The 57,231-nt window shown below is 71.2% G+C and carries 53 protein-coding genes and 2 tRNA genes (2 of these 55 cut by a window edge); 35 read left to right on the top strand and 20 right to left on the bottom strand.

Annotated features, from left to right (window positions below):
- Positions 1-1,100, bottom strand: the 5' portion of a protein-coding gene (locus ABLE53_RS03010) for an APC family permease (RefSeq protein ID WP_348857123.1). 574 nt of this gene lie to the left of the window's left edge; the window shows 1,100 of its 1,674 coding nt (coding positions 1-1,100); it begins with the start codon at positions 1,098-1,100; the stop codon falls past the left edge of the window.
- Between the two features lie 144 nt (positions 1,101-1,244).
- Here ABLE53_RS03010 and ABLE53_RS03005 point away from each other — a divergent pair, with 144 nt between their 5' ends.
- The 4 genes from ABLE53_RS03005 to ilvC all read left to right on the top strand — a co-directional run bounded on the left by ABLE53_RS03005 (position 1,245) and on the right by ilvC (position 5,586).
- A complete protein-coding gene (locus ABLE53_RS03005; protein ID WP_348857122.1) occupies positions 1,245-1,901 on the top strand; it encodes a 4a-hydroxytetrahydrobiopterin dehydratase in 657 nt (218 codons plus the stop codon).
- Between the two features lie 250 nt (positions 1,902-2,151).
- A complete protein-coding gene (locus tag ABLE53_RS03000; protein ID WP_425474833.1) occupies positions 2,152-3,912 on the top strand; it encodes an acetolactate synthase large subunit in 1,761 nt (586 codons plus the stop codon).
- A complete protein-coding gene (gene ilvN, locus ABLE53_RS02995; RefSeq protein ID WP_348857120.1) occupies positions 3,912-4,481 on the top strand; it encodes an acetolactate synthase small subunit in 570 nt (189 codons plus the stop codon). The genes ABLE53_RS03000 and ilvN overlap by 1 nt, the downstream gene beginning before the upstream one ends.
- Positions 4,482-4,554: 73 nt before the next feature.
- Positions 4,555-5,586: a ketol-acid reductoisomerase gene (gene ilvC / locus ABLE53_RS02990; protein ID WP_348857119.1), complete on the top strand. Its 1,032-nt coding sequence runs from the start codon at positions 4,555-4,557 to the stop codon at positions 5,584-5,586.
- A 130-nt stretch (positions 5,587-5,716) separates the two neighbouring features.
- Here the strand turns inward: ilvC and ABLE53_RS02985 are convergent, their stop codons facing one another.
- From ABLE53_RS02985 to ABLE53_RS02970, 4 genes are all read right to left on the bottom strand, one after another.
- Positions 5,717-6,106 carry a PPOX class F420-dependent oxidoreductase gene (locus ABLE53_RS02985; RefSeq protein WP_348857118.1) on the bottom strand — a complete coding sequence of 130 codons (390 nt, stop codon included), beginning with the start codon at positions 6,104-6,106 and terminating at the stop codon, positions 5,717-5,719.
- A 106-nt stretch (positions 6,107-6,212) separates the two neighbouring features.
- Positions 6,213-7,103: a glycine betaine ABC transporter substrate-binding protein gene (locus ABLE53_RS02980; protein ID WP_348857117.1), complete on the bottom strand. Its 891-nt coding sequence runs from the start codon at positions 7,101-7,103 to the stop codon at positions 6,213-6,215.
- Between the two features lie 82 nt (positions 7,104-7,185).
- On the bottom strand, positions 7,186-8,106 hold the full coding sequence (locus ABLE53_RS02975; protein ID WP_348857116.1) for an ABC transporter permease: 921 nt from the start codon (positions 8,104-8,106) through the stop codon (positions 7,186-7,188).
- A gap of 4 nt (positions 8,107-8,110) precedes the next feature.
- Complete coding sequence (locus tag ABLE53_RS02970; RefSeq protein WP_348857115.1) at positions 8,111-9,322, bottom strand: quaternary amine ABC transporter ATP-binding protein; 1,212 nt, start codon at positions 9,320-9,322, stop codon at positions 8,111-8,113.
- A gap of 204 nt (positions 9,323-9,526) precedes the next feature.
- Here ABLE53_RS02970 and ABLE53_RS02965 point away from each other — a divergent pair, with 204 nt between their 5' ends.
- From ABLE53_RS02965 to efeB, 4 genes are all read left to right on the top strand, one after another.
- Entirely contained in the window at positions 9,527-10,249 is a 723-nt protein-coding gene (locus ABLE53_RS02965; RefSeq protein WP_348857114.1) for a DsbA family oxidoreductase, read from the top strand.
- Between the two features lie 175 nt (positions 10,250-10,424).
- Positions 10,425-12,008, top strand: coding sequence for an iron uptake transporter permease EfeU (efeU, locus tag ABLE53_RS02960; protein ID WP_348857112.1), 1,584 nt, complete (start codon positions 10,425-10,427; stop codon positions 12,006-12,008).
- Complete coding sequence (efeO, locus tag ABLE53_RS02955) at positions 11,989-13,215, top strand: iron uptake system protein EfeO (protein ID WP_348857111.1); 1,227 nt, start codon at positions 11,989-11,991, stop codon at positions 13,213-13,215. The genes efeU and efeO overlap by 20 nt, the downstream gene beginning before the upstream one ends.
- Positions 13,215-14,507, top strand: a complete 1,293-nt coding sequence (efeB, locus tag ABLE53_RS02950) for an iron uptake transporter deferrochelatase/peroxidase subunit (RefSeq protein WP_348857110.1) — start codon at positions 13,215-13,217, stop codon at positions 14,505-14,507. Before efeO ends, efeB begins: the two co-directional genes overlap by 1 nt.
- Before the next feature lie 7 nt (positions 14,508-14,514).
- Here efeB and ABLE53_RS02945 read toward each other — a convergent pair whose 3' ends face one another.
- Positions 14,515-15,891, bottom strand: coding sequence for an MFS transporter (locus tag ABLE53_RS02945; RefSeq protein WP_348857109.1), 1,377 nt, complete (start codon positions 15,889-15,891; stop codon positions 14,515-14,517).
- Between the two features lie 125 nt (positions 15,892-16,016).
- A complete protein-coding gene (locus tag ABLE53_RS02940) occupies positions 16,017-16,586 on the bottom strand; it encodes an O-methyltransferase (RefSeq protein ID WP_348857108.1) in 570 nt (189 codons plus the stop codon).
- 270 nt (positions 16,587-16,856) lie between these two features.
- Between ABLE53_RS02940 and ABLE53_RS02935 the strand changes: the two genes are divergently transcribed.
- The 5 genes from ABLE53_RS02935 (at position 16,857) to cimA (ending at position 22,594) form a co-directional block, all read left to right on the top strand.
- Positions 16,857-16,982, top strand: a complete 126-nt coding sequence (locus ABLE53_RS02935) for a hypothetical protein (protein ID WP_348857107.1) — start codon at positions 16,857-16,859, stop codon at positions 16,980-16,982.
- A 10-nt stretch (positions 16,983-16,992) separates the two neighbouring features.
- The gene (locus tag ABLE53_RS02930) at positions 16,993-18,051 is read left to right on the top strand and encodes a 3-isopropylmalate dehydrogenase (protein WP_348857106.1); all 1,059 of its coding nucleotides are present in this window, start codon (positions 16,993-16,995) and stop codon (positions 18,049-18,051) included.
- A gap of 33 nt (positions 18,052-18,084) precedes the next feature.
- Entirely contained in the window at positions 18,085-19,164 is a 1,080-nt protein-coding gene (locus ABLE53_RS02925; protein ID WP_348857104.1) for a branched-chain amino acid aminotransferase, read from the top strand.
- A 66-nt stretch (positions 19,165-19,230) separates the two neighbouring features.
- Positions 19,231-20,781 (top strand): serine/threonine-protein kinase, encoded by a 1,551-nt coding sequence (locus ABLE53_RS02920; protein WP_348857102.1) that lies wholly within the window; start codon positions 19,231-19,233, stop codon positions 20,779-20,781.
- A gap of 208 nt (positions 20,782-20,989) precedes the next feature.
- On the top strand, positions 20,990-22,594 hold the full coding sequence (gene cimA / locus ABLE53_RS02915) for a citramalate synthase (protein WP_348857101.1): 1,605 nt from the start codon (positions 20,990-20,992) through the stop codon (positions 22,592-22,594).
- Between the two features lie 40 nt (positions 22,595-22,634).
- Here the strand turns inward: cimA and ABLE53_RS02910 are convergent, their stop codons facing one another.
- Complete coding sequence (locus tag ABLE53_RS02910) at positions 22,635-22,979, bottom strand: cupin domain-containing protein (protein WP_348857098.1); 345 nt, start codon at positions 22,977-22,979, stop codon at positions 22,635-22,637.
- A gap of 95 nt (positions 22,980-23,074) precedes the next feature.
- On the opposite strand from ABLE53_RS02910, the gene ABLE53_RS02905 reads away from it, so the two are divergent.
- The 3 genes from ABLE53_RS02905 to ABLE53_RS02895 are packed head-to-tail and all read left to right on the top strand — an operon-like array spanning position 23,075 to position 25,689.
- A complete protein-coding gene (locus ABLE53_RS02905) occupies positions 23,075-24,487 on the top strand; it encodes an amidase (RefSeq protein WP_348857097.1) in 1,413 nt (470 codons plus the stop codon).
- A 34-nt stretch (positions 24,488-24,521) separates the two neighbouring features.
- Complete coding sequence (locus ABLE53_RS02900; RefSeq protein WP_348857096.1) at positions 24,522-25,313, top strand: MerR family transcriptional regulator; 792 nt, start codon at positions 24,522-24,524, stop codon at positions 25,311-25,313.
- Entirely contained in the window at positions 25,306-25,689 is a 384-nt protein-coding gene (locus ABLE53_RS02895) for a VOC family protein (RefSeq protein WP_348857095.1), read from the top strand. The genes ABLE53_RS02900 and ABLE53_RS02895 overlap by 8 nt, the downstream gene beginning before the upstream one ends.
- 102 nt (positions 25,690-25,791) lie before the next feature.
- On the opposite strand, the gene ABLE53_RS02890 is transcribed toward ABLE53_RS02895, so the two are convergent.
- From ABLE53_RS02890 to ABLE53_RS02880, 3 genes are read right to left on the bottom strand one after another with little or no spacing between them, the layout of a single operon-like run.
- Complete coding sequence (locus tag ABLE53_RS02890; protein WP_348857094.1) at positions 25,792-26,400, bottom strand: CbiQ family ECF transporter T component; 609 nt, start codon at positions 26,398-26,400, stop codon at positions 25,792-25,794.
- Positions 26,397-27,104, bottom strand: coding sequence for an energy-coupling factor ABC transporter ATP-binding protein (locus ABLE53_RS02885; protein WP_348857092.1), 708 nt, complete (start codon positions 27,102-27,104; stop codon positions 26,397-26,399). The genes ABLE53_RS02890 and ABLE53_RS02885 overlap by 4 nt, the downstream gene beginning before the upstream one ends.
- Before the next feature lie 11 nt (positions 27,105-27,115).
- Positions 27,116-27,742, bottom strand: coding sequence for a biotin transporter BioY (locus ABLE53_RS02880; RefSeq protein ID WP_348857091.1), 627 nt, complete (start codon positions 27,740-27,742; stop codon positions 27,116-27,118).
- 109 nt (positions 27,743-27,851) lie between these two features.
- Here ABLE53_RS02880 and ABLE53_RS02875 point away from each other — a divergent pair, with 109 nt between their 5' ends.
- From ABLE53_RS02875 to ABLE53_RS02860, 4 genes are all read left to right on the top strand, one after another.
- On the top strand, positions 27,852-28,406 hold the full coding sequence (locus ABLE53_RS02875; protein WP_348857090.1) for a TetR/AcrR family transcriptional regulator C-terminal domain-containing protein: 555 nt from the start codon (positions 27,852-27,854) through the stop codon (positions 28,404-28,406).
- A 26-nt stretch (positions 28,407-28,432) separates the two neighbouring features.
- Positions 28,433-29,566, top strand: coding sequence for an epoxide hydrolase family protein (locus tag ABLE53_RS02870; RefSeq protein ID WP_348857089.1), 1,134 nt, complete (start codon positions 28,433-28,435; stop codon positions 29,564-29,566).
- A gap of 92 nt (positions 29,567-29,658) precedes the next feature.
- Entirely contained in the window at positions 29,659-30,159 is a 501-nt protein-coding gene (locus tag ABLE53_RS02865; RefSeq protein WP_348857088.1) for a GtrA family protein, read from the top strand.
- Entirely contained in the window at positions 30,152-30,883 is a 732-nt protein-coding gene (locus ABLE53_RS02860; RefSeq protein ID WP_348857087.1) for a class I SAM-dependent methyltransferase, read from the top strand. Before ABLE53_RS02865 ends, ABLE53_RS02860 begins: the two co-directional genes overlap by 8 nt.
- Here the strand turns inward: ABLE53_RS02860 and ABLE53_RS02855 are convergent.
- The 3 genes from ABLE53_RS02855 to ABLE53_RS02845 form a co-directional block, all read right to left on the bottom strand.
- On the bottom strand, positions 30,847-32,463 hold the full coding sequence (locus tag ABLE53_RS02855; RefSeq protein WP_348857084.1) for a glycosyltransferase family 2 protein: 1,617 nt from the start codon (positions 32,461-32,463) through the stop codon (positions 30,847-30,849). The genes ABLE53_RS02860 and ABLE53_RS02855 overlap by 37 nt on opposite strands.
- Positions 32,460-34,562, bottom strand: coding sequence for a DUF6077 domain-containing protein (locus tag ABLE53_RS02850; RefSeq protein WP_348857083.1), 2,103 nt, complete (start codon positions 34,560-34,562; stop codon positions 32,460-32,462). Before ABLE53_RS02850 ends, ABLE53_RS02855 begins: the two co-directional genes overlap by 4 nt.
- Positions 34,563-34,662: 100 nt before the next feature.
- Positions 34,663-34,929, bottom strand: coding sequence for a hypothetical protein (locus tag ABLE53_RS02845; protein WP_348857082.1), 267 nt, complete (start codon positions 34,927-34,929; stop codon positions 34,663-34,665).
- Between the two features lie 248 nt (positions 34,930-35,177).
- On the opposite strand from ABLE53_RS02845, the gene ABLE53_RS02840 reads away from it, so the two are divergent.
- The 14 genes from ABLE53_RS02840 to ABLE53_RS02775 all read left to right on the top strand — a co-directional run bounded on the left by ABLE53_RS02840 (position 35,178) and on the right by ABLE53_RS02775 (position 51,637).
- The gene (locus ABLE53_RS02840) at positions 35,178-35,408 is read left to right on the top strand and encodes a hypothetical protein (RefSeq protein WP_348857081.1); all 231 of its coding nucleotides are present in this window, start codon (positions 35,178-35,180) and stop codon (positions 35,406-35,408) included.
- Positions 35,409-35,577: 169 nt separating this feature from the next.
- Positions 35,578-36,408 (top strand): fumarylacetoacetate hydrolase family protein, encoded by an 831-nt coding sequence (locus ABLE53_RS02835; protein WP_348857079.1) that lies wholly within the window; start codon positions 35,578-35,580, stop codon positions 36,406-36,408.
- The gene (gene gltX / locus ABLE53_RS02830; protein WP_348857078.1) at positions 36,405-37,886 is read left to right on the top strand and encodes a glutamate--tRNA ligase; all 1,482 of its coding nucleotides are present in this window, start codon (positions 36,405-36,407) and stop codon (positions 37,884-37,886) included. Before ABLE53_RS02835 ends, gltX begins: the two co-directional genes overlap by 4 nt.
- Positions 37,886-38,854: a CPBP family intramembrane glutamic endopeptidase gene (locus ABLE53_RS02825; protein WP_348857077.1), complete on the top strand. Its 969-nt coding sequence runs from the start codon at positions 37,886-37,888 to the stop codon at positions 38,852-38,854. The genes gltX and ABLE53_RS02825 overlap by 1 nt, the downstream gene beginning before the upstream one ends.
- 64 nt (positions 38,855-38,918) lie before the next feature.
- A tRNA-Gln gene (locus tag ABLE53_RS02820) sits at positions 38,919-38,990 on the top strand.
- 101 nt (positions 38,991-39,091) lie between these two features.
- A tRNA-Glu gene (locus tag ABLE53_RS02815) sits at positions 39,092-39,167 on the top strand.
- 236 nt (positions 39,168-39,403) lie between these two features.
- Positions 39,404-39,898, top strand: a complete 495-nt coding sequence (locus ABLE53_RS02810; protein ID WP_348857076.1) for a hypothetical protein — start codon at positions 39,404-39,406, stop codon at positions 39,896-39,898.
- A gap of 209 nt (positions 39,899-40,107) precedes the next feature.
- Complete coding sequence (locus ABLE53_RS02805; protein WP_348857075.1) at positions 40,108-41,373, top strand: ROK family transcriptional regulator; 1,266 nt, start codon at positions 40,108-40,110, stop codon at positions 41,371-41,373.
- Between the two features lie 2 nt (positions 41,374-41,375).
- Positions 41,376-42,368 carry a hypothetical protein gene (locus ABLE53_RS02800; RefSeq protein WP_348857074.1) on the top strand — a complete coding sequence of 331 codons (993 nt, stop codon included), beginning with the start codon at positions 41,376-41,378 and terminating at the stop codon, positions 42,366-42,368.
- Positions 42,369-42,399: 31 nt separating this feature from the next.
- Positions 42,400-43,269 (top strand): ABC transporter permease, encoded by an 870-nt coding sequence (locus tag ABLE53_RS02795; protein WP_348857072.1) that lies wholly within the window; start codon positions 42,400-42,402, stop codon positions 43,267-43,269.
- Between the two features lies 1 nt (position 43,270).
- Positions 43,271-44,068, top strand: coding sequence for an ABC transporter ATP-binding protein (locus ABLE53_RS02790; RefSeq protein ID WP_348857071.1), 798 nt, complete (start codon positions 43,271-43,273; stop codon positions 44,066-44,068).
- Between the two features lie 56 nt (positions 44,069-44,124).
- Positions 44,125-45,186: an aliphatic sulfonate ABC transporter substrate-binding protein gene (locus ABLE53_RS02785; protein ID WP_348857070.1), complete on the top strand. Its 1,062-nt coding sequence runs from the start codon at positions 44,125-44,127 to the stop codon at positions 45,184-45,186.
- A 5-nt stretch (positions 45,187-45,191) separates the two neighbouring features.
- The gene (locus ABLE53_RS02780; RefSeq protein ID WP_348857759.1) at positions 45,192-47,981 is read left to right on the top strand and encodes an NEW3 domain-containing protein; all 2,790 of its coding nucleotides are present in this window, start codon (positions 45,192-45,194) and stop codon (positions 47,979-47,981) included.
- Positions 47,978-51,637, top strand: coding sequence for a TIM-barrel domain-containing protein (locus ABLE53_RS02775; protein WP_348857069.1), 3,660 nt, complete (start codon positions 47,978-47,980; stop codon positions 51,635-51,637). Before ABLE53_RS02780 ends, ABLE53_RS02775 begins: the two co-directional genes overlap by 4 nt.
- A 22-nt stretch (positions 51,638-51,659) precedes the next feature.
- On the opposite strand, the gene ABLE53_RS02770 is transcribed toward ABLE53_RS02775, so the two are convergent.
- The 3 genes from ABLE53_RS02770 to ABLE53_RS02760 all read right to left on the bottom strand — a co-directional run bounded on the left by ABLE53_RS02770 (position 51,660) and on the right by ABLE53_RS02760 (position 53,544).
- The gene (locus ABLE53_RS02770; protein ID WP_348857068.1) at positions 51,660-52,418 is read right to left on the bottom strand and encodes an OBAP family protein; all 759 of its coding nucleotides are present in this window, start codon (positions 52,416-52,418) and stop codon (positions 51,660-51,662) included.
- A gap of 276 nt (positions 52,419-52,694) precedes the next feature.
- Positions 52,695-53,288 (bottom strand): GNAT family N-acetyltransferase, encoded by a 594-nt coding sequence (locus ABLE53_RS02765; protein WP_348857067.1) that lies wholly within the window; start codon positions 53,286-53,288, stop codon positions 52,695-52,697.
- Between the two features lie 31 nt (positions 53,289-53,319).
- Positions 53,320-53,544: a hypothetical protein gene (locus tag ABLE53_RS02760; RefSeq protein ID WP_348857066.1), complete on the bottom strand. Its 225-nt coding sequence runs from the start codon at positions 53,542-53,544 to the stop codon at positions 53,320-53,322.
- Between the two features lie 140 nt (positions 53,545-53,684).
- Here ABLE53_RS02760 and ABLE53_RS02755 point away from each other — a divergent pair, with 140 nt between their 5' ends.
- On the top strand, positions 53,685-54,326 hold the full coding sequence (locus ABLE53_RS02755) for a class I SAM-dependent methyltransferase (protein ID WP_348857064.1): 642 nt from the start codon (positions 53,685-53,687) through the stop codon (positions 54,324-54,326).
- Positions 54,327-54,580: 254 nt separating this feature from the next.
- Here ABLE53_RS02755 and eda read toward each other — a convergent pair whose 3' ends face one another.
- The 3 genes from eda to ABLE53_RS02740 form a co-directional block, all read right to left on the bottom strand.
- Entirely contained in the window at positions 54,581-55,216 is a 636-nt protein-coding gene (gene eda, locus ABLE53_RS02750; protein WP_348857062.1) for a bifunctional 4-hydroxy-2-oxoglutarate aldolase/2-dehydro-3-deoxy-phosphogluconate aldolase, read from the bottom strand.
- A 191-nt stretch (positions 55,217-55,407) separates the two neighbouring features.
- Entirely contained in the window at positions 55,408-57,162 is a 1,755-nt protein-coding gene (locus tag ABLE53_RS02745; RefSeq protein WP_348857061.1) for an alpha/beta hydrolase fold domain-containing protein, read from the bottom strand.
- Between the two features lie 38 nt (positions 57,163-57,200).
- Positions 57,201-57,231 carry the final stretch of an acetoacetate decarboxylase family protein gene (locus ABLE53_RS02740; protein ID WP_348857060.1) on the bottom strand. Its footprint extends 857 nt past the window's final position, so the window shows 31 of its 888 coding nt (coding positions 858-888); its start codon lies off the right edge, out of view — the gene reads right to left on this strand; it ends in the stop codon at positions 57,201-57,203.

Below are 57,231 nucleotides of genomic sequence, written 5' to 3'. Positions count from 1 at the left end.
ACGACGAGGCTGACCCACGGCGCGCCGCTCAGCGTCGTCCTCGTGAGGGCGCGCGGGGCGTTGCCGTTGCGGCCCATGGCGTACGACATCCGCGCCGTGGTCGTCGTGTAGATGAGGCCGGTGTCGCCGGGGGAGATGATCGCGTCGATGTAGAGCAGCACGGCCAGCCAGCCGAGGCCGATGGCGCTCGCGACCGAGGCCAGCGGCCCGGCGGAGTTCGTGAGCACGTTGCCGACGTTGTCCCAGCCGTTCTGGGCGAGCTTGCCCGGGTCGAGGGCCACCAGGAAGGCGATCTGCAGGCCGACGTACAGGATGCCCGTCACGAGGATCGAGCCGAGGACGGCCATCGGGATGTCCCGCTTGGGCTTGGCGCCCTCACCGGCGAGCTCGATGGCCTGCCGGAAGCCGAGGAAGGAGAACACGATCCCCGAGGTGGCGACGGCGCTGAAGACGCCCTGGGCGCCGTGGGTGAAGAAGCCCTCGCTGTGGAGGTTGCTGCCGTGGAAGGAGGTGAACAGGAACGCCAGGATGACCAGGACGATCATCACCAGCTTCCACGACACCAGCACGTTGTTGATCCGGGCGAACCACGAGATGCCGATGTAGTTGATGACGACGAAGACCGCCATCAGCACGATCGCGACGACGAAGCCGAGCGGGGTCAGCGTGTGCACCGTGCCGCCCTTGTGGGCCTCGGTGAAGTCGGCGTACCGCGTGGCGTACTGCAGCGCCCCCTCGACCTCGATCGGCGCGGTGGTCGACGCGGCCACCCAGGTGGACCAGCCGGCCGTGTAGCTCGCGAACGAGCCGAAGGCGAGGTGCGGGAACCTCACCACGCCGCCCGCGATCGGGAACATGGACCCCAGCTCCGCGAAGACGAGGCCGATGAACGAGACCATCACGCCGCCGACGATCCAGGACAGGATCGCCGACGGGCCGGTCGTGGCCGCGGCGTTGAGGGCCCCGAAGAGCCATCCGGAGCCGATGATCGAGCCGACGCTCGCGAAGAGCAGGCCGACGATGCCGAGATTTCGCTTGAGCTCGGTGTTCGAGGGCGACGAGCCTTCCGCCGCCGGGGTCGATAAAGGTGATGTGGACATGTAACCTCCGAGTCGGATGGTCAACGACCATACGGGAGCCTATGTTTCGGGCGTGCTTCACGCGCTGGCCCGAGCCCAACGGATCATTCACCGATTCCCTCGCTGACCTGCATGGATGCGCGGCGGCCGGGTTACGGTGACGGCATGGCCATCACCGACGAGGACAAGCAGGTCCTCGACCCGCCCTCGATCGCCGCCGAGCTGCTGACCGACTGGCGGCTCCTGGCGGGCCGGCTGTGCGCGAGGTTCGCGACCGGCTCCTTCGCCGCCGGCCTGACGATGGTCAACCAGGTCGCGGAGGAGGCCGAGAAGGCCAACCATCATCCGGATCTCGACCTGCGCTACCCGCACGTCGACGTCACACTGGTCAGCCACGACGTCGGTGGCATCACCCAGCGCGACATCCGGCTCGCGCGGGTGATCAGCGAGATCGCCGACCGGCTCGGCGCGACGCCGCAGCCCGGGTCGCTCCAGATCGTCTCGATCGCGCTCGACACGCCGGACCCCGACGCGATCAGCCCGTTCTGGCAGGCGGTGCTCGGGACGTCGCCGGACCCGTCGTACGACGCGTTCCTCGCCGACACCGACCAGGCGCCCGGGCTGTACCTGCAGCAGACCGACGACCCGCACGGCTTCCACGTCGACATCGACGTCCCCGACGACGTCGCCGAGCAGCGGATCCGCAAGGCGCTCGACAACGGCGGCACGGTCGTCAACGACGGCTTCGCGCCCGCGTGGACAACGCTGGCCGACGCCGACGGCAACCGGGTCGACTTCTCCACCTGGCTGGGGAGGCAGTAGCCGCCGGGATGTCCGGGAAGTGGGACCGCGGTCCCACATGCTGGGACGCGTGTCACACTCGGGTGACACGAAACGATCGCCGCGGTTACGGTGTGCGCATGCTGCACCAGATTCTCGTACTTACCGGGCGCGTCGCCTGAGCCCCAGCCAGCCGACGCGTCTCCCTCCGCTGCCTTCGGGCCGGAGGGTTTTTTGTTGGGATCACACATGCAGCAGTCACCCGGACGACACGAGTAGGAAACGCAGAGACATGAGCGAGCAGGGCGCGTCGGTCACCGGCGCACAGAGCCTGATCAAGTCGCTGGAAGCAGCGGGCGCCGACCACATCTTCGGCATCCCGGGCGGGGCCATCCTCCCGGCGTACGACCCGCTCATGGACTCGAAGATCCGCCACGTCCTCGTACGCCACGAGCAGGGCGCCGGCCACGCCGCCGAGGGGTACGCCGCGGCGACCGGCCGGGTCGGGGTGTGCATGGCCACCTCCGGGCCGGGGGCGACCAACCTGGTCACCCCGATCGCCGACGCCCACATGGACTCGGTGCCGCTGGTCGCGATCACCGGCCAGGTGGGGGAGACCCTGATCGGCACGGACGCCTTCCAGGAGGCCGACATCCGCGGCATCACGATGCCGATCACGAAGCACAACTTCCTGGTCACCGATGCCGCCGAGATCCCGCGCCGGGTGGCGGAGGCGTTCCACATCGCCTCCACGGGCCGGCCCGGCCCGGTGCTCGTCGACGTCGCGAAGAGCGCACTGACCGCACAGACCACCTTCGACTGGCCCACGGAGCTCAGCCTGCCCGGCTACCGGCCGGTGACGAAGCCGCACGCCAAGCAGATCCGCGAGGCGGCCAGGCTCATCCTGGCCAGCCGCAAGCCGGTCCTCTACGTCGGCGGCGGCACCATCCGCTCGCGCGCCCACCGTGAGCTGCGCAGGCTAGCCGACCTCACCGGCATCCCGGTCGTCACCACCCTGATGGCGCGCGGGGCCTTCCCCGACAGCCATCCGCAGCACCTCGGCATGCCGGGCATGCACGGCACCGTCGCGGCGGTCGCCGCGCTGCAGAAGAGCGACCTGATCGTCAGCCTCGGCGCCCGCTTCGACGACCGCGTCACCGGCGACCTGTCCTCCTTCGCGCCGAACGCCGCCGTCATCCACGCCGACATCGACCCCGCGGAGATCGGCAAGAACCGGTACGCCGACGTGCCGATCGTCGGCGACATCAAGGAGGTCGTCACCGACCTGCTGACCGTGCTCGAGCCGGAGGTCGCTGCGGGCCGCACCGGCGACTACCAGGGCTGGATCACCTTCCTCGCCGGGATCAAGGAGAAGTACCCCCTGGGCTACGACGCCCCCGCGGAGGGCCTCGCGCCGCAGTACGTCATCGAGCGGCTCGGCAAGATCGCCGGCCCCGAGGCGCTGTACGTCGCCGGGGTCGGCCAGCACCAGATGTGGGCCGCGCAGTTCATCGGCTACGAACACCCCAACACCTGGCTCAACTCCGGCGGCGCCGGCACCATGGGCTACTCCGTACCCGCCGCGATGGGCGCCAAGGTCGGCCGCCCCGACGCCACCGTCTGGTCCATCGACGGCGACGGCTGCTTCCAGATGACCAACCAGGAGCTCGCCACCTGCGCGATCGAGAACATCCCGATCAAGGTCGCCGTGGTCAACAACGACAACCTCGGCATGGTCCGGCAGTGGCAGACGCTCTTCTACAACGAGCGCTACTCCAACACCAACCTGCAGAAGCACGGCGGACCGGTGCGCATCCCCGACTTCCCGAAGCTCGCGGAGGCCTACGGCTGCGTCGGTCTCGCGTGCGAGAGCGCCGACGACGTGGACGCCACGATCGAGAAGGCCATGGAGATCAACGACGTGCCCGTCGTGGTCGACTTCCGGGTCAACAAGGACGCGATGGTCTGGCCGATGATCGCCGGCGGCGCCAGCAACGACGAGATCCAGTACGCGCGCGACCTCGCGCCCAAGTTCGACGAGGACGACCTCTGATGAGCATCGCACCGCACAAGCAGACGCCGACGGGCAGGCACACCCTCAGCGTCCTGGTCGAGGACAAGCCGGGCGTCCTCGCCCGCATCGCCGGGCTGTTCAGCCGGCGCGGGTTCAACATCGAGTCCCTCGCGGTCGGCCCGACCGAGCACGCCGAGGTCTCCCGGATGACGATCGTCGTCAACGTCGAGGACACCCCTCTGGAGCAGGTGACCAAGCAGCTCAACAAGCTGGTGGAGGTCATCAAGATCGTCGAGCTCGATCCCGCCGCGTCGGTCCAGCGCGAGCTGATGCTGGTCAAGGTCTCCGCCACCGCGGAGACCCGCGGCCAGGTGCTCGAGGTCGTCAACCTCTTCGGCGCCAAGGCCATCGACGTGTGGCCGGACGCGCTGACGGTCCAGATCGTCGGCAACACTGACAAGCTGGCCGACTTCCTGCGCGTGCTCGAGCAGTTCGGCATCCGCGAGCTCGTCCAGTCCGGCGTACTCGCCATCGGCCGCGGCTCGCGGTCGATCTCCGAGCGCAGCCTGCGGCCGGTCGCGGTCCCGGCTCCGCCGGCGGCCGGCTGACCCGGTTCCACCCGGCCGCCGCCCGCGCGCCAGACTCACCCCCAACACAAGAAACAACGAAGGAGAAGCCCCCGTGGCTGAGATGTTCTACGACGACGACGCCGATCTGTCCCTGATCCAGGGCAAGAAGGTGGCGGTCATCGGATACGGCAGCCAGGGTCACGCCCACTCGCTGTCCCTGCGCGACTCCGGCGTCGACGTGCGCATCGGTCTCCAGCCGGAGTCCAAGAGCCGCGCCAAGGCGGAGGCCGAGGGCCTCGTCGTCGGCACCCCCGCGGAGGTCTCGGAGTGGGCCGACGTGATCATGATCCTGGCCCCCGACCAGCACCAGCGGAAGCTGTACGCCGAGGAGATCGCGCCCCACGTGACTCCTGGCAAGGCGCTCGGCTTCGGCCACGGCTTCAACATCCGGTTCGGCTACATCACGCCGCCGGAGGGGGTCGACGTCTTCATGGTCGCGCCGAAGGGCCCCGGCCACCTCGTCCGCCGTGAGTACGTCGACGGCCGCGGCGTCCCGGTGCTCGTGGCCGTCGAGGCCGACGCCTCGGGCAAGGCCTGGGACCTCGCGCTCTCGTGGGCGAAGGGGATCGGCGGCCTCCGCGCCGGCGGCATCAAGACCACCTTCACCGAGGAGACCGAGACCGACCTCTTCGGCGAGCAGGCCGTCCTCTGCGGCGGCGCGTCCCAGCTGATCATGTACGGCTTCGAGACGCTCACCGAGGCCGGCTACCAGCCCGAGGTCGCCTACTTCGAGGTGCTCCACGAGCTCAAGCTCATCGTCGACCTGATGTACGAGGGCGGCATCGCCAAGCAGCGCTGGTCGGTCTCCGACACCGCCGAGTACGGCGACTACGTCTCCGGGCCCCGGGTCATCGACCCGCACGTGAAGGAGAACATGAAGGCGGTCCTGGCCGACATCCAGGACGGCACCTTCGCCAAGCGGTTCATCGCCGACCAGGACGCCGGCGCGCCGGAGTTCAAGGAGTTGCGCGCCAAGGGTGAGCAGCACCCGATCGAGACGACCGGCCGCGAGCTCCGCAAGCTGATGGCCTGGGTCAAGTCCCACGACACCGACTACACCGAGGGCACCGCGACCCGCGACTGACCGCGGGTCGGCGCTTCCGGACGCCGTACGCCCGCCGAGTCGGCGCCTCTGCACACCAGCGCGTGTGCAGCGGCGCCGGCTCGGTGCATTTCAGGGGTGCACAGTGCCGACCCGGCGGGGGTCGGTCGGGTCAGTCGAGCGTGACGACGACGGCGGTGTCGGCGTATGTCAGGCCGTGGCGCTTCAGCGTCAGCGGACCGGCCGTGAGCGCGAGGCGCGCCTTCAGGCCGTACTTCTTCCTGATGGCGGCCATCGTCTCGTCGTACGCGCCGTCGCCCTGGTGGAGCTCGGCGGTGCCGGTCACGGGGACGGTGCCGGGCTTGAGCCTGCCCGACCAGCCGCACGGCTGGAGCGTGAGGCGCGGGTCGCGGCGCAGCCGCTTGGTCTTGCCGGTGCCCATCGCGGTGTAGAAGCCGAGCCGCCCGTCGGGCAGTCGCGAGATCCAGACCGGGGTCGTGACGCCGTCGCCGTTGCGGCGGTACGTCGTGAGGGCGACGCAGGTGGAGTCGGCGAGGTCCATACCGGCAACCTACGCCCGCGGGTGACGGGCGCGAAGGACGAGCGACGGGTACGACGACGCCCCGCCACCCGAGGGCGACGGGGCGTCGGTACGCCGGCGGGACAGGTCAGCCGAGCGAGGACTCGAAGTCGGGGTTGGCCTTGAGCCACTCCTCGACGCCGGTCTCCATGTCGTCCTTGTGCTCCTGCAGGACGGTCTCCTCGAGGCTGCCGAGCTGCTTGTCGTCCATGTGGAACTTCTTCACCATCGCGTCGACCTCGGGGAAGTCGTCGGCGAAGCTGCCGGTGCCGATCGCGTGGATCTGGTCGGGCTTGCCCATGGCGCCCTTCGGGTCCTGGAGGTCACGGATCGGGAACGCGGAGTAGGCCCAGTGCGGCCGCCAGAGCGTGACGACGATCGGCTTCTTGGCGTCGGTCGCCTTCTTGAGCTCGGCGAGCATGCCGGCCGTGGACGACGTCTTCAGGGTCCAGTCGGAGAGGCCGTACTGCGGCATCATCTTCTTCGTCGTCGCGGTCAGCCCCGCGCCCGGCTCGATGCCGATGATCGTGTTGTCGAACTCGTCGGCGTGTGCCTTCAGGTCGGACAGCGACTTCACGTCGGTGACGTAGTTCGGCACCGCGATGGTCAGCGGCGCGCTGTCGTACCACGTCTTGATGTCGGTCAGCTGGCTGCCGTACTTCTTCCAGTACGACGCGTGCGTGGCCGGCAGCCAGCCGTCGAAGAAGAGGTCGATGTCGCCCTTGGACAGGCCGACGTAGGTCGGACCGGCGTCGGCGATCTGCTGGATCGTGACGTCGTACCCCTTGTCCTCGAGGACCTGCTGCCACAGGTGGGTGACGGCGACGTCCTCGTCCCAGTTGATGTAGCCGATCGTGATCTGCTTGCCTCCGCCGGCGTTGTCTCCGCCGCCACCGGTCTCGCTGTTGCCGCTGGCGCAGCCGGCCACGCCCAGGAGGGCGAGGGCCGCGACCGCGGCGCCGAGCTTGAGGCGCTTCATGATGACTCCTTCTCGTCGTTCATCTCGGGGTACTGGGTTGCGCGCCCCGGACGCTCATGTCGCCCGGGGCGGGGGTAGGCGGTCAGGACTGCGTGACGACTGCCGGCTGCGGCGAAGCCTGGCGTCGGCGGAGGAACCGTCGGGCCTTGGCGACCGGGGACTCCGCGGTCCGGCTGAGACCGGCGGTGACGCGGTCGAGGTAGATGGCCAGGATCACGACCGAGACGCCGGCCTCGGCGCCCTGACCGATCTGCAGCGAGGTCAGTGCCGCCGTGACGTCGCTCCCGAGCCCGGGAGCGCCGACCATGCCGCCGATGACGACCATCGACAGCGACAGCATGATCACCTGGTTGACGCCCGCCATGATCGTCGGCATCGCGAGCGGGATCTGGACACCGCGCAGGATCTTGCCGGACGTCGCCCCGAACGCCTGGCCCGCCTCGACCATCTCGGCGTCGACCTGGCGGATCCCCAGCTCGGTGAGGCGTACGCCGGGCGGCAGCGCGAAGACGATCGTCGCGAGCACGCCGGCCGCCTGGCCGAGGCCGAAGAGGAACAGGACCGGCAGCAGGTAGACGAAGGCGGGCAGCGTCTGCATGAAGTCCATGACCGGACGGGTGATCGCCGAGGCGATGCGCGACCGGGCCGCGAGGAGACCGATCGGGATCGAGAGGACGATCGCGATCACCGCGGCGACCACGATGAGCGCCAGGGTCTCCATGGCGGCGCTCCACTCGTCGAACGAGTCGATCAGCAGCAGGCCGACGGCGGCCACGATCGCGAGCTTCCAGCCGCGGGAGAGGAAGGCGATGGCCGCCAGCACGATCACCACGACGATGATCGGCGCCGAGAGCAGCCCGTCGGTGATGTGGCCGACGATGCTGTTGAGGACGTTTGCGACGCCGTCGAAGAAGCCGCCCCAGTGGGTGGTCAGCCAGTCGACGGCGTCGCTGGCCCACTCGCCGAGGTTGATGCGCGGCATGAGGTTCAGGGGGATGGTCATCAGGTCAGGCACTGGCGGACTCCTCGTCGGCGACGACCGGGGCGTCGGCGTACGCACCGAGCGCGGACAGCAGGGTGACGGTCGGGATGACCCCGATCAGCCGCTCCTCGTCGTCGATCACGGGCAGCGGGACGGTCGTGGCCGCGGACGGTCCGAAGAGCTCGGCGAGCGCGGTCTGGCCGTGGACGGGCGTCGGCGCCGGGTGCAGCAGCGTGTCGAGGCCCTCCTGGTCCAGGTTCGCGCTGACGTCCTCCTCGGTGACGTAGCCGAGCAGGCGGCGGTCGCGGCCGACGACGTACAGGCTCTTCTGCTGCTGCTCCCGCATCAGCTTGTGGGCGGCCCTGGGCCCCTGCTCGCCGCCGAGGACGGCGACGGGCTGCTCCATCACGGAGGAGGCGGTGAGGACGCGGGTCCGGTCGACGTCGGCGACGAACTGCGCGACGTAGTCGTTGGCGGGGTCGGTCAGGATCTCCTCGGCCGTCCCGATCTGCACGATGCGCCCGTTGCGCATCATCGCGATCCGGTCGCCGAGGCGCATCGCCTCGTTGAGGTCGTGGGTGATGAAGAGGATGGTCTTGCCGAGCTTGTGCTGCAGCTCGATCAGCTGGTCCTGCATGTCCCGCCGGATCAGCGGGTCGAGGGCGCTGAACGCCTCGTCCATCAGCAGGATGTCGGTGTCGGCGGCGAGCGCCCGGGCGAGGCCGACGCGCTGGCGCATCCCGCCGGACAGCTCGCCGGGACGGTGGTTGTCCCAGCCGCTGAGGCCGCACAGCTCGAGCGCCTCGTGGGCGCGATCGCGGCGCTCCGCCTTCGCGACGCCCTGCGTCTCGAGGCCGTACGCCGCGTTGTCCAGCACGGTGCGGTGCGGGAACAGCGCGAAGTGCTGGAAGACCATGCTGATCCGCTCCCGGCGGAGCCGGCGCAGGTCGCGGCGGCTGGCGCCGGTCAGGTTCTCGCCGTAGACCTCGACGTGACCGGCGGTGGGCTCGTAGAGCCCGTTCATCATCCGGATCAGCGTCGACTTGCCGGAGCCCGAGAGACCCATGACGACGAAGATCTCGCCCTCCTCGACGGCGAAGGAAGCGTCGATGACCGCCGGGGTCAGCCCTGACCGCTTGAGCGCCTCGGGGTCCTCGCCGGACTCGAGACGGGCCACGCCGGCCCGGCCCTTCCGGCCGAACACCTTGTAGAGATGGTGTGCTTCGATCGCAGGCAAAAAGCCCCCTCGTCGTTGGGTCAGGTCAAGGCGCGCCAGGCGCGTCTGTCACGTCAGAGAACCTTTCCAACCCATCACAGGAGGAGGGTTTCCGCAAACCGGGACTGGGGTACCGGCGGCCGCTCGGCAGGGTCGGCGAGGCCTTCCGGCGCCCTGCAGGAAGGGGCCGGAATGGATCGGAGGGCCGCCGATGTTCTCCGCTTCATGGTTGCCCAGGTCATGCGCATCGACATCTGGTCCGACGTCGTCTGCCCGTGGTGCTACATCGGGAAGCGACGACTGGAGAAGGCGCTGGAGGGGTTCGCGCACCGCGACCGGGTGGAGCTGGTCTACCACTCCTTCCAGCTCGACCCGAGCGCCCCGCGGGTGCCGACCGAGACCGCCCGGGAGATGCTCGCGCGGAAGTACCGCATGACGCCCGAGCAGGCCGCCGAGACCCAGGGCCGCGTGACCTCGCTGGCCGCCGAGGAGGGGATGGCCTGGCGCCACGCCGAGTCGCCGTTCGTCAACACCCTCGACGCCCATCGGCTGCTCCACCTCGCGCTCGCGGAGGGCCGCCAGGCCGAGCTGAAGGAGGCGCTCATGCACGCCTACTTCGGCGAGGCGCGCAACGTCGCCGACCACGCCGAGCTCCGCAAGCTCGCGGTCGGGGTCGGCCTCGACGAGGGCCGGGTCGACGAGGTCCTCGGCAGCCGGGAGTTCGAGGACGCGGTCGAGGCCGACGTACGCCGGGCGGCGTCGTACGGCGCGACGGGGGTGCCGTTCTATGTCGTCGACGGGAAGTACGGCGTCAGCGGCGCCCAGCCGATCGAGCTGTTCGCCCAGGTGGTCCAGCGGGCCTGGGACGAGTCGCACCCGGGCCTCGAGATCGTGACCGGCTCCACCGACGAGGCGGACGCCTGCGGGCCCGACAGCTGCGCCCTCTGACCGGACCACGACCGGCGCGCGACGGCAGGGGCGAAGGTCCCGGCACCATCTGCGGCACGGCCCGTGACTTGACCGGCCGGGGATGGCTATGGTGCGGTGAGGCTAACCTAAGATAGCCTCACCTAAGCCATCCGTCCGGAGCGCCGCAGCTCCCCGAGCCCGAATCGAAACGCCCGTGCTGCCCACCTTCGTCATCGGCCTTCGCGAGGGCCTCGAGGCGGCGCTCATCGTCTCGATCGTCGCGACCTTCCTGCGCCGAAACGCGGCCTCCCTGCGCGGCCTCTGGCTCGGCGTCGGGGCCGGCGTCCTGCTGAGCGTCGCCGTCGGTGTCGTGCTCAAGCTCGTCGAGGAGAGCCTGCCGCAGCGCCAGCAGGAGGCCATGGAGACGGTGATCGGCGGCGTCGCGGTCTTCTTCGTGACCGGCATGGTGCTCTGGATGCGCACGCATGCGCGGACGATGAAGCGGGAGCTGGAGACGGCCGCCGCGGCCGCGCTGAAGGACGGCACCACCACCGCGCTCGCCGTGATGGCGTTCCTCGCGGTGCTGCGCGAGGGCTTCGAGACCTCCGTCTTCCTGCTCGCGACGTTCCAGAGCGCGGGCGACGCGCCCGCGGCGATGACCGGCGCGGTGCTCGGCATCCTCGTGGCCGTCGGGCTGGGCTGGGGCATCTACGCCGGCGGCGTACGCCTCAACCTCGCGCGGTTCTTCAAGGTCACCGGCGTCTTCCTCGTGCTCGTGGCCGCCGGCCTCGTCATGAGCGCGCTGCGCACCGGACACGAGGCCGGCTGGGTGACGGTGGGCCAGGGCAGCACCGTCGACCTCACCTGGCTGACCCCCAACGGCTCGATCCGCTCCGCCCTCGTCACCGGGGTCCTCGGCATCCCCACCGACCCCCGCGTCGTCGAGGTGCTCGGCTGGGCGGCCTACCTCGTCCCGATGCTCGCCCTGATGTTCTGGCCGGCCCGGCTGCGCCCGAGCCCCGCGCTCGCGCAGCGGCTCCGGCTCATCGGCGCCGGCGCGATGGCCGTCGTGGCCGTGGGGCTGTTCGCGCTCGTGCGGCAGCCGTCCGCCGACGTACCCGCCCAGGCGCCGGTCAGCGGCGGCGGCACCGCCGTGGTCGCCGTCGACGGCGACCACGCCACCCTGACCGCCGACGGCCGCACGACCACGCTCACCCACCCGACGGCGACCTCGGCGGAGGGCGCCGACACCCGCTGGACCGCGACGAAGGTCGCCGGCGACCTGCCGAGCCGCCTCGACGTCGACCGGCTGCTCACCTACACCGGCAACCGCATCCCCGTCGGTCTGAGCGTCGCCACCGCCCCCGGTCCGTACGCCGCCCGCTGGTCCGACAGCACCGGCCTGACCGTGCTGACCCGCGACGGCGGGCTCGTCGACGCCCGCACCGGCGGCCGCCTCGTGCTCACCATCTCCGGCGGCGGCCTGACCTCGCCCCGCACGTTCACCGTGGAGGGCGCCGGCAGCGGCGGCACCTGGACGGTCGACGAGGCGTACGCCGCCGACCTCTCCGCGAAGATCGCCGACGCCGATGCGGCCGCCCACGACCGCACCCTGTGGAAGCACTGGGTCCCGGTCGCGCTTCTGCTCGGCGCCGCTCTCCTCCTCGTCTCCGCCCGCCGGCACCGTGCCGCGGCGGGGCCCGCGGTCGTCGCGACCGCCCACGACCCTGCGCGCACCGAGGCGGCGCAGGCGCCTGCACCGGAAGGAACCACCACCCATGCCGACTCCCTTGCGTAGGAGCTCAGCCCTCGCCGCCCTCTCGGTCCTCGCCGTCGCCGCCCTCGCGGGCTGCGGCAGCTCCGAGGACAAGGGCGACGACACGTCAGCGACCAGCAAGGGCTCGGGCGCCTCGCAGGTGAACGTCACGCTCGCCAGCGGCGGCGGCGGCGACGAGTGCCAGGTCGACACCAAGGAGCTGGCGGCCGGCCCCGTCACCTTCACGGTCAAGAACGAGAGCGCCACCGGCATCACCGAGGTGGAGCTGCTCAGCGGCCAGCGCATCCTGGGCGAGAAGGAGAACCTCGCGCCCGGCCTGCCGGAGGTGCACTTCACCGTCACCCTCGGCGGCGGCGACTACGAGATCTACTGCCCCAACGCGGCGACCGAGAAGACCCCGATCAAGGTCACCGGCGAGGCCAGCGCCTCGCCGACCGGCAGCGCGGCCCAGCAGCTGGCGCAGGGCGTCACCGAGTACACCCAGTACGTCAACCTCCAGGTCGACAACATGGTCACCGCGGTCCGGAACCTCCAGAAGGCGGTCGACGCCGGGGACCTGGCCAAGGCCCAGCAGGCCTACGGCGAGGCCCGGCCGTTCTACGAGAAGATCGAGTCCGACGTCGAGGGCTTCGTGCTCCCGGGCTTCGACGCGACCGACAACCACGGCAACCTCGACTACCTCATCGACATGCGGGCCTCCAACCTCGACCCCGCGGTCGGCTGGCACGGCTTCCACGCCGTCGAGCGCGACCTGTTCGGCCGCAAGCAGATCACCGCGAGCACCAAGAGGCTCGCCGCCGAGCTGACGACCAACGTCACGAAGCTCGCGAAGGTCGCCAAGACGCTGAAGCTCAAGCCCGAGGACCTCGCCAACGGCGCCGCCGGGCTCCTCGAGGAGGTCCAGGCCAACAAGATCTCCGGCGAGGAGGAGGCCTTCAGCCATATCGACCTCGTCGACTTCGCCAACAACGTCGAGGGCGCCCAGCAGGCCTTCGAGGCGCTGCGCGCCGGGCTCACCGAGATCGACCCGACGCTGACCGAGACGATCAGCAAGCGCTTCCAGGCCGTCACCTCGATGCTCGAGGACTACAAGGACCCGAACGCGATCGGCGGCTACAAGACCTACACGCCGCAGCTGAAGAAGACCGACGCCAACAAGCTGAGCCAGACGGTGCAGGCCCTCCAGGACCCGCTGAGCCGGCTGGCCGAGAAGGTGGCCACCGCCTGATGACCTCCGAGCCGCACCGGGCGCAGGACCGTACGCCGGACGCCCCCGCCACCCGCGGGGGCCTGTCCCGGCGTCGGCTCTTCGCCGGCGCCGGTGCCGGGGTGGCCGTCGGCGCCGTCGCCGGGTTCGCGGGCGGCCGCGGCACCGCCAACGCCCAGCCGGCGACCGACGCGGGCGACTCGGTGGACCTGAGCCGGAGCCACACGTTCTACACGGGCAGCCACCAGGCGGGCATCGAGACGCTGCCGCAGCGGCACTGCGTCTACATGACCTTCGACCTCACCACGACCAGCGTCACCGACCTTCAGGTCCTGCTCGCCCGCTGGTCGGCGGGGATCGCCCAGATGATGGCCGGCCGCCCGATCGGCACGGTGGCGCCCGATCGCGCCGGCGCCGTCGCGCAGGACACGGGGGAGGCCTACGAGCTCGGGCCGAGCTCGCTCACGGTGACGCTCGGGCTCGGGCCGGGTGTCTTCGACGGCCGGTTCGGGCTGGCGGGCAAGAGGCCGCGGCTGCTCGCCGACCTGCCTTCGCTGCCGAGCGACTCGCTCCAGCCGGCCCTGACCGGCGGCGACCTGTCGCTGCAGGCCTGCGCCGACGACCCGCAGGTCGCCTACCACGCGATCCGCGACCTCGCCCGGATGGGCCGCGGCACCGTCAACACCCGCTGGACGGTCATGGGCTTCGGCCGGGCATCGGCCGGCAAGGGGCAGATGACGCCGCGCAACCTGATGGGGTTCAAGGACGGCACCCGCAACATCAAGGAGCCGGCCGAGTTCGACGAGTTCGTCTGGGTCGGCGACGACGAGCCCGCCTGGATGCGCGGCGGCACCTACCAGGTCGCGCGCAAGATCCGGATGGACATCGAGATCTGGGACTCCGACGACGTCACCGACCAGCAGCGGGTCATCGGCCGCACCAAGGAGGTCGGCGCCCCGCTGTCGGGGAAGAAGGAGTTCGACACCCCCGACTTCCACAAGACCGTGTCCGGCAAGGCGGCCATCGACCCGACCTCCCACATCGCGCTCGCCGCCCACGAGAACAACGGCGGCATCAAGATCCTGCGCCGCAGCTACAACTTCACCGACGGGATCAACGATCTCGGCCAGCTCGACGCCGGGCTGCTCTTCATCAGCTACCAGAACGACCCGGGCCACTTCGTCACGCTGCAGCGCCGGCTCGGCAGCTCCGACCTGCTGAACGAGTACATCGCCCACATCGGGTCCGGCATCTTCGCCGTACCTCCCGCGCCGCGCGAGGGGCACTACCTCGCCGAGGGGCTGTTCAGCTGATCCGGGGTCAGTTCACGGCGTCGGCCGAGCGGCCCGTCGTACGCGTGCCGAGGACGCCGACGTCGACCGCCAGCAGGCCCATCACGACCGCGACGACGCTGAAGACCGTTCCTGCGCCGTGGTCGAGCAGGATCGGCAGCAGCACGAAAGGCATGACGCCGGTGACGACCTTCGAGAGGGAGTACGCCGCTCCGGCGGCCGTCGCGCGGACCGCGGTGGGGTAGGACTCCGACAGGTAGACGTGGTAGGCGTTCGAGAACAGGTTGCTGACCAGCGTGTACGCCACCCCGAAGACCACGATCAACGCCGCCGACCCGGCCAGCCCGAAGAGCACCCCGAAGAGCGCCATCCCCAGGGCGCTGCCGATGACGAGCCACTTGCGCTCGACCCGCTCCACGACCGGGACGGCGATCAGCGAGCCGATGGGGTAGCCGACGGCCGTCGCCGCCACGAAGCCGAGCGACTCGACGATGTCGAAGCCCTTCGTGATCAGCGCCTGCGGGGCGAGCGTGCCGAAGCCGTAGTACCCGAAGACCTCCAGCGCGCTGAGGATCCAGAGCATCACCGTGCGGCGGAGGTACGGCGCCTTGAAGAGCGCGGCCAGCGGGAGGTTCTCACGCCGGGTCGGGCGTACGGCGGGGTCCGGCTCGGCCAGGGTGTGACCGGCCGCGCGGGCCTCGTCCTCCATTGACGCCACGATCCGCTCCGCCTCGTCGTGCCTGCCGGCCAGCTCGAGCCAGCGCGGCGACTCGGGCAGCCCGCGGCGCACGAGCCAGACGGCGAAGGAGCCCAGCGCGCCGAGGACGAACAGGATGCGCCAGCCGTCGATCCCGCCGGGGGAGAGCGGCACCAGCCAGCGGGCGAGCAGCGCCACGGTCGGCACTCCCAGGAAGGAGAGCGTGTAGGCCCAGGAGATGAACCGGCCGCGGACCTTCCGCGGCATCAGGTCCGACAGGTAGGTGTCGGCGAGGGCGTACTCCGCGCCGATGCCGACGCCCGCGAAGAAGCGCGTGACCACCAGGAAGATCGCGTTCGGGCTGAAGGCGCCGAGCAGCGAGAAGAACGAGTAGACGGCCAGGTTGATCATGAACGCCGGCCGGCGGCCGACGCGGTCGGCGAACCTGCCCATGAAGATCGCGCCGAGGAACTGGCCGAGGAAGGCCGAGCCGAGGACGAGCGCGAGCTCGTTGCGGCCCAGCGTCAGCTCCGCCTGGAGGACCGCCGAGATGGTCGAGGCCAGGAAGTTCTCGTACGCGTCGAAGAAGAGGCCGAGGCCGATCACCAGCGTCGCGACGACGTGGGTCCGGGTGATGGGCAGCCGGTCGAGGCGGGCGGCCACCGAGTAGCCGGCGGCGGGGGGCGTGGTGTTCCGAGCGACAGTCACGCGGGCGGACTCTACTCAGCCGTCGGCCCACTTCGACAGAACCCCACATGGGCACGGAAATGCCGGCGCTCCGGCGCCGTGAGACTGCAATTTCCCCACAATGGCGGGAAAGTGACGCCGGCCGGCTACCGCTTCGTCGCGATGAGCACCGAGGTGTCGCCCGCGACCATCACCTCGACGGTGGTGAACCGCTCGTCGGTCAGCCACTGCTCGCGCAGCGTGTCGACGCGGCCGTGGACGAGGGGCGGCCAGACCTCCGACGGGGTCAGGTCGTCGACGACGACGATCCCGCCCTCCTCGACGAGGTCGACGATCTTCTCGACGGTCACCTCGCCGGGTGTCTCGGCGTCGAGGAAGAGCAGCGAGAACGGCCCCTGGTCGCGCAGGGTGTTCCAGTCCGCCGCGAGGACCTCGACCTGCGGGTCGTCCTCGAAGATCTCCGCCGCCGACTTCGCGAGCACCTCGTCGAGCTCGGCGGTGACGATGCGCGCGGTCTCCCGGCGTACGCCGGAGCGGAGCCAGGCGGTGCCGACGCCGCAGCCGGTGCCGAACTCCGCCATCGTTCCGTCGCGGGTCGCCGAGAGGGTGGCGAGCAGCCGCCCGGTCTCGTTGCGGCAGAACGAGACGTAGCCGGCGCGTCGGGACACGTCGAAGGCCCGGGTGACGATCTCCGGCAGCTCCGGCGGGGCGCTCATGCCTCTAGTGTCGCCGACCCGGGGGGTCGGTCTCCACCGCCGGACCGTCGTCTCGGATCCCGGACGGTTTGCGGCGTTCCGTGGCCGCGACGGGCGCCGCGCCGTACGCTGGCCGCACCATGCGGAAGATTCTCCTCGTAGCCGAGCGCCGCGACGGGGCCACACAGCAGTAGCTGTCGGAGAGGCCACCTCGTCGCGGTGGTCTCTACGTACTTCTTTCGTAGCCGGCTTCTCCTCCCCCTGTAGGCCGGTCAACGAAGGAGAGCCGACATGTACGAGATGTATCCCGAGTGGGGTCCTGCCCGCCACGACCCGGAGCACCCGCAGAGCCAGGAGGCCGTCCAGCGGGCGCTCGACCTGCGGGACAACGGCGGCGAGCGCCCCGACGACAACTAGTCTGCGGTCCATGACCGACGCAACTGGCGCATCAGGCCTCAAGCTCGCAGTGATCCCCGGCGACGGCATCGGGCCGGAGGTGACGGCCGAGGCGCTCAAGGTCCTCGAGGCCGCCTCGCCCGTGAAGTTCGAGCAGACCCGCTACGACCTCGGCGCCGACCGCTACCTCCGCACCGGCGAGGTGCTGCCGGACTCCGTGCTCGCCGAGATCCGCGAGCACGACGCGATCCTGCTCGGCGCCGTCGGCGGCAAGCCCAACGACCCGAACCTGCCGCCCGGCATCCTCGAGCGCGGCCTGCTGCTCAAGCTCCGCTTCGAGCTCGACCACTACGTCAACCTGCGCCCGTCGCGGCTCTTCCCGGGCGCGACCTCGCCTTTGGCGAACCCCGGTGACATCGACTTCGTCGTCGTACGCGAGGGCACCGAGGGGCTCTACACCGGCAACGGAGGAGCGATGCGCGTCGGTACGCCGCACGAGGTCGCCACCGAGGTGTCGGTCAACACCGCCTTCGGCGTCGAGCGGGTCGTCCGCGACGCGTTCGCCCGCGCCCAGCGTCGGCCAGCCAAGTTGCTCACCCTGGTCCACAAGACCAACGTGCTCGTCAACGCCGGCTCGCTGTGGTGGCGGACCACCCAGGCGGTGGCGGAGGAGTTCCCCGAGGTGACCGTCGACTACCTGCACATCGACGCGGTCATGATCTTCCTGGCCACCGACCCGGCCCGCTTCGACGTGATCGTCACCGACAACATCTTCGGCGACATCATCACCGACCTCGCCGCGGCCGTCACCGGCGGCATCGGGCTCGCCGCCTCGGGCAACGTCAATCCCGACCGCACCGCTCCGTCGATGTTCGAGCCGGTCCACGGCTCCGCGCCCGACATCGCCGGTCAGCAGAAGGCCGACCCGACGGCGGCCATCCTCTCCGCCGCGCTGCTGCTCGACCACCTCGGCCACACCGACGCCGCCGCGGCCATCGACGCGGCCGTCCTGGCCGACCTCACCGACCGGGGCGCGGAGCCCCGTCCCACCTCCGAGGTCGGCGATGCCATCGCCGCCCGCCTCGGCTGAAGTCTTCACCTCTGAAAGGTCTAGGTTGATCCCATGGAGATCACCACGACGCTGTCGTCGAACCCTGCCAGCGACGAGCGGCTTGCGGAGATCCTCGCCGAGCCCGGCTTCGGCAACTACTTCACCGACCACATGCTCGTGGCCGAGTGGACCCCCGAGAAGAGCTGGCACGACGCCCGGATCGAGCCCTACGGTCCGCTGCGGCTCGACCCCGCGACCGCCGTCCTGCACTATGCGCAGGAGATCTTCGAGGGGATGAAGGCCTACCGCCACGAGGACGGGTCGGTCTGGGCGTTCCGCCCGGAGGCCAACGCCGTACGCATGGCGAAGTCGGCCCAGCGGCTGGCGATGCCGTCGCTCGACGTCGAGGACTTCGTGCAGTCGGTCTTCGAGCTGGTGAAGGTGGACCAGCGCTGGGTGCCCGAGGCGTCCGAGGGCAGCGAGAAGAGCCTCTACCTGCGGCCGTTCATGTTCGCCTCCGAGCCGTTCCTCGGCGTGCGCTCGGCCCACCACATCACCTACATGGTCATCGCCTCGCCCGCCGGCGCGTACTTCAAGGGCGGCGTCAAGCCGGTCCGGATCTGGCTCTCCGAGCACTACACCCGCGCCGGGCGCGGCGGCATGGGAGCGGCCAAGACCGGCGGCAACTACGCCGCCTCGCTGGTCGCCCAGGACGAGGCGTCCGCCCACGGCTGTGACCAGGTGGTCTTCCTCGACGCGAGCGAGGGGAAGTACGTCGAGGAGCTCGGCGGCATGAACCTCTACTTCGTGTACGCCGACGGGCGGATCGTCACCCCGGAGACCGGCACGATCCTCGAGGGCATCACCCGCGCCTCGGTGATCGAGCTGGCCGGCAAGCTCGGCTACCAGGTCGAGGAGCGCAAGTTCGCGATCGACGAGTGGCGGGCGGGTGTCGCCTCCGGAGAGATCACCGAGGTCTTCGCCTGCGGCACCGCCGCGGTCGTCACGCCGGTCGGTGAGCTGGTCTGGGAAGGCGGCTCGCTGCCGTCGGTGCCCTCCGGCAACGTCGGCGCCACCATCCGCAAGCAGCTCGTCGACATCCAGTTCGGCCGCGCCGACGACACGTTCGGCTGGATGCGTCGCATCGTCTGAACGCGACCCGGCGCCCCGAGGCGTGCAGAAGCGCCGAGTCGGCGAGGTGCCAGGTAACCTCGCACCGTGACGACTGCGCCGCGCCGGAAGGCCGAGGGGACCCGGACGGTCGGGGACTACACCCTGCTCGCGCCGCTGGGCGAGGGCGGGATGGGCGTTGTCCATCTCGCTCGCAACGAGCGCACGGGGGAGCGGGTCGCACTCAAGATCCTACGGCCGCAGATCGTCGGCGACGAGGAGGGCCGGGCGCGGCTCGCGCGCGAGGTATCCTCGCTCGGCCGGGTCCGCAGCCGCTGGATCGCGGAGATCGTCGACGCCGACCCGTGGGGACCGGTGCCCTACGTCGCCACCCGCTACGTCCCCGGCCTCTCCCTCCACGACGAGGTGCTCGAGGAGGGGCCGATCGCCGGACCCGACCTGATGTGGTTCGCCCGCGGCCTGGCCGAGGGGATCGCGGCCTGCCACGAGGCCGGTGTGCTCCACCGCGACGTGAAGCCGTCCAACGTGATCATGGAGGGCCGCACCCCCGTCCTCATCGACTTCGGGCTCGCGCGGGTCGCCGACGACCCGAAGATCACCCACACCGGCTGGCTGCTCGGCACGCCGGGCTACCTGCCTCCCGAGATCCTGCACGGCGACGACGCCACTCCGGCCACCGACGTCCACAGCTGGGCGGCGACCGTCGCGTACGCCGCCACTGGCCGGCCGCCGTTCGGCAAGGGCCCGTCGATGGCGATCATGGACCGCGCCCGGCGCGGGCAGTTCGACCTGGCGGGCGCGCCCGACGAGCTGCGCCCGGTGCTCGCGGCGGCGCTGTCGCCGGACCCGGGCCGACGGCCCACCCTCGAGGTGCTCCTCGCCTGGCTGCGTGACCCGTCGGCCCCGAGCCCGGTCGCCGTGCCGTCGTACGCCGGCCGTGGCGGTCCGGCGCGCGAGGATCCGCAGCCGACGCTGCCGTACTCCGTCGCGCGGGGATCCGACACCGAGCCCGAGACCGAGCCTGAGCGGACCCTGGTGGACTCCTGGGACGCTGCGCCCGCGAAGCCGGGCTTCGCGATGCTGACCCGTCGCTTCCTGCTCTGGCTGGCCGCGGGCCTGGCCGCGGGCGCCGGCCTCGCGGCGTACCCCTGGGTCACCCTCGTCGCCCTCCTCGCCCTGGTCTGGGTGCTGCGCAGCGCCTCGCTGGCGTCGTCCCACGTCGCGCGCCGGCGGGAGGTGCGCGGCGCGAAGTGGTACGACGGCCCGCGGCTCGTCCTCGGCGCGCCGTGGGACCTCGTCCGCTCGGTGCCGAGCACCGTCCTGCTCCAGCTGTGGGCGATCGGCATCGCGATCGCGGCCGTCCTGGTCTGCTATGCGGTGGCCGCGCCGCTCGCCTCGACGCTCTACGTCGGCGGGGTCGTGCTCGCCGCGATGCTCTGGCTCGGCCCCGGGGGCGAACGCGTCCGCGGGCCGCTCGCCGGCGTCGTCCACCCGCTCGCGCGCGGGCTGCGGCGGTGGGCGGTCGCCTTCTGCCTCGTCATCGCCGTCGGCGCCGCACTGCTGTGGTCGCTCTCGATCAACGGCGTCGACTGGTTCCCGGGGACCGATGAGCCCAAGGTCGCCTCGATCTTCCACTGAGTCGGGGTCGCGATCCGCGCCCGGATCCTGAGACCCCTGCCCGGATCGCGGAGGACATGGCAGGATGGGTGCCGTGACGACGTTCACCATCATCATTCGCTAGCGCGCTGAGCCCCAGCCCAGCGCGCCACCTCTCGTGCCCCGAGAGGTTTTTTTATGCCCCGACGACCCCCGACGACCCCCGACGACTGAGACGAAGAAGATGAGCATGGACCTGCAGGGCGCGTTCCACGTCTACGACACCACGCTGCGCGACGGCGCGCAGCAGGAGGGCCTCAACCTCACGGTGGCCGACAAGCTGGCGATCGCCCGCCAGCTGGACGGGCTCGGCGTCGGCTTCATCGAGGGCGGCTGGCCGGGGGCGAACCCCAAGGACACCGAGTTCTTCCGACGGGCGCAGAGCGAGCTCGACCTCAAGCACGCCCGGCTCGCGGCGTTCGGGTCGACCCGGCGGGCCGGCGTACGCGCCGCCGACGACCCGATGGTCGCCGCGCTGCGTGACTCCGGCGCCTCGGTCGTCACGCTGGTCGCCAAGTCGCACGACCGCCACGTCGAGCTCGCCCTGCGGACGACGCTCGAGGAGAACCTCGCGATGATCCGCGACACCGTCGCCCACCTGCGCGCCGAGGGGCAGCAGGTGTTCCTCGACGCCGAGCACTTCTTCGACGGCTACCGCGCCAACCGGGACTACGCGCTCGAGGTGCTCCGGACGGCGTACGACGCCGGGGCCGAGGTCGTCGCGCTGTGCGACACCAACGGCGGGATGCTGCCGTCCTGGGTCGCCGACGTGGTCGACGACGTCGTGGCCACCGGCGTACGCGTCGGCATCCACTGCCACAACGACACCGGCTGCGCCGTCGCCAACACGCTCGCCGCCGTCGACGCGGGCGCGACCCACGTGCAGGGCTGCATCAACGGCTACGGCGAGCGCACCGGCAACGCCGATCTCGTCTCCGTGGTCGCCAACCTGCAGCTCAAGCTCGGCCGGCAGGTGCTGCCCGACGGGCTCCTCCAGGAGGCCACCCGGACGGCGCACGCCGTAGCCGAGGTGACCAACGTGCCGCCCGCCTCCCGCCAGCCGTACGTCGGCGCGAGCGCCTTCACCCACAAGGCCGGCCTGCACGCCTCGGCGATCAAGGTCGACCCGGACCTCTACCAGCACATGGACCCCGTCGGGGTCGGCAACGACATGCGGCTGCTGGTCTCCGACATGGCCGGCCGGGCCTCGATCGAGCTGAAGGGCAAGGAGCTCGGCTACGACCTCTCCGGCGACCGTGCGCTGGTCACGCGGGTCACCGAGCGGGTCAAGGAGCTCGAGGGCCGCGGCTACACCTTCGAGGCGGCCGACGGCTCCTTCGAGCTGCTGCTGATGGAGGAGGTGGAGGGCCGGCGGCCGTCGTACTTCGACGTCGAGTCGTGGCGCGTCATCAGCGAGGCGCGGGTCAACGGCGCGGTGGGCGAGGGCGGCGCGCAGAAGGAGACCGAGGCGACGGTCAAGATCCATGCCGGCGGCGTCCGGTACGTCGTCACCGGCGAGGGCAACGGCCCGGTCAACGCGCTCGACCAGGCGCTGCGGACGGCGATCACCCAGGCCTACCCGGTCGTGGCGCAGTTCCAGCTCATCGACTACAAGGTCAGGCTCTTCGACCAGGGCCACGGCACCGACGCGAAGACCCGGGTCCTGATCGAGACCAGCGACGGCGAGGACTCCTGGGTCACCGTCGGCGTCGGCACCAACGTCGTCGAGGCCTCGTGGGAGGCGCTGGTCGACGGACTCACCTTCGGCCTGCGGCGGCACCTGAAGGAGGGCTGACCGCGCCGGAGACGCGCTGGCCCGGCTCCCGGCGCGCTCCTCAGGTCCCGGGGACGCCGTGGACCGAGACGGTCAGCAGCACGACTGAGTCCTCGACCGCCTCGAGGTCGTGACGGGCCGGCGGGATGAGCGCGTAGTCGCCGGGCCCGCCCTCCCACGTGTCGCCGTCGGCGTGGACGCGGACCGTGCCGCGCAGGACCTGCACGGTCGCCTCGCCGGGGCTCTCGTGGTCGCCGAGGCGCTGCCCGGCGACCAGGGCGATCAGGGTCTGCCGCAGCGCGTGGTCCCGACCGCCGTGCAGCGTGTGCGAGCTGCGGCCCGCCGCGGTGTCGGCCGCCTTGGCCAGGTGCTCCTCGGCCAGCGAGGAGAGGGAAACGCCGTTCATCGAGACCTCCTCGTCCCGGTCGTCGTCGTCATTGCCAACATAGCGGCCCCGCGGCGCCACTTCCCGCACCCGGCGCCAGCGTCTACGTTGGCGGCATGGCCGAGCTCCACGACCTCACCGCCCTCGAGCAGGGCGAGCTGCTGCAGCGGTGCGAGATCTCGCCGGGCGAGCTCGCCGAGCACTACCTCAACCGGATCGACAAGCTCGACGACGTCGGCGCGTTCGTGACGATCGCCGAGGAGCGGATCTCCTCCTGCGCGCGCGAGCTGTCGATCAAGCCGGTCGGCGCCTCACCGCTGTGGGGCGTGCCGACGGCGATCAAGGACCTCAACGTCACCAAGGGGGTCCGGACGACCTTCGGCTCGAAGGCGTTCGAGGACTACATGCCGGACGTCTCCGACGAGGTCACCCTCGCGATCGAGGCGGCCGGGATGATCTCGCTCGGGAAGACCAACACGCCGGAGTTCGGCTCGCCGTGCTACACCGAGCCCGACGTCGCACCGCCGGCCGTCACGCCGTGGGACCGCACACGGATGGCCGGCGGGTCGAGCGGCGGCGCCGGGGCCGCGGTGGCGGCCGGCCTGGTCCCGCTGGCCCAGGGGTCCGACGGCGGCGGCTCGATCCGCATCCCGGCCTCCTGCTGCGGGCTGGTCGGCCTCAAGCCCAGTCGTGGGCGGATCTCCAGCGGGCCGGCGTACGGCGACCCGACCGGCCTCGCGACCGCGGGCCCGATCGCGCGCACGGTCCGTGACGCGGCCGCCCTCCTCGACGTGCTCGCGGGCCACCGGCCGGGTGACCCGTACTGGGCCCCGGAGCCCGTCGGCACCTTCCTCGAGGCCTGCGACCGACCGCCAGGCCGCTTGAGGATCGCCCGGTTCATCGAGCCGCTCTTCGTCGAGGCCGACGTACACCCGGAGTGCCGGCAGGCGTGGGAGGACGCATCCCGTCTGCTCGAGTCGCTCGGCCACGAGGTCGTCGACATCCCGCGGCCGCTCGCACCCGAGCTCGGCAAGACCTTCAGTCCGCTGTGGACGGTGCTCACCGCGCTGTCGACCAGCCGGGTGCCGGAGGAGCGCCGCGACCTGCTCCGTCCGCTGACCCGCTGGCTCGGCGAGAAGGGCGAGAGGGTGAGCGGCGTGGAGTTCGGGCTGGCGCTGGCCGAGGCGCGGAGGTACGCCGCCGACGGGCTGCGCACGCTGGCGGCGTACGACGCCGTCCTCACGCCCACGCTCGCCAGCCCGCCGCTGCCAGTCGGCGCGCTCCGCAACGACGAGGAGCCGTGGAACGACTTCCACGCCCAGGGCGAGTTCACGCCGTGGACCTCGGCGTGGAACCTCACGGGCATGCCGGCGATCTCGCTGCCGCTGCACTGGACGCCCGAGGGACTGCCGGTGGGCGTCATGCTCGCCGGCCGCCCGGCGGAGGAGGAGGTGCTGCTCTCGCTGGCCGCGCAGATCGAGGAGGCAGTGCCCTGGGCCGACCGGAAGCCGCCGGGCTGGAGCTCTTGAACCTCACGCGGCGTCAGGGCCTAGCGTCCCCGTCATGGAGTCGCCACAGTCGCTGCGCATCGGCGAGGTCGCCCGGCGGACGGGCCTGACCGAGCGGACCCTGCGCTACTACGAGGAGCTCGGCCTGCTCGCGCCCGAGCGCGGGTCCCGCGGCCAGCGGGAGTACGACGCCGGCGCGCTGGCGCGGCTCTACCGGATCCGGCTGCTGCGCGACCTCGGCACGCCGCTGGCGGAGATCGACCCGGAGGACGGCGACCTCGGGCCGGTCGTGCAGCGCCATCTGCTGGAGCTCGACGAGCGGCTCGCCGCACTGGGCCGTCTGCGGGAGAAGGTACGCGCCGTCGAGGCCTCGCTGCTGCGGCACGACCGCCCGACCGACGACGAGCTGATCGGGCTGCTCGCCGGCATGCCTGCCGAGGAGCCCGCGCTCACCCGCCGGATCACGCTCCTGGTCTACCGAGACCTCGAGGCCGCGGCCGACTTCCTGGTCACGGTCTTCGGGCTGGGGGCCGGGCCGCCCCACCGCGACGAGTCCGGCACGGTCGTACACGCGGAGCTGTCCGCCGGCGACGGCCTGCTCTGGCTGCACCGGGTGGCACCGGAATTCGGGCTCGCCTCGCCCGCGAGCCTGGGTGCCGCGACCGCGTGCATGGCGGTCTGGGTGGACGACCTCGATGCTCACCACGAGCGGGTGGCCGGCGCCGGGGCTGAGGTCGTCAACCCGCCCAGGACGATGCCCTACGGCGTACGTGAGTACGACGCCCGCGATCCCGAGGGTCATCTGTGGTCGTTCATGCAGGCACTGGAAGGGGAGACCGATGAGTGAGCTGACGCCGTACCTCGCCCTGCCCGACGCGCGCGCCGCGATGAGGTGGTACGCCGACGTCCTCGGCGCGGAGGTGACCTATGAGCCGATCGTGATGCCGGACGGCCGCGTCGGGCACGCCGAGATGAGCATCGACGGCGCCCGGCTCATGCTGGCCGACGCGCACCCGGAGATCCAGGTCGTCGCGCCGGACCCGAGCGGCAGCCCCGTCACGCTCCACCTCACCGTGACGGACGTGGACCGGCTCGCCGCCGCCGCGAAGGATGCCGGCGCGGTCGTCGATCGGGGGCCGGAGGACTCCCCGCCCGTCGGCCGGGTCGCCGTCTTCCGCGATCCGTTCGGGCACCGGTGGTTCCTCAACCAACCGCTGGCGTAGCGACCGTCGTTCGGGCCCGAGCCCCCTGCGGCGGTGCATGAGCAACCGGAAGCGGGCCCCGGTTGGTTGCTGGAACACCGCCGTTGGGCGCCGGCTCGGGGCTCAGTCGTCGCCGATGCCGCGCGCGGCGAGCGCATCGCCGGTCTCGTGGGCGCGGGCGACGACCCGGATGACGAACGGGGTGAGGTAGGCGCGTGGGCTGCGTTCGAGCCCCCGCGCCCGCGCGGCGTCCCGGGTCTCCTGGGCGAGGGTGAGCGTGCCGGGGAGCGCCTGGACCGCGAGCCCGATGGTGAGCGCCAGCCGGTCGGGGTCGAGGCCGAACCGGCGCAGCGGGGCGGCCCACCTGACGACGGCATCGAGCATGTCGGTCACGGCGGTCGTCACGGTCAGCGTGAGCGCGAGCAGGGCTAGCGACACCAGGTCGAGCAGCGACTCGACCGCCCGGTCGAGGGAGAACAGCCACCACTGGAGCGCGGCGACGACGAGCGCGACGACGAGTACGCCGCGCAGCGACCGGGCCACGACGCGAAGGTCGAGCCGGCCGACGAGGGCGAGCACGACCGCAGCCGCGAGGAACGCCACGGATGTCAGCGGCCCGCGGACCACCACGATCGCCACGCTCAGCACCGCGAGGCCGAGCAGCTTCGCCCCCACCGGCAGCCGGTGGAGGAGCGTCCCGCCGGGCCGGTAGAGCCCCACCGTCAGGCTCATGCCGGCACCGACCCCACCGACGCGACGTAGTCGTCGACCGCCTCGCCGGCCGGGCCGTCGAAGCGGACCCGGCCGTCCTCGACCACCAGCACCCGGTCGCACCGCCTGACCAGGTCGAGGTCGTGGGTGACTAGCACCAGCTGCTGGGGGAGCGAGAGGAGCAGGTCGCCGACCATCCGGCTGTTGCGCAGGTCGAGCAGCGTCGTCGGCTCGTCGGCGACCAGCACGTCCGGGCCGGTCGCCAGCACGCCGGCCAGCGCCAGCAGCTGCCGCTGCCCCCCGGAGAGCGCATGGACGCTCACGTCCGCGCGCTCGGCGAGCCCGAAGCGGGCCAGCGTCTCGAGGGCCAGCTGCCGGCGGCGTACGCGATCCTTGACGGTACGCCGCAGCGACAACTCGACGTCCTCGACACAGGTCGGCATCACCAGCTGCGCGGCCGGGTCGGTGAAGGAGAACGCCACCCGGCGGCGTACGGCGGCGCCCTCGCGGGCGACGTCGCGCCCGTCGACCAGGACCCGGCCGGCGGTGGGGGAGACCAGGCCGTTGACCAGCCGGGCGAGCGTCGACTTGCCGGACCCGTTGCCGCCGACGACGCCGATCCGCTGCTCCGTGAGCGTCAGCGTCGTCGGGTGGAGGATCGTCCGCCGAGCTCCGTCGGCGTCCTCGACGGAGACCTCCGCGGCCTCGAACCGGATCTCAGCCACGGTGCACGGCCTCAGCCACGCCGCAGCAGCGCGGGGAAGGCGCGGTGCACCTCCGCCGCGACGATCGCGGCGACCGCGGCCTTGATGGCGTCGCCGAGCCAGAACGGCGCGTCGAAGGAGGCCGCCTTCGCGAGCGAGACGTGCAGCACGGCGCTCATGCCGAGGATGCCGCCGGCGTGGTTGACCAGGACGCCGACCGCGCAGGCCAGGAAGACGTAGAGGGCGGAGGTACGCCGGCGGCCGACGACGTACCTCACCAGGAAGCCGACGACGAGCGCGATCACGGGGAAGGACCAGAGGTAGCCTGCCGACGCGCCGGTGAACGGCCCGGGGCCGGAGGTGTGGCCGGCGAAGACGGGGAGGCCGGCGAGGCCGAGGAGCAGGTAGAGCGCCACCGCGAGGGTCCCGCGGAGCGGGCCGAGCAACGCCCCGGCCAGCAGGATCGCGAACGTCTGCAGCGTGATCGGCACGCCGGCGCCGCCGACCGGGATCGCGGCGACGTACGAGCACACGGCGACCAACGCCGCGAACGCCGCCACCAGCGCCAGGTCGGTGGTGGACAGCCGCCGTCCGGCGGTCCCGGACGGGGGTGTCGTGGTGTCGGCGGTGGGGCTGGTCGGCTCGGACATCGTGCTCATGGGCTTCCTTGCTGCGACGGGGACCTGAACGGTGGTCAGGTGAACGGCGTTCAGGTTAGGGTGGCGGCCCGCGCTGGTCAACGCGGTCCGAGGACCGGAAGGGGGTCGGATGCGCTACCGCCGTGGCGACGTGGTCGCCCGGGCGCTGCAGGTGCTCGACGACTACGGCCTCGCCGACCTCACCATGCGCCGGCTCGGGGCGGAGCTCGGCGTGCAGCCCAGCGCGCTCTACCACCACTTCGCCAACAAGCAGACGCTCCTGGCCGCCGTCGCCGACGAGATCCTGTTGCGGGGCCGGCGGGCGCAGCGGCCGGAGGAGTGGGACGCCCGCGTCGACGCGGTCTGTACCGAGCTCCGCGACGCCATGCTGGCCTACCGCGACGGGGCCGAGGTCGTGGCCACCGTCAGGTCCTTCGGGCTCGGCGCGCAGGAGCCGTACGACGAGGTGGTCGCCGCTCTGCGGGACGGCGGGCTCGACGACGAGCTGGCCGCGACCGCCGCCCGCACGCTGCTGCACTTCGTGCTCGGCCACGTCACCGACGAGCAGACCCAGCTGCAGGCCGCCGCCGTGGGGGCGATCGACGCCGACGTACGCGAGTCCTCCGACTTCGCCGTCGGCCTCGGGCTCGTCATGGACGGGATCCGAAAGCGGCTCGCCGTCTGACGCCCTCGCCTCCCAGACTGGACGGGATGACGCCGTACGAGATCCACGTGCCGGACGAGGTCCTCGCCGATCTGCGCGACCGGCTCCGGCGTACCCGCTGGCCCGACCGGGAGACCGTCACGGACTGGTCCCAGGGCGTGCCCCTCGCTGTCGTCCAGGAGCTGTGCGCCTATTGGGCCGACGACTACGACTGGCGCCGCGCCGAGTCCGCGCTGAACGCCTGGCCGCAGGTCGTCACCGAGATCGACGGGATCGCCGTCCACGCGCTCCACGCCCGCTCGCCCCACCCCGATGCCACGCCGCTGCTCCTCACCCACGGCTGGCCCGGCTCGGTCGTCGAGTTCCTCGGCGTGCTCGGGCCGCTCACCCGCCCCGAGCGGCACGGCGGCCGCGCGGAGGACGCCCTCCACGTGGTCTGCCCGAGCCTGCCCGGCTACGGCTTCAGCGGCCGTCCGGCCGAGCCCGGCTGGGGGATCCAGCGGATCGCCGACGTGTGGGCCGTCCTGATGAAGCGCCTCGGCTACGACCGGTACGTTGCAGGCGGGGGCGACTGGGGCACGAGCATCAGCACGATGCAGGCGCTGCGTCACCCCGGTCGGATCCTCGGCCTCCACCTGACGCCGCCGCTCGTGGCGCCGGACCCGGCGACGTACGCCGACCTCACCCCGACCGAGGAGGCGGCGATCGCCGCGCTCGAGGACCGGTCGGGATCGGCGTACGGCGAGGTCCACGCGACCCGCCCGCAGACGCTGGGCTACGGGCTGTCCGACTCCCCGTCCGGGCTGTGCGCGTGGATCCTTGACAAGCTGTGGGCCTGGACCGACGGCGACCTGTGGGAGGTTCTCGGGCGAGACCGGGTGCTCGACGACATCACGCTCTACTGGGTGACCGGGACCGCCGCCTCATCGACGCGGCTCTACTGGGAGAGCATCGCGACCGTGACGTCGTGGTTCACCGAGGGGGCGGGCGACCGCATCGACGTACCCACCGCCGCGTCGGTCTTCCATGACCTTCCGCGGCCGTCGCGCCGCTGGGTGCAGCGCCGGTTCACCGACCTCCGCTACTGGAGCGAGCCGGCGGTGGGCGGCCACTTCGCGGCGTGGGAGCAGCCGGCGGTGTTCGTGGCCGAGGTGCGGGCGGCGCTCGCCGCACTGCGCTAGGTCGCGATATCGACCTCGGCACCGTGCAACTCGGTGAGGAGGACGGCACGCCGAGCCGACGCCGGGACCGGGCGCCCGGTACCCTCGACGCCATGATGCCATCGCCGCCCGCGCGCACCCCGAAGATGCGCACCGAGCGGCGCTGGCTGATGAAGATCCTCAAGTACGCCGGCGGCTCGGCGATCGCGACCGTGTGCAGCGAGGCCGCCTTCGTGCTGATGTACGGCGTCCTCGACACCTCGACCACGGTGGCGTCCGTCGTCGGCTGGCTGGCCGGCGCGATCCCCAACTACTGGCTGAACCGGCACTGGGCCTGGGGCCGCACCGGTCGGCCCAGCTTCAAGCGGGAGATCCTGCCGTACGCCGTGATCGTGCTGACCACGCTCGTCCTGGCGACGCTGCTGACCGGTGCCGCGGACCCGTTGCTCACCCACCTCGGGGTCGCCCACTCGGTGCGGGTCGCCCTGGTCGCGATCGTGTTCCTCGCCGTCTACGGGCTGATGTTCATCCTCAGGTTCTTCCTCTTCGACCGGCTCTTCGCACGTCTCGATCGGCTCGACGCCGTGACCCACCAGGAGGCTGTCCTTGACTGACGCCGTCGGCACCAGCGCGTTCACCCAGGCCACCGGCCGCAGCCTCGAGGACACCTCCGGTGCCAACCAGGTCCGCTACCGCGCCTACCAGAAAGAGCTCATCGAGCCCTACTGCGGGCCCTCGGTGCTCGAGGTCGGCGCCGGGCTCGGCGAGTTCGCCGCCCAGTTCCGCGGCCTGACGCGGCACGTCGTGACGGACGTCGACCCCGACGCGGTCGCCGCGATGGCGGCCCGGTTCGCCGACCGGCCGGAGGTCGAGGCGCGCCGCTTCGACCTCACCGAGGGCGCCCTCGACCTCGACAAGCCGGTCTCGACCGTGGTGGCGATCAACGTGCTCGAGCACATCGAGGACGACAGCGGCGCCCTGCGCGCGCTCTCCTCGATGGTGGAGCCCGGCGGGCGGATCGTGCTCTGGGTGCCGGGCTACCAGCAGCTGTACGGCGACTTCGACCGCGCCGTCGGACACTTCCGGCGCTACACGCCGGCGACGCTCTCCGCGGCGATCGAGGGCGCAGGCCTGCGGGCCGAGGGCGTCAAGCCGGTCAACCTCCTCGGCGGGATCGCCTGGTGGCTGACCGTACGCCGGGGCGGGGTCGGGACACCGAACCCGAAGCTGGTGCGGATCTACGACCGGTTCGTGGTGCCCGTGACCCGCACCGTCGAGCGGCGGCTCACCCCGCCGTTCGGTCAGTCGGTGATCGGTGTCGCGGTCGTCCCCGGCTGAGGCGCGCCCCGCTCGCCGGAGGCCGGGCGGAGGGGGCCGGGCGGAGGCGTGCCGCGCCGACGCGTGCTCGACTGGCGGCGCGGCGGGGCGAACGCGGGGGCGAACTCCGCCACGGGCCGCGGCGCGCCCTCGCGCCACCAGGTCGTGAGCATCACCCGGGCGTAGTTCGCGCCGTAGGTCAGGTTGCGGCCCTTCTTGCTGCTGCCGGCCGAGCGCAGGTGCATGGTGCCCGGCACCTCGAGCACGCGGTAGCCGTGCGAGATGGCGCCGAGCAGCAGCTCCGAGGACTGGTACTGCGGCTGGTTGAGGGTGACCGCCGCGGTCACCTCGGCCCGCATCGCGCGCAGCCCGAACGAGGTGTCGGTCAGCCGCTGCCCGGTCAGGAAGGTCGCCAGCCAGGCGAAGACGTGGACGCCGGTACGGCGTACCCGGTCGAAGGTGTGCTGGTGCCCGAGCACCCGCGAGCCGGTCACGAAGTCGGCGTTGCCGGCCAGGATCGGGGCGAGCACGCCGGGTAGGTCGGCCACGTCGTACTGGCCGTCGGCGTCGGTGGTCAGCAGGTAGCGGGCGCCGTGGTCGCGGGCGAGCCGGTAGCCCAGCCGCAGCGCGGCGCCCTGGCCGCGGTTGACCGGGCAGGTGGCGACGTAGGCGTCGCTCTCGGCCAGCTCCTCGGAGGTGCCGTCGGTGCTGCCGTCGTCGACCACCAGGACGTCGGCGGGGAGCCCGCAGACCTCGCGCGGAAGGGTCTCCAGCACCGCCGGCAGCCCGCCCGCCTCGTTGTAGGCGGCGATCACGATCACTACCGCCGCGAGCTCGCGGTCGCCGTAGGCCGCCGCGAACGCCGCGGCCACCTCCTCGTCGACCTCGTCGGCCTGGGGGCGGCTGCTGCCCGGGCCGCGATCACCGCGCAGCAGCGCCGAGCAGCCGATCGCGGTGGCCATCGGCCAGACCGTGAGCGCGAGCAGCACGGCGTACGCCGGCGCGGCGAGCAGGAGGAGTGGCGCGACCAGCAGCAGCGCACACAGCAGCCGCGCCGGCCTCGCATGCGCACGCCCGACCCCGGCCACGGCCACCAGGGCGACCACGGCGCACGCGCCCAGCCCCACCAGCCGCATCGGGTGACCCGACAGCAGGGTGATCCCCGGCCGTCCGGCCAGGTTGGCCAGCACCCCGGCCAGCACCAGCAGGGCGGCGCCGAACAGCCAGGCCGCCGGCCGCTGTGCTGCCCGCCACGCCATGATCATGATGGCGAGCGTCGCCACCAGCAGCGATAGCCCCCCGGGCGTGGCCAGCCGCAGCGTCATCGCCGGCCCCAACAGCATCGGGACCGTCGCCAACGCGGTCAGCCACCGCCAGCACCCCCACCGGTCCGCGACCATGGCGGCCGGCCCGGTAGCGGCCACCGCGAGCAGCGTCGCCGGAGTCAGCTGCACCCGCGTGATGCCCCATCCCGACGCCACCGCCACCACCACCATCAGGACCGGCCAGTGGCCGGCCCAGCCGAACAGGTCGGGCCGGTGGAAGACGGTCTGGTCGCTAGGCGTGTGCCGGACGGTACGGCCGGCCTCGGTCTGCGTCATGCACCGTCCTCTCGGTCGCTCGGGTCTGCTGAGAGCGTAGTTACCCCGATCGCGGACGCGGAACCCGCCTCGCCCGGCGGCCGGTGGTTCCAGAAGCACCGGTACTGGTCGTTCTGGAGCGCCGGTGTCATGCCGAGGCGGAGCAGAGCCTGCGCCCGCCGTGGTGCATAGCTGAGCACGCAGGCCATCGTCACCGGGACCTTCGCCAGCGCCTGCCGGATCTCCTGATCGCGGTACGGGGGCCATCCGGCCGCACTGCTGGCGAACCGCCACAGCGTCATGCGCTGGTGGAAGTGGAACGTGGGGTCGTCGCGCAGGTAGTCCATGTAGTAGTCGCGCGGGGCCACCGTCTTCACCGAGGTCGTCGCGATCGCGATCGTGATCGCGAGGTCCCTGGGCGCCAGGACGACGCCACCCGGGCGGACCTCCGCCAGCACCCGGTCCGCCATCTGCCGGTCCCAGCGGCCCCGCTGCCAGTGGAAGGGGGCCGCCCAGTCGGCGCTCGAGGTGATCGGCCGCCCGCTCGCGACGAGCGCCGCCGTGGTGACGACGATGGTGCCGGTCAGCACGACCCTCCGCGGACCGGGGACCGCCGAGCCGAGCCTGACCAGGACGACGCCGACCAGGGCGGCGATGCTGCATCCCCACGAGATCCGCCACAGCGTGGGGCCGAGCCCGGTGACGTCGTACGCGAACCTGATCACGCCGGGCACCAGCACGATCCCGAACGCGCCGGCGAGCAGCGCCGTCGTCAGCCGCGCCGACATCCGTGGGACCAGCAGGCAGCCCGCCAGCAACGACGCGACGGCCACGAACGCGATCGGACCCGACGCGAAGACGAGGTGCCCGACCCACTCCGCGTCGAACCGGTAGAGCCTGCGGGTGTCGAAGAGGTCGGCGGAGTAGCCGCCCGTCGCCTTGGTGGTGACGATGGCTCCGAGCGGGTACGCGGCGCAGGCGAGGCAGCCGAGCACGGCACCGCGGACCGACCGCCGGGCGAGCGGTGCCGCCCCCGCTATGGCGACGACGGGGACGAGGAACATGGCGGTCGTCGTCAGGCCGACGCCGGCGATCCCGCCGGTGAACAGCATGACGAGCCGACGTCGGTCGGGGCTGTCGGCGTACCTCGCGAGGTGCACCAGCAGCCACGGGACCAGCAGGCACAGGAGCAGCACCTTCCCCTGCCACATGCGGGTCACGAAGAGGTCCCCCGGCAGGCCGTACCACGAGTCGCGGGCGACGAGCATGAACACGAGGGCCACCGAGAGGGACGTGACGGGGTAGCGGATCCGCCAGGCGCGGAGCAGCCGCCAGAGCGCGAGTACGGCGAGGAAGGAGCCGACGGGCGGGACGAGCAGGTAGGCCACGGACGCCGCCCTGACGCCGAGCAGGCCCGCGACGGCGCCGACCAGCCCGTCGTACGACGCCAGCGGCGGCCAGTTCGCGATCGGATAGGCGAGGTTGCTGAAGACGGTGTCCCGGATCGGGAACGTCCCGTGGCTCGCGACCCACTGCGACAGGTTGATGTAGAACAGGTCGTCCGGGTTCGGGGTGAGCGTCCACAACGAGACCGCGGCCATGGCCACCGCCCACGCGAGCACGACCACCGGCGACCAGCGCGCGGCCGGTGTCTCGGCGTACGCCGGCACGGGCGAGCGCCCCGCGGCCCGGAGCCACCGCCAGGCGGTCACCGCGCCGGCGGCGGCCGCCAGCAGCCAGGTCGGCCACACCAGCCACCACGGCGCGCTGAACGCCATCGCGAATGCCGTCAGCACCGCCGCGGCCACCGTGAGGAGCACCGTCCACTGGCGCCGGAGCGGCGTTCGACAGGTCCTCGCAGGGACCGGTGGATCGTCGGCGGCAGCGGTGGTCGGGCGGGCCGGGGGAGGAGCGGCGCGCTCAGCGGGCTCGGCGCCGCGCGACTCGGAGGTGTCGTACAGCCGCCGGTGCAGCAGCCACCAGCCGACCAGGCACACGGCCGCGATTGCCCACGCCCACGGCACGCCCAGCCGCGCCACGAGGCACACGTGGTAGGCGACCGTCCAGCCGGCGAAGATCACGACTCCCGCGTCGTAGACCCGATCCGACCATGTGGTCACCCCCCGCGACAGCCTCACGTGGGCGATCCAATCATCCGGCTGCCCACGACCCGCTGAGGAGGGCCCGGCAGGGGAGGCGTGTCCGGTTGGCGGACCGTGCTCACCCGTCGAAGAGCCGCTCGCACTCCGCGACGAGGCGCTGACGGATCGGCGCCGCCCGCTCGGCGAAGCGGCGCTGGGCGGCGGCGTACTCCTGCTTGCCCTCGGCGGTCTCGACCCTGACCGGTTCGAGGCCGAGCCCGGCGAGGTCGTACGGCGCGGCGCGCATGTCCAGGACCCGGATGTCCCACGCCAGCTCGAAGCAGTCGGCGACGACGTCGGACGGGATCAGCGGCGTGAGCCGGAAGGCGTGCTTGTAGAGGTCCATGTTGCCGTGGAGGCAGGCTGGCTGCTCGTACGCCGGCCGGTCGTCCGCGCGGCCGGAGCGTGTTGAGCGGGGCCGCGGCGGGGGTGAAGAACCGGTAGGCGTCGAAGTGGGAGCAGGCGATCCGGTGGGACTCGACGACCCGGTCGGTGCCCTCGGGGCCGAGCCGCAGCGGCCAGTCGGCGTGCCGGACCTGCTCCGGCGTCAGCCGGTAGACCATCGCCCACTCATGCATCCCGAAGCAGCCGAGGTTGGCCGCTCGGCCCGCCGTCGCGGTCAGCAGCCGGTGGATCGACGCCACCAGCGGCCGCTGCGCGACGGCGTACTCCTCGGTGACGGTGGCGGCGGTGGGGGAGGTCGCGCAGCGACCGTCTGGAGACCACCGGCCGTACCCCTTCAGCGACGCGTACGCCGGCGCGTCCTCGAGCGCGACGCCGAAGCCGGGGTGCCAGCGGCGCAGCTGCGCAGGCCGCTGCGAGTAGTAGGTGAACAGGAAGTCGTGGACGGGGTGCTTGACCCGGTCGCGCCGGCGCTCGAGGTGGGGGCGGACGTAGGCGTCGATGCGGGCCTCGTGTGACGCGGCCCGCGCCTGCCACTCCTCGCGCGACAACACCTGCACAGCGCACCAGGGTAGGTCGATAGGCTCGCAGCGTGCGCATCGCGAGATTCAGCGCGGGGGGAGACCCGCAGTTCGGCATCGTGACGGGGGAGCTGGACGAGTACGGCCAGCCCGAGGAGGGCGCGACCGTCGTCGCGCTGGCCGGCGACCCGATCTACGCCGGCGTCAACCTGCTCGACGAGGTCCACCAGCTCGACGACGTACGTCTCCTGGCTCCGGTGCTGCCGCGCAGCAAGGTCGTCGCGATCGCGCGGAACTACGCGAAGCACGCGGCGGAGCTCGGCAACGAGGTGCCGACCGAGCCGCTGTTCTTTCTCAAGCCCAACACCAGCGTCATCGGCCCGAACGACACGATCCTGCGACCGGCGGCGAGCCAGGAGCTGCACTACGAGGGCGAGGTCGCGGTCGTGATCGGCCGGATCTGCCGCGATGTCCCGGCGACGGTCGAGGACGTGGCGAAGGTGATCCACGGCCTCACCGTCGGCAACGACGTCACCGCCCGCGACGTGCAGCGCGCCACGGGGCACTTCACGCGGGCGAAGGGCTACGACACGTTCTGCCCGCTCGGTCCGTGGATCACTGTGCTCGACGAGGGGGGCGACGTCGACCTGGAGCAGCTCGCCGCCGGCGTACGCATCCAGACGTTCCTCAACGGCGACGTCGTGCAGGACGGCTCGACGAAGAACCTCGTCTTCGACATCCCCGCGCTGGTCCACGCGGTTTCCAGCGTGATGACGCTGCTGCCCGGCGACGTCATCCTCACCGGCACCCCCGAGGGTGTCGGACCCATGGAGCCCGGCGACGAGATCGAGGTCTACGTCGAGGGCATCGGCTCACTCACGAACAAGGTGGCTTCTCGATGACGAGCAGCAAGGTCCGTGTCCGCTTCCCACCCTCCCCGACCGGGAGCCCGCACGTCGGGATGATCCGCTCGGCGCTCTTCAACTGGGCGTTCGCGCGGCACCACGGTGGCAGCTTCGTGTTCCGGATCGAGGACACCGACACCGCGCGCAACACCCAGGAGTCCTACGACGCGATCCTGCGGCTGATGCGCTGGTGCGGCCTGGACTGGGACGAGGGGCCAGAGATCGGCGGCCCGCACGGCCCGTACCTCCAGAGCCAGCGCGGCGACATCTACGCCGACGCGCTCGCGAAGCTGCGCGGGACGTCGTACGTCTACGACTGCTACTGCACCAACGACGAGGTCGAGGCGCGCCGGAAGGCGAGCGGCTCCAAGATCATGGGGTACGACGGCTTCTGCCGCTCGCTCACCGAGGAGCAGGTCAAGGCGTTCGAGGCCGAGGGGCGCCGGCCGGTGCCGCGGTTCCGGATGCCCGACGGCGAGATCACCTGGAACGACCTGGTCCGCGGTGACATCGCGTTCGAGACGCAGTACGTCCCCGACTACGCGCTCGCGCGGGCCAACGGCGACCCGCTCTACACCCTGGTCAACCCGGTCGACGACGCGCTCATGGAGATCACCCACGTCCTGCGCGGCGAGGACCTGCTCTCCTCGACCCCGCGGCAGCTGGCCCTCTTCGAGGCGCTGAAGGAGGTCGGGCTCGCGAAGGAGACCCCGGCGTACGGCCACCTGCCCTACGTCATGGGCGAGGGCAACAAGAAGCTCTCCAAGCGTGACCCGGAGGCCCACGCGAGCCTCTACGTCGAGCAGGGCTTCCTGCCGGAGGGGCTGCTCAACTACCTCGCGCTGCTCGGCTGGTCGATCTCCGCCGACCGGGACGTCTTCACGATGGAGGAGATGGTCGCGGCGTTCGACATCAAGGACGTCAACCCGAACCCTGCGCGCTTCGACCTCAAGAAGGCCGAGGCGATCAACACCCAGCACATGCGGCGCCTCTCGATCGAGGAGCTCACCCACCGGGTCAAGCCGTTCCTCAAGCACGCGAGCGTGATCAGCAGCCCGGTGAGCGACGCCGACGCGCAGCTGCTGGAGGCGGCGATGCCGCTCATCGCGGAGCGGATCAACAAGCTCGCCGAGGCGCCGGACATGCTCCGCTTCCTGTTCTGCTCCGAGGAGGAGTTCGAGGTCGACGAGGCGGACGCCGCGAAGCTGCTCGACGACGCCGGCCGGGAGATCGTCAGGGCGGCGTACGACGCCGTCGCGGACCTTCCGCAGTGGTCGGCCGGCGCGATCCAGGAGGCTCTCGGCGAGCGGCTGACCGGCCAGGAGGAGGGTCAGCTCGGGCTCAAGCCGCGGGTCGCATACGGACCGGTCCGGGTTGCCGTGACGGGCAAGCGGGTGAGCCCGCCGCTCTTCGAGTCGATGGAGCTCCTCGGCCGCGAACGCAGCCTCGGGCGCCTGCAGGCGGCGTTGTCGTAGTGCCTGTCACGGTCGAGCCGGGGGGCGGCCTGGAGTACCACCAGTTGCAGCGCGGGGGGCGAAGCGGCTGGGGCTGGACCGCGCTCGGCGTCGTCTCGCTCGTGGTGCTGACCCTGGTGGTGGCGCCGACGGTCCTGCTCGCGGTCTTCCTCATCGGGTACGCCGTCCACGGCACCCCGCTCTCCGACGCGGTCGACCAGCTCTCCGACACCAGCCACGTCACACCGGCCACGCTGGCCTACATCAACGCAGGGCTCGCCGCCGCGATCCCCATCGCGATGCTGGTCAGCTGGCTCGTCCACGGCCTGCGTCCGCGGTGGCTGGCCTCGGTCCGGCCGCGGATCCGGTGGCGCTGGCTGCTCACCTGCTTCGGTCTCGCCGCGGTCACGCTGGTCGTGACCGTCCTCGTCGCCAATCTGCTGCCCGCGCAGGGCGACACCGCCGACATGAGCGGCTCCGCGAACCACTTCACCTCCGAGACCCGCGACTTCCTGCTCGTGATCCTCTTCCTGACGCCGCTGCAGGCGGCGGGGGAGGAGTACGCCTTCCGCGGCTACCTCACCCAGGCGTTCGGCGGCCTGCTCCGCTCGCGGGTCGCCGCTGTCGTACTCCCGGCCTTCCTGTTCGCTCTCGCCCACGGCGGCCAGGACGTGCCGATCTTCTTCGACCGGTTCGCCTTCGGCCTGGTTGCCGGCGTACTCGTCATCGTCACCGGCGGCCTCGAGGCCGGTATCGCAATGCACGTGCTCAACAACTTCCTCGCCTTCGGCGTCGCGCTGGCGTACGGCGACATCTCCAGCACCCTCAACGTGACCTCAGGAAGCTGGTGGAACGTGCCCGTCACGCTCACCCAGTCGCTGGTCTACCTGGGCCTCGCGACCCTCGTCGCGCGGCGGCGCGGACTGGCCACGCGCACTGCCGCTCCGGCCGGGCGAGCCGATTTCGTGGAAGGTGTCGGCCGCCTGTAATGTTCTCACTCGGTCCGGGCCGTTGGCCCGGCCGCGCGACGCGGAGCGAAGCCTCCAAAGTCGATGGGGTATGGTGTAATTGGCAACACGGCTGATTCTGGTTCAGTTGTTCTAGGTTCGAGTCCTAGTACCCCAGCGAGTCGGTGGGAGCGCCCACCGATTTGGGTCGGAACCCGCGGATCCAGTAGGGTTTCAACCCGCTGACCGAGGCCGCCAGGCCGACGAAAGCACGTGCGAGCCCCCGTTGTGTAGCGGCCTAGCACGCCGCCCTCTCACGGCGGTAGCGCCGGTTCGAATCCGGTCGGGGGTACCACACGAGTTGGGCCCTGACCTGCAGCGATGCAGAGTCGGGGCCCTTCTTGCTGTGTCCGGCCGAGTACGGCTCGTACCGGCCTTCGACGCGCCTGGTCCGCTCCTGCACGGGTCCGCGAGGCCCGGCTGCGACACCGCACCACCGTCCAGTGTCGCCCGCGCAACGCCCCGTATCCCGCGGTGAGGATGGTAGCGGGGGGTGGTCGGGTACCTGCACGCCGACGGAAGGAGCCCGTTATGTCCACCATCGGCTGGATCATCGTCGCGATCATCGTCGCGATCATCGTTATCGCCGCGCTCATCGCCGGCGTCGTCGCGGCGCGCAAGCGCCGTCGGGAGCAGCGCGCCGCGCAGGCCGCCGAGTTGCGCTCGGCCGCGCTCGAGCAGCGCCCCGACCTGAGCGCGGCGCGCCATGGCACCGCCGAGTCAGAGGCGAACGCGAAGCTCGCACGCGCCGAGGGGGACCGCGCCGAGGAGGAGGCGGCGCGCTCGCGGCGTGCCCTCGACCAGGAGGAGGCCACCCACGAGGACCGGCTTCGCGAGGCCGATCGGCTCGACCCCGCGGTCGACGACGAGGCCGACGACTACCAGCCGGGCGCGAACCTGTCCCAGGGCGAAGCGGGGACCGAGGGGCGGACGTACGCAACCGGCGCGGGCAGGGGCACCCGGCCGCCGGACGGGGCCACCCCGACCACTGACGGACCCACGCCCGGCGCGCACCGGCGCGACTGAGACGCACGGCGACGCCGCGTTCGATCTCGACGCGGCGTCGCCTGCCGGTGACTGTCTTCTCAGCACGGCCGGTGGACCGCCTCGGCGACGTGCGCAGGCGACGACTTCCTCGGGGGCGGGCTGCCCCGAGCCCCTGAGCCCAGGCGGCGCGACGGTGGTCTTGGATCGGGCCTTGACGTGATGCGTGTCACATCCATATGTTTTCCAACATGGAGAACAAATCTCTCCTCCGCGTCCAGGACCTGCGTCCGCTGAACCGCTCAGCGATGCTGCGGCGCCTGCGGGACGAGGGTGGGAGCACCCGCGTGGCACTCGCCAAGGCGCTCCGGCTGAGCCACAGCGCGGTCACCAACATCGCGACTGAGCTCATCACCGACGGCCTGGTGGCGGACGGCTTGGTCGTCGACGGGGCTGATGGAGAGCCGCGGGTCGGGCGTCCGGCGACCCGGCTGGCGATCGTGCCGCGGAGCCGTCTCGTGCTCGGTGTGCAGGTGGGAGTCGGGGTTGCGAACCTCGTCGTGTGCGATCTGCTCGCCCGGATCGTCGAGCGCCGCCAGGTCACCTTCGCAGCCTCGACGGACCCGGCGCCCGGCGTACAGGCCGTCATGGACGCCCTCCGTGGGTTGATCGACGGCCTCGGTGACGACGCTGGCAAGCTGCTGGGGGTCGGCATCGGAGCTCCTCGGCTCTACGACGCGACGCAGCACACTGACACCAACCCCATCGCCGCAGGCTGGGCCGACGACACGCTGACCGAGCGACTGGCCACTGAGCTGGACCTGCCGGTCGCGGTCGACCACAACGTGCGCGCGATGGCCCTTGCCGAGGCCAGGTTCGGCGCGTTCAAGGGCGCGGAGAGCCTGGCCTTCCTCTACGTCTGGACCGGTGTCGGCGCCGGCCTGATCGTCGACGGGCGGCCGTACCGCGGGGGCACCCACGGCGTCACCGAGTTCGGCCACCTACCGGTCGTGCCCGGCGGTCCGGTGTGTCGGTGCGGCAACCGCGGCTGTCTCGAGGCGGTCGCCTCTGAGCCGGCGATAGCCGCTCTGGTGGCCTCTCGCGCCCCCGGCGGCGGGCTCGGGGACCGCCTCGCCGCCGGGCAGGGGGCGACTCAGGCGCTGATCGACGCCGCGGACGACGGCGATCGTGCCGCACTCGCGATCTACGACGAGGTGGCCGTCAACCTCGCCGACGGGCTCGTGAGCATCGTGAACCTGCTCAACCCCGAGGTCATCGTGACCGGCGGGTTCCCGTACCTCGGCGGTGACACGTTCATGGAGCGGCTCCGCTCCGCCGTGGTGGAGCGGTCGTTCCCGACGCTGCGGTCCGCCATTCGGATCGAGCCTACGTCGTTCGGTGCCGATGTCGGCGCCATCGGCGGCGCCAGCGTCGCGCTCGACCAGTTCTTCTACTCACCTCACGCGGGAGCCGCCACCGCCGCCCGCCGATCCCTCGCCCCAGCTCTCAGGAGATGACCGTGACCCTCGCCCCCACCGGCCCGACCGCCCATCGCGTCTTCGGCAGACTGCCGTCCTTCGACCCCGACCAGGCCGAGATCGTGCTCGAGCCCGAGAAGCCCGGCAACGGCTACTGGGTCGGCTGCCCGAGCGTCCTCCACGACGAGGCGCAAGGCGTCTACTGGCTGACCTACCGGCGGCGGCGCCCCCGCGGCGAGGACGCCGACCGCGGCTGGCGCTGCGCGGTGGCGAAGAGCACCGACGGCCTCCACTTCCAGGACGTCTGGTCGGTGGAGAAGCAGGAGCTCGAGACCACCTCGATGGAGCGGTTCAGCCTCCTGCCCGCGCCCGACGGCGGCTACCTGCTCTACCTCTCGTACGTCGATCCGGCGGACAACCGCTGGCGCATCGACGTCATCGAGGCGGAGAGGCCCGAGGAGCTCGACGTACGCAAGACCGCGCCGGCGCTGACGGCCGAGTCGACCGGCACCGAGGGCGTCAAGGACCCCTACACACTCCGCATCGGACCGGCGGTCTACCTGTTCGCCAGCTACGCCAGCGGGGGGCTCAGCGACGAGGACCTCCAGCGCGGCCACGCCAATGCCGACATCTACAACACCGGCGTCACCACCCACCCGACCGGCCTGGCGACGAGCCTCGACGGACGCACGTTCGCCTGGCAGGGCCCGGTCTTCGACGTCGGCTCCGGCTGGGACCGCTACCAGGCGCGCCTCAACACCGTGCTGCCGCTCGGAGGCGCCTACCTGAGCATGTACGACGGCTCGGGCGACGTGACCGAGAACTACGAGGAGCGCACCGGCCTGGCGATCTCGCACGACCTGCGACAGTGGCACTCGCTCACCCCGGACCGCCCGTGGATCACCTCGCCGTACGCGACGGGTTCGCTGCGCTACTTCGACGCGGTCCCGCAGGACGGCGAGACGTGGCTCTACTTCGAGTTCGCGCGGCCGGACGGCTCCCATGACCTGCGTCGTACCCGGATCGCTCACTGAGAGCACCGGGACGTCCGAGGAGGAACGCGACATGCGTACCAAGACCGGTAGCCCGCCCGAGGAGGTTGCGGCGTTGGCGACCCCGACGCCGGCCGATCCGCCCGATGCGCCTCTGGCCGAGGCTCTGCTGCAGGAGCCGCGCCGGCGCCAGGTCCCAGCGGGGGTCTACTACCTCGCGTCGGTCGTCGTCGGGATCGGGATCTGGTGGATCGCGGCCGTCGCGGGGACCAACGAGCTCCTGCCGACTCCCGGTGCGGTGGCGAGGGCAGGCTGGGACGGCCTGCGCGACGGCGACCTCCTGACACAGACATGGGCGAGCCTGCGGCGGGTCCTGATCGGCTTCCTGCTCGGTGTCGCTGTCGCCGTGCCGACGGGATTCCTGATGGGCTGGTACCGCTGGGCCAACAGCGCGCTCGAGCCCTGGGTGCAGTTCTTCCGCACCATCCCGCCGCTGGCGCTCATCCCGCTCGTCATCATCTTCCTGGGCGTAGGGGAGTCGGCCAAGATCTCGCTGATCTTCCTCGCCGCCTATCTCTCCTGCGTCATCGCCGTCGTCCAGGGCGTCCGCAACGTCGACCGGGTGCTCCTCAACGCCGCCCGGGTCCTCGGCGCGAAGGACCGCCACCTCTTCGTGAAGGTCGTGGTGCCGGCGTCGTTGCCGTACCTCTTCGTCGGGATGAGAGTTGCGCTCGGCAACGCCTGGGCGACCCTCGTCGCGGCCGAGCTGATCGCCGCGGACACCGGCCTGGGCCACATGATGAAGACGGCGGGGACCTACTTCGAGGTCCCCACGGTCATCGTCGGCGTCATCGTGATCGGCATCCTCGGGATGCTGATGGATCGCGTCGTCCTCTACCTCGACCGCCGGCTGACCCGCTGGCAGGACAAGTCGGAGAGCTGACATGACGACGTCCACGCTCCAGGGGAGCGGCATCGCGATCAGGCGGGTCTCGAAGGTCTTCCCGGCCAGCAGCGGCCCGGTCCAGGCACTCACCGGCGTCGACCTCGACGTCCGCGAGGGCGAGATCGTCACCCTCGTCGGCACCAGCGGCTGCGGGAAGTCGACCCTCCTCAACATCGTCGCCGGGCTCGAGCGCCCGACGGAGGGCGAGGTGACCGTCTCGGGCCGTCCGGTCACGGGTCCGGGTCCGGACCGAGGAGTGATCTTCCAGCAGTACGCCCTCTTCCCGTGGCTCACGGTCGCCGGCAACGTCGAGTTCGGCCTCCGCCTCCAGGGCGTACGCCGTCGCGAGGCCGCCGCCACCGCACGGCGCTACCTCGAGCTCGTCGACCTCGCGGGCTTCGCCGACGCTCTCCCCAAGGAGCTCTCCGGCGGCATGCGCCAACGGGTCGCGATCGCTCGCGCCTACGCCGTCAACCCCTCGATCCTCCTCATGGACGAGCCCTTCGGCGCGCTCGATGCGGTCACCCGCGTCGAGCTGCAGGACCAGCTGCTCCGCGCCTGGAGCGCGGAGCCCAAGACGATCGTCTTCGTCACCCACGACGTGGAGGAGGCCGTCTACCTCGCCGACCGCGTCGTCGTCATGTCGCCGCGTCCCGGACGCGTCAGCGAGGTGATCGATGTCGACCTCCCGCATCCGCGGACCGAGCAGACCCGCCTCTCCGAGGACTTCCTCGCACTGCGCGCCCACGTCTGGGAGCGCGTCTTCCACGGACGCGACCTACCGCGTCCCCGTTAGCACCGGCAACCCCACGGCACACCCACGGCAGCACCCACGGCAAAGGAGCCAGGACCGTGACCCCCACGCTCACCACCCGCCCCCGTCCCCACCACCGACGCCTGCGAGGGATCGTCGCCACGGCCGCGGCCGTCGCCCTCGGCGCCGCACTCGCCGCCTGCGGCTCCTCGAGCAACGCCGGCGCGAGCGACAGCGGCTCCACGATCCATGTCGCCTACATGCCGGACGTGCACGGCGCCGGACTCATCGCCATCGGCGAGAAGCAGGGCTACTGGAAGGACGCCGGGATCACCGTCGACGCCAAGCAGTTCGCCGACGGCCCGACCGAGATCCAGGCCATGGCCAGCGGTGACATCGACATCGCCTACATCGGCCCCGGCGCGACCTGGATGGCCGCGACCGGCCGGGCGGTCGTGGTCACCGCCGACAGTCTCAACATCGGCGACTACCTGATCGGGCAGTCCGACATCAGCGACCTGGGCCAGCTCAAGGGCGCGAAGGTGGGCTACCCCGAGGGCACCTCCGGCGAGATGATCCTCCGGCTCGCCCTCCAGAAGTCGGGCCTGACGATGAGCGACATCGACGCCGTCCCGCTCGACGCGGACGCCGTCGTACCCGCCTTCGTCGGCGGGAAGATCGACGTGGCCGCCATCTGGGCACCGCTCTCGGAGGAGATCCGCACCCGGGTCCCGGACGCGAACTTCCTCGTCAGCGACAAGGACTTCTCCGACGAGTACAGCTTCCCCCAGTCCTGGGTCGCCTCCAAGGACTTCGTCGAGAACCACCCCGACGAGCTGCAGAGCTTCCTCCAGGGATTCGCGGCGTCCAACGACTTCCGGGCGAAGAACCTGGACAAGGCCGTCACCATCACCGCCGACTACACCAAGGTCGACCCGAAGAACCTGCAGGCCCAGGTCACGACCACGACCTGGCTGACCAGCGACCAGCTGAAGCAGGCCTACGAGAACGGCGATGCCGCCGGCTGGTACGAGAACCTCGAGAAGCTCTTCGTCGACATGGGGTCGATGGACAAGTCCGTCCCCGCCGATGACTTCACCGACTTCGCCGGCTTCGGCAAGGCGGTCGCGGCCGCAGCGGGTTCGGACAGCGCGCAGTGAGCACCATGCGCGGACGGTCCCGGGCCGCGCTGGTCGTGGCTACCTCGCTGCTGGCGGCGGGACTCGGGGTCGGCCTTCCGACCCCGGCCCGCGCCGCCACTGACGATGCCCCGACCATCGGAGCCATCACGATCAGCGCCCACTCGGTGCGCGCGCTCGAGGATGTCCGGCTCGACGCCGACGTGCACGCCGAGTTCGACAACCCCGACGACCCGGACCAGATCGCCGTCTCGGCGCTGGTCACGGCCCCGGACGGGTCGACGCGCGACGTGCCGGGCTTCTGGTTCCAGGACTACCGCGTCGTCGGCCAGCAGGTTCTCCCGAAGGGCGAGCCGGTCTGGCAGATCCGGTACACACCACCAGCGCCCGGGCACTACGAGTACGCCGTCCGCGCCGTCACCCCCAGCGGCACCGCAACCTCCTCCACCGGGAGCTTCGTCGCCACCCGCGCGGCCGCCGGCGCCGACGGCTACGTCCGGGTCGACGTCGACAATCCGGCGTACCTCTCCTTCAGCCGCGGTGGGAAGACCTTCTTCCCCGTCGGGATGAACTTCGACGTCCCCGAGCTGTCCAAGCAGGCCAACCACGGCGCCGACCTCGACGCCCGCTACCGCGGGATCTTCGGCGACGGCCAGACCACCGACCAGCCCGCCGTCGGACAGACACCCGAGACGGAGTACGACGTCTATCGGCTCTACCACGACGGACTGGCGAGGCTCGCGGCCGCCGGCGGCGACTCCGTCCGAGTCATCCTCGACTCCTGGCTCCTGCCGCTCGAGCTGCCCGAAGGCGCGTCGTGGGTCGGCTACCCCGACGGCGTACCCGGGTTCTCGATCGGACGCTACAACGCCGCCAACGCCTGGCTCGTCGACCAGATCCTCGACCAGGCACACCGCCTGGGTGTGAAGGTGACACTGGTCGGCTGGGACGGTCAGACCGACCACTCCGCCTGGAGCTCGTACGCCCGCCCGGCCAACGCCGACCTCGGCCTGATGGAGCGGCGGCTGCGCTACCAGGTCGCGCGCTGGGGCTACAGCACCGACGTCACGGCGTGGGAGCTGTTCAACGAGGCGGACGCCGACCTCTCGGCTGCGCCCTACAGCGACGCCATCGACTACCTGCGCACCATCGACGCCGACCAGCACCTGGTCTTCAACACCTGGAACGGGCTCGAGGAGACCGAGACCCACACCTATCTGTGCGGCGACGGGATGACCGACCCGTCCAGCCCGTACTACTACCCGTACTGCCCCCAGCAGTCCGACTTCCTCTCCTGGTCGAGCTTCTCACCGACGCCTGCCAAGCCCAGTCTGCTGAGCGAGTTCGGCGAGAAGTGGTACTTCCGGCTGCCCGCCGACACCGACCCGACCGGCACCCGCGCCCACGAGGGCATGTGGGCGTCGCTCATGGGGCACAAGGCGGGCGCGCAGTACTGGTGGTACTACGCCCACCTCTCGCCGCTCGACCTCTTCGACGGCGTCTACCGTGGCATCTCCCGTTACCTCGACGGTGTCGACCTCGGCGCCTACGACTGGCACGCGCCCGACCTCACCCAGGTCTCCGGCCCCGGCGGGCTGACCTACCGCGGGATGGTCCAATCGGCCGCTGTCGACGGGAGCGTCGGCTCCACCGACGCGCCGCGGGCGTTGTTGTGGATGGTGCGCACGCCCAGCAGCGAGTACGCCGACAGGGCGGCCGCCGACGGCAACGTCGTCCGCCTCGGCGGGATGCAGCCCGGCCGCTACCGCATCGAGTGGTACGACACCCACACCGGCGACGTCGTCCGCACCGATCAGGTGAGCGACGACGGGAGCGGCGGCGTCCTGCTCAGCGTCCCGGACGGTGTGACCCGCGACGTCGCGGCGAAGGTCTACGGCCCGATCGCGTCCGCACGGCTCACCGTCGCACCCGGCGACGACGTGGAGCCGGGGGAGTCGACCACCGTCACCGCCACGCTGACCAGCACCGGCGCAACGCCGCCACCCAGCGAGATCGCCTTCTCCCTGGACGCGCCCGACGGATGGCAGGTCACCGCGCAGGGGCCGACCGAGGTCTCCGGACCGCTGCCGTCCGGACGGTCGGTCACTGCGACCTGGCAGATCACCGCACCGGCCGACGTGACGCCCGGGGACTACTCCCTGACCGCCACCGCGACGTACGACTCCGGCGGCAGCCACACCATCGCCGAGACCGTGGCGCAGACGGCGCTGCCGCCGCCGCTGTCGAGCTACGGGCCCGTCCAGCCGCCGTACGCCACCTTCGCCTCGACCGACGCGAGCTTCTACCAGCACGACGACCAGGTCGCGATCGTCGCCGGTGGGGCCGACATGTGGAACAGCGTCGACCAGTACGGCACCGTCTATCTCCCGCAGTCCGTCGACGAGACCTCGACCGCCACCACGAAGGTCACCTACCAGCAGGCGGCCGATGCGAAGGCGAAGGCCGGGCTCGTGATGCGCAACGACCTCGCCGCACCCGGCAGCTCCGCGGGTTACGTGATGGTCGCCGTGACACCCGGCAACAACATCGTCATGAACTGGGACGGCGACGGCAACGGCTACCTCGACGGCGCCACCGCCGTCGGGAAGACCGTCTACCCGTGCTGGCTGCGGCTGATCAGATCCGGCACGTCCTACACCGGCTACTGGTCCTCCGACGGCACGACTTGGAACCTCATCCGCACCGTCACCGCCAAGGGTGCCGCCGCCACCCAGGACGTCGGACTCGTCGCCTCGGCGCACGCCGCCACCGGCACCACCCGTGCCGACTTCTCGGGCCTGGAGGTCACCCCGTGAACATCCGCCGTACGCTCGCGCCGCTGGCCTCGCTCGCCTGCGGACTCGCGCTGACGCTGGCCGCTACCCACGCCGCGAGCGCCGACCCTGTCGGGACGACGTCCGGTCCCGAACGCAGCGGCACCGTCACCGACGGGCATGCCCGCTTCGAGGTGCTGACCCCGACGCTCATCCGGATGGAGTACGCCGGCGACGACGCCTTCACCGACGCCGGCACCTTCAACGTGCAGGACCGGTCGTTCCCGACCCCGGCGTACACCACCTCGGTCGAGGACGGCTACCGCGTCATCCGGACCTCGGCGCTGACCCTGCGCTATCTGGAGGGGTCCGGGCCGTTCACCGACGCCAACACCTCCGTCGACCTGCGGGTGGCCGGGCAGCCGGTGACCGCGCACCCGGTGTGGACCAACGCGCCGTGCGTCGCGGGCCAGTGGTGCCAGGCCGAGGCCGGCACGCTGACCGGCGGTGCCGGAACGGCCACCGACCACACCGGCTACCAGGGCAGCTCCTTCGTGGCGCTCAGCCGCGCGGGCGCGGCGGTCGACTGGTCGCTCATCGGCTCGCAGGAGGGCGACGTGGTCGTCCGGATCCGGTACGCCAACTCCTACGGCGCGATCGGCGGGGGCACGAAGACGCTCTCGCTGGCCGTCGACGACGGTACGCCGCAGACCGTGAGCCTGCCGATGACGGCCAGCTGGGACGACTGGGGCACGGTCGACGTCCCGCTCCACCTCGCCGCCGGCGACCACCACGTCGTGCTCTCCTGCGGCACGGGAGACAGCTGCAACGTCAACGTCGACGCGATGACCGTCACAGCGCCCGACGCCGCCCTCCCGGCCGACCCGGCACCGGTGGCGCACCACCAGCTCGGCGGCTGGTACCGCGACCTCGGCGGCAAGACCGGCGCCGTCCCGCTCAACCCGGGCCTGCTCTCCCGCGACGGCTGGTACCTGCTCGACGACACCACGACGCCGACGTGGACCGGCGGCACCGACACCCCGGTCGCCCGCACGCAGCATGCCGGCGGCTACCAGGACGGCTACTTCTTCGGCTACGGCCACGACTACAAGTCGGCGCTCTCCGAGCTCAACCACCTCACCGGCCCGGCCGACCTGCTGCCCCGGTGGGCCTTCGGAGTCTGGTTCTCCCGCTACTGGCCCTACACCACCCAGGACTACGAGCAGACCCTGCTGCCAGCCTTCCGGGAGCACAAGGTGCCCCTCGACGTGCTCGCCGTCGACACCGACTTCAAGTCGCCCAACACGTGGAACGGCTGGAACTGGAACAGCAAGCTCTTCCCCGACCCCAAGGCCTTCCTCACCTGGGCGCACTCCCAGAACCTGAAGGTCACCACCAACATCCACGCCGGCATCCAGGACGACGACCCACGCTTCGCCGACGCAGAGGAGGCCGCCGGCGGCTCCCTGATCAACAACGGCTCCGGCCACTGGTGGGAGCCGTCGAGCACCGAGTACACCTGGGACTGGTCCGACCCGAAGCAGGTCGCGTCGTACTTCTCACTCCACAAGCCCTTCGAGGACGACGGCGTCGACTTCTGGTGGCTCGACTACTTCGGCCAGGGGGAGAGCGGCGTCAGCACGCCCGGGCTCTCACCGGACGCCTGGATCAACAACCTCTACGACCAGCGCCGCGAGGCGAAGGGTGAGCGCGGCTTCTCCTTCGCCCGGATGGGCGGCCAGTGGGGCGAGCGGCGTACGACGGTCGCGTTCACCGGCGACACGAACGCGACCTGGGACATGCTGAAGTTCGAGTCGGAGTTCACGGCTGCCGAGGGGGCGTCGCTCGGTCTGCCCTACGTCACCCACGACATCGGCAGCTTCCTCGGCAAGCACCTTTCCGCCGATCTCTACGTCCGCTGGGTCCAGCTCGGCGCCTTCCAGCCGGTCATGCGCCTCCACTCCGACCATGGCGACCGGCTGCCGTGGGACTACTCCGACGCCGCGGGGGAGGCGGCGACCAAGTTCCTGCGGCTCCGCGAGGCGCTGGTGCCCTACTCCTACACGCTCGCCGAGGAGGCGACCCGGACCGGCGTGCCGATGACCCGACCGCTCTACCTCGACTACCCAGAGGAGGACGCGGCCTACGAGCACAACTCGGAGTACCTCTACGGCGACGACGTCCTCGTCGCGCCCGTCTCCACGCCCGGCCGGACCGCGACCACCGACGTCTGGCTCCCGCCCGGCACGTGGACCGACTACTTCACCGGCCGCACCTACGCCGGAGGCGCGTCGTACTCGATCACCACCTCGTGGGACGAGATGCCGGTCTTCGTCCAGGGCGGCGGGATCCTGCCGACCCGGGCGAAGTACGTCGATAACGACGCCTCGGATCCCGGCACCTCGCTCGCGCTCGACGTCTACCCGCAGGGACGGTCGTCGTTCTCGCTCTACGAGGACGCCGGCGACGGCCAGGAGTACCGCTCCGGAGCCCATGCGTCCACGACGGTCTCGGTGACCGCGCCGCAGCGCGGCCGCGGCCAGGTCGACGTGACCATCGGCGCCCGCCGGGGCACGTACGCCGGCGCACCGACGGCGCGCTCCTACACCGTCGCGCTGCACACCGACACCGAGCCGGCGCAGGTCTTCCTGGGGAACCGGAAGCTGCCCCACGTGGCGACACTGGATGACGCCCCCGGGTGGACCTACGACGACGGCGTCGTGCGCGTCTCCACCGGACGCGTGTCCACCCGCACCGCCACGACCGTCCGCGCAGTCGCCACCAGCGCCGTCGGCGGCGCGCACGCCGAGGACGAGGCCGACCTCGCCCTCGACGTCCCGCCGGTCGCCACCCCGGGAGGCACCGTCGACGTGAGCGCCACGGTCACGAACACGACGGAACAGCGGCTCAGCGGTGTCGCCACCACGCTCACCGGCCCGAGCGGCTGGTCGATCGAGCCCGCCGACGCCGGTGGGAGCTCGGCTCTCGCCCCCGGCGCGAGCCTGACCTCGACCTTCCATGTGACGCCGCCCGGCGACGCACAGCCGGACAGCTACGTGCTGCGGGCGCGGACGTCGTACGTCGCCCGAGGGACCTCCCACACGGTGAGCGCGGTCGGCTCGCTGGCCGTCGCCGACAGCGACGTCGCGGCGTACTTCGACAGCATCGCGATCACTGACGACAGCAACCTCGCGCCCGGCGACTTCGACGGCTACGGCGACAGCTACTCGGCGCAGGCGCTCGCCGCCGCAGGCTTCACGCCGGGCGGCGACCTGAGCGCCGACGGACTCACCTACCACGTGCCCGACACCGCGCGCGGTGAGCCCGACAACGTCATCGCCGCCGGCCAGACGCTCGCAGTGCCTGACGGCGCGTCGGCGTACGGCCTGCTCGCGTCCGCGACAGGAACCAGGCCGACGGGAACCGTGGTCGTGACGTACGCCGACGGGTCCACCGACAACGTGCCGATCAGCGTCGACAACTGGACGCTGAGCGGTGGCCAGCAACAGGCGGTCAACCCGATCGCGGTGCGTACGCCGTACCGCAACTGCCCCAACTGCGGCGGGCGGCAGAACACCGCCACCTACCTCTACTCCGTGCGGGTGCCGCTCGACCCAGACAAGCAGGCGATCACCGTCTCCCTGCCTGGCGACGCGACCGGCGGCGAGATCCACGTCTTCGCCGTCGGCAGCAGCTGAGTCGCCATCGGTGGAAGGCGCGTCAGCGCTTGAACTCCAGCTCGCGCAACTCGGTCTGCACCGTACGCCCGCTCTCCCAGGGATTGGCGCCCTCGATGACCTCCGGCACCGGGATGTCTGCCCGGTTGCGGCGCTTGTGCGGCGTGGAGACGCCGAGCCGACGGTCGCGCTCGTGGATCAGGCTCTCGTCGGCCTGGCCGTCCCCGGTCAGGCCCATCATCAACTGAGGGATGCCGTACGGGAAGTCGTCGCGGTCGTACTGCCAGGTGTGGAACGTCTTGCCGTAGGTCGTGATCAAGTCCTCGAAGTAGGCGTGCTCAGCGAGGTCGGGAATACCCGGCGCGGTGAGGACGCCTGACGCCACCTCGTAGTGGTGGCTGTGCCACAGCCGCTTCTCCTCCTCGGGCAGACTGCGGAAGCGCTCGTTGCTGATGATGTACTCGATCCCGATCAGGCGAGCGTCCGGCGCGTTCCGGTCGAAGATGACGCACTGGTGCAGGTCGTGCCGCAGGTGGACGCAGAAGTGGCTCGCCTCGACCTGGCGGCCCAGCTCGTCGGCGTACATGTGGAGGCCATTGAGGTAGGTGCTCATCGCCTGCAGCGGGTACTTCGGCTGCATCACGCCGGCTGCCAGGTCGAGTGCGCGATGCTTGAGCGGATGGCCTTTGCCGACCTTCGCGGCCGCCGCCACCTTGCGGGCGAGCAGCGCAACGGCCGCCGTGGTGGTTCCGGCCGCGATACCGATCCCCAGCCCCCGCACTGATCCGGTGTTGGTACCCATCTGTTGCGGGTACCCGTCGCCATCGCTCCACATACTGCACGTCGCTGGGCGCGACTCCGCGATCGAGCAGCGACTCACGCACAGCCTGCATGAAGGGAAGCGGCCCGCACAGGTAGTAGGTGGCGTCCGTGGGCAGGTCCACCTGGGAGAGGTCCATCCGACCGGCGAAGCGACCATCGACCGGCAGCTCGCCGTCGGCGCCGTCCTTGGCTGCCCATCCATGCACTGGCGTGCGCAGGTCCTTGGCCAATGTGTCCTGGCGTGCGTAGTCGGCCGTCAGGTCGACGCGCTGAGTCGGTGTCGCACCACCCTCCGGCGCAGCGTGGGCGATGCCTCGACCTCGTAGCCTGCGTCGAGGAAGACCTGGAGCAGCCCGACCGACGCCTCATCCCAGATCACGGTCTTGCCCGGCGACGGCTCGGTCGGGTATCCCTCGAGGACCCGAGCGCCGACCCGCCTGCCGTACTCCACGGTGGCGGCGGCGAGCTCGTACATCAGCCCCTGTCGACGGAAGCCCTTGCGTACGACGAAGCAGGTGACCGACCAGACGCCCTCGAGGTCGGGGTCCCTCCGCATCCACGACTTCTGCCGGGCCCAGATCCTCGGGTAGTTCTCCCGCGGCTCGACCGCGACCCAGCCGGCCGGCTCGCCGTCGACGTACCCGACGAGGCCGGATGTAGGGCCGCTCGTGCCACAGCCGGCCTGCTCGATGAGCGCGGCGTCGCGCTCTTCCTGGGTCGTGTCGCGCCAGATCCAGCCCGCGACCTTGAGCGCCTGGCAGCGGCACTTGCGGGCGCCGCCGGCCTCGAACACGGCTTCGACGTCCTCGCTCGTCGCCTCGTTGGCCGGTCGCCAGCTGAACTCGGGCACACCGCGAGACTAGCGACGGGCCGGGCGCGGGTTAGAGGATTGCGCCGCGCGGCGCAAGCTCGATCGAGGCGACGCCACGAGCGAACAACACGAGCAACCGGTCACCATGCCGGCAACGCAGGACACCCGAGTCGGATGCCAGCGTCGAGACCACGTGTTCGATGACCTGGTCCTCATCGATCAGATCTGGATCCCCATACCTGACGTCGGTGTGATCACCGCTGGTGAACCGGACACGAATCACGACGTCTGCCATGAAGGCACGCTAGCCGCGGCAGTGCTCACATGCCATGGCTGCGTCGATCCGCCGCGAGTGCGCGCGTGGAGGCACCGGCTCGGCTCGACCGGCGTGGGAAAGGGGCCCGGCTTGATGGTCCCGGGACTAGGGTCACGCACGTGCACGAACACAAGCGATTCGACGACGAGGCCGCGACCTGGGATGACGACCCGGGCCATGAGAAGCGGCAGGTTGCGGTAGCCCGGGCCATCGAGGGGGCGGTGAACCTCAGCCCCGGGATGAGCGCGGTCGACGTCGGCGGCGGCACCGGCCGGCTGAGCATCCTGCTCGCCCACCGGGTCGCCTCGGTGGTGGTGACCGATCCCTCCGCCGGGATGGTGAAGGTCGCGCGCGAGCGGATCGAGGCGGCCGGCCTCGGTGACCGACTGCGCGCTGTCCAGGCAGACCTGACGACCGACCGGCTCGACGGGGTCTACGACGTCGTGTGGAGCTCGATGGCCTTGCACCACGTGCGCGACGTGGATCGGCTGTTGCAGTCCGTGGCGGAGCTCCTCGTCGAGGGTGGTCGGCTGGCCGTCGCGGACCTTGACGAGGACCCCGACGGAGCCTTCCACGCCGACAAGGTCGACTTCGACGGACACCACGGATTCGACAGGCAACGCCTTGCCGAGCAGTTGGCTCGCGCCGGCTTCGCCGACATCAGGTTCGTCGACGCCACGACCATCCTCAAAGGCGACCGCGAGTTCGGCCTGTTTCTGTGCACGGCGACCAAGGTGCCTGAGTCGAGCGGAGATCAGTGAGCGGAGCGAGGCGTTCTGTGCGCGGGCCCCTGATCCCGGACTGCTTATCGCCGTGCTTGAACCCTTGAGACGTGGTCGGGTGCTGGCTCTGCGAGGGCGTCTACGTGGTCGGCGCTGAAAGCCCGTCGGACAACGCGCCGCGGTCCCTCGCTTGCGTCCACGTTCGACAGGGTCTCGCGAAGAAGGGCCCGCAGGGGAATCGCCCGTGATGGTCAGCAGAGGCGGAGCCGCGGGCCGGGGACAAGCCGGGCCCGTCAGCGAAGCGCGGCAGCCGCGGCGGCCAGATCGGCGACCCGCTCCCAGTCCCCGGCCGCGAGCGCGTCCTTCGGTGTGAGCCAGGAGCCTCCGACGCAGGAGACGTTGGGCAGCGCGAGGTAGGTCGAGGCATTGGCCGCGCTCACGCCGCCGGTCGGGCAGAAGACGGCATCGGGGATGACCGTCGGCAGGGCCGACAGGTAGGCGGCACCACCCGACGCCTCGGCGGGGAAGAACTTCATCGCACGGTGGCCGGTCTCGAGCACCGCGATCGCCTCGGAGACGGTCGCCGTCCCAGGGAGGAACGGCAACCCGCTCTCCCGCATCGCCGCCAGCAGCGTCGGGGTACACCCTGGTGACACCAGGAACTGTGCCCCGGCCTCCACGGCCTGCTTGACGGTGTCACGCGAGGTCACGGTGCCGGCGCCGATGGTGACCTGCGGGACCTCGGCACTGATCGCGCGAATCGCATCGAGCGCGACCGGCGTCCGGAGGGTCAGTTCCACCACCGGGATGCCGCCGGCGGCAAGAGCGCGCGCCGTGGATACGGCCTGATCAAGGGCATCGACCACGACGACCGGGAGGACGGGGGAGATGGTGACCAGCTCGAGGGAGCGGTCAGAGGCGCTCGGCAACGAGAGACTCCTGGCTGTTGGCGACTGCGGTGTTCACAAGGGTCCCACCAGTAGGGTCCCTTCGGTGCGGTGACGAGGTAGGCGCCGCGCCACGGGCGTACGCCTTGTGCTGGCCGCGCGCGGGGCATGTCGCAGGTTACTAGTGGCGGCGGGTTCCAGGGCGAGTCGGACGCATCGAAGTTCGATGTTCCTTAGCGCAAGGCTCTCTTGAGGGCGTCGACGGCCAGGTGGCGGGCGACGTTGGCGGCCTTGGTGTCGCGAAGGCTGTCCAGGAGCAGGAAGTCGTGGACCATGCCGGCGACCCGGACGGAGGTGACGTCGACTCCGGCTTCGCGCAGCCTATTGGCGTACTTCTCGCCCTCGTCGCGCAGGACGTCGGCCTCGTCGGTGATGACGAGCGTGGTGGGCAGACCCTGGAGGTCCTCGATGGAGGCCTGCAGCGGCGATGCGTACTTCTCCGCCCGCTGGGCGGGGTCGGTGGTGTAGGCGTCCCAGAACCACTTCATGCCGTCGCGGGTGAGGTAGTAGCCCTCGGCGAACTGGAGGTAGGAGGGGGTGTCGAAGTCGGCGTCGGTGACGGGGTAGAGGAGCACCTGTGCCTTGAGGTCGATGCCGCCGCGGTCCTTGTTCATCAGTGCGAAGACCGTTGACATGCACCCGCCGACGGATTCGCCGGCAACAGCGATGCGGGAGGTGTCCAGGCCGTGCTCGGCGCCGTGCTCCAGGACCCACTGGCCGACGGCGTAGTTCTGCTCGACCTGGGTCGGGTATCCCTTCTCGGGAGCGCGGTCGTAGACGGGGAACACTCCGGCGGCACCGGCGCCGACGGCGAGCTCACGGAAGAGCCGGTCGTGGGTCTTGTCGTCGCCGAAGACCCACCCGGCGCCGTGGATGAAGAACACCACCGGCAGCGGGCCCTGGGAGTCCTTGGGTCTGATGATGCGGGTACGGACGGTGCCCCACTCGCCGGCGTCGACGTCGACCCACTCCTCGTCGACCTCCGGACGCGGTACGCCCTCACCGCTCTGCAGGTCGGCCAGGATGGCCCGTCCCTGGTCCGGCGGGACCTCGTAGATCCGCGGGTGCGGGTCGGTCTGCTCGCACAGCTCCTTGGCCTCTGGCTCGAGGTAGGGGGTGAGGGGCGCGGGGAGGTCGGACATCGTCGTCTCCAGTTCTGTGCTCTTCGGTTCGTCGGGACGGATGGGCATGCTCGGGTTTGCTGCGGCGGCCGGCGACGGTGACGTTTCGGCGGCGACGTCGGCCATGAGTCGTCTCGCCAATGCGCCCGAGGATCCGGGATTCTGGCCGGTGTAGAGGTTGCGGTCGACGACGACCTTGGGCCTCAGAGGGAGGCCGGAGGTGTAGTCGGCGCCGGCTTCCTTGAGGCGGTCCTCGAGGAGCCACTTGGCCTTCCAGGCGAACGGGCTGAGCCGTTCCTCGACGTTGGACAGGCCGGTCATCCTGTAACCGCGGAAGGGCCAACTCCCGTCGGAGTTCACGGCCGCCAGAGCTGCTGCGGGGGCGTGGCACAGCAGAGCGAGTGGTCGGCCGGATGCCAGGCGCTTGGTCAGTAACGCACCCGAGATCTGATCGACCACCAGGTCCTCCATCGGCGCATGCCCACCGGAGTAGAAGACGACGTCGTAGTCGTCGGGGTCGATCTCGGACAAGCTCGCCGGCTGCGCGAGCACGTCAGCGAGTCGGTCGAGCTCGTCGCGGAGCTTCTTTGCGGTCGTGGGCAGTACGCCCCCTCGTAGGCCGAGGCTGAGCTCGTCGACGACCGGACGTCGTCCCCCGGGTGTGGCCACGGTGACGTCCCAACCGGCCTCGGTGAACAGGTTGTACGGGACGACGAACTCCTCGGCCCAGAACCCGGTCGGGTGCTCGGTGCCGTCCTTGAGCGTCCAGACCCGGGCAGCCGAGAGCACCTGAAGAACGGTGGGCATGGGCGGCTTCCTTTCCGCTGGCTTACCGCTGGTGGGATTCAGGAGGCGTCGGGAACCGAGTACGGGACC

Source organism: Nocardioides asiaticus, from assembly GCF_040049175.1.
Lineage (GTDB): Bacteria > Actinomycetota > Actinomycetes > Propionibacteriales > Nocardioidaceae > Nocardioides > Nocardioides cheoyonin.
The sequence above is the reverse complement of the archived record's forward strand: the minus strand, read 5'-3'. Positions and strand labels throughout refer to the sequence as shown.

Coding starts and splice junctions, on each gene's coding strand:
- ABLE53_RS03005 (WP_348857122.1), top strand. CDS start 1,245: ATGGCCATCACCGACGAGGACAAGCAGGTCCTCGACCCGCCCTCGATC.
- ABLE53_RS03000 (WP_425474833.1), top strand. CDS start 2,152: ATGAGCGAGCAGGGCGCGTCGGTCACCGGCGCACAGAGCCTGATCAAG.
- ilvN (WP_348857120.1), top strand. CDS start 3,912: ATGAGCATCGCACCGCACAAGCAGACGCCGACGGGCAGGCACACCCTC.
- ABLE53_RS02985 (WP_348857118.1), bottom strand. CDS start 6,106: ATGGACCTCGCCGACTCCACCTGCGTCGCCCTCACGACGTACCGCCGC.
- ABLE53_RS02980 (WP_348857117.1), bottom strand. CDS start 7,103: ATGAAGCGCCTCAAGCTCGGCGCCGCGGTCGCGGCCCTCGCCCTCCTG.
- ABLE53_RS02975 (WP_348857116.1), bottom strand. CDS start 8,106: ATGACCATCCCCCTGAACCTCATGCCGCGCATCAACCTCGGCGAGTGG.
- ABLE53_RS02965 (WP_348857114.1), top strand. CDS start 9,527: ATGGTTGCCCAGGTCATGCGCATCGACATCTGGTCCGACGTCGTCTGC.
- efeO (WP_348857111.1), top strand. CDS start 11,989: ATGCCGACTCCCTTGCGTAGGAGCTCAGCCCTCGCCGCCCTCTCGGTC.
- efeB (WP_348857110.1), top strand. CDS start 13,215: ATGACCTCCGAGCCGCACCGGGCGCAGGACCGTACGCCGGACGCCCCC.
- ABLE53_RS02940 (WP_348857108.1), bottom strand. CDS start 16,586: ATGAGCGCCCCGCCGGAGCTGCCGGAGATCGTCACCCGGGCCTTCGAC.
- ABLE53_RS02935 (WP_348857107.1), top strand. CDS start 16,857: ATGTACGAGATGTATCCCGAGTGGGGTCCTGCCCGCCACGACCCGGAG.
- ABLE53_RS02930 (WP_348857106.1), top strand. CDS start 16,993: ATGACCGACGCAACTGGCGCATCAGGCCTCAAGCTCGCAGTGATCCCC.
- ABLE53_RS02925 (WP_348857104.1), top strand. CDS start 18,085: ATGGAGATCACCACGACGCTGTCGTCGAACCCTGCCAGCGACGAGCGG.
- cimA (WP_348857101.1), top strand. CDS start 20,990: ATGGACCTGCAGGGCGCGTTCCACGTCTACGACACCACGCTGCGCGAC.
- ABLE53_RS02910 (WP_348857098.1), bottom strand. CDS start 22,979: ATGAACGGCGTTTCCCTCTCCTCGCTGGCCGAGGAGCACCTGGCCAAG.
- ABLE53_RS02905 (WP_348857097.1), top strand. CDS start 23,075: ATGGCCGAGCTCCACGACCTCACCGCCCTCGAGCAGGGCGAGCTGCTG.
- ABLE53_RS02900 (WP_348857096.1), top strand. CDS start 24,522: ATGGAGTCGCCACAGTCGCTGCGCATCGGCGAGGTCGCCCGGCGGACG.
- ABLE53_RS02895 (WP_348857095.1), top strand. CDS start 25,306: ATGAGTGAGCTGACGCCGTACCTCGCCCTGCCCGACGCGCGCGCCGCG.
- ABLE53_RS02890 (WP_348857094.1), bottom strand. CDS start 26,400: ATGAGCCTGACGGTGGGGCTCTACCGGCCCGGCGGGACGCTCCTCCAC.
- ABLE53_RS02880 (WP_348857091.1), bottom strand. CDS start 27,742: ATGAGCACGATGTCCGAGCCGACCAGCCCCACCGCCGACACCACGACA.
- ABLE53_RS02875 (WP_348857090.1), top strand. CDS start 27,852: ATGCGCTACCGCCGTGGCGACGTGGTCGCCCGGGCGCTGCAGGTGCTC.
- ABLE53_RS02870 (WP_348857089.1), top strand. CDS start 28,433: ATGACGCCGTACGAGATCCACGTGCCGGACGAGGTCCTCGCCGATCTG.
- ABLE53_RS02865 (WP_348857088.1), top strand. CDS start 29,659: ATGATGCCATCGCCGCCCGCGCGCACCCCGAAGATGCGCACCGAGCGG.
- ABLE53_RS02855 (WP_348857084.1), bottom strand. CDS start 32,463: ATGACGCAGACCGAGGCCGGCCGTACCGTCCGGCACACGCCTAGCGAC.
- ABLE53_RS02845 (WP_348857082.1), bottom strand. CDS start 34,929: ATGGACCTCTACAAGCACGCCTTCCGGCTCACGCCGCTGATCCCGTCC.
- gltX (WP_348857078.1), top strand. CDS start 36,405: ATGACGAGCAGCAAGGTCCGTGTCCGCTTCCCACCCTCCCCGACCGGG.
- ABLE53_RS02810 (WP_348857076.1), top strand. CDS start 39,404: ATGTCCACCATCGGCTGGATCATCGTCGCGATCATCGTCGCGATCATC.
- ABLE53_RS02805 (WP_348857075.1), top strand. CDS start 40,108: ATGGAGAACAAATCTCTCCTCCGCGTCCAGGACCTGCGTCCGCTGAAC.
- ABLE53_RS02795 (WP_348857072.1), top strand. CDS start 42,400: ATGCGTACCAAGACCGGTAGCCCGCCCGAGGAGGTTGCGGCGTTGGCG.
- ABLE53_RS02790 (WP_348857071.1), top strand. CDS start 43,271: ATGACGACGTCCACGCTCCAGGGGAGCGGCATCGCGATCAGGCGGGTC.
- ABLE53_RS02780 (WP_348857759.1), top strand. CDS start 45,192: ATGCGCGGACGGTCCCGGGCCGCGCTGGTCGTGGCTACCTCGCTGCTG.
- ABLE53_RS02770 (WP_348857068.1), bottom strand. CDS start 52,418: ATGGGTACCAACACCGGATCAGTGCGGGGGCTGGGGATCGGTATCGCG.
- ABLE53_RS02760 (WP_348857066.1), bottom strand. CDS start 53,544: ATGGCAGACGTCGTGATTCGTGTCCGGTTCACCAGCGGTGATCACACC.
- ABLE53_RS02745 (WP_348857061.1), bottom strand. CDS start 57,162: ATGCCCACCGTTCTTCAGGTGCTCTCGGCTGCCCGGGTCTGGACGCTC.